Annotated in this window: 48 protein-coding genes (2 of these 48 only partly in view); 19 read left to right on the top strand and 29 right to left on the bottom strand. The window is 66.8% G+C overall.

Features of this window, described 5'->3' with window-relative positions; translation table 11 throughout:
* Positions 1-67 carry the 5' end (the start) of a LysR family transcriptional regulator gene (locus ACSFCA_RS24230; RefSeq protein WP_435461048.1) on the bottom strand. 893 nt of this gene lie to the left of the window's left edge, so 67 of the gene's 960 nt are visible here — the first part of the coding sequence; the start codon lies at positions 65-67; the stop codon falls past the left edge of the window.
* 117 nt (positions 68-184) lie between these two features.
* Here ACSFCA_RS24230 and ACSFCA_RS24225 point away from each other — a divergent pair, with 117 nt between their 5' ends.
* Positions 185-1,507: a serine hydroxymethyltransferase gene (locus ACSFCA_RS24225; protein ID WP_258351221.1), complete on the top strand. Its 1,323-nt coding sequence runs from the start codon at positions 185-187 to the stop codon at positions 1,505-1,507.
* A 1-nt stretch (position 1,508) separates the two neighbouring features.
* Here ACSFCA_RS24225 and ruvC read toward each other — a convergent pair whose 3' ends face one another.
* Complete coding sequence (gene ruvC / locus ACSFCA_RS24220; protein WP_093056250.1) at positions 1,509-2,057, bottom strand: crossover junction endodeoxyribonuclease RuvC; 549 nt, start codon at positions 2,055-2,057, stop codon at positions 1,509-1,511.
* A gap of 150 nt (positions 2,058-2,207) precedes the next feature.
* On the opposite strand from ruvC, the gene ACSFCA_RS24215 reads away from it, so the two are divergent.
* A complete protein-coding gene (locus ACSFCA_RS24215) occupies positions 2,208-4,271 on the top strand; it encodes a tetratricopeptide repeat protein (RefSeq protein WP_435461047.1) in 2,064 nt (687 codons plus the stop codon).
* Positions 4,272-4,277: 6 nt separating this feature from the next.
* Here the strand turns inward: ACSFCA_RS24215 and ACSFCA_RS24210 are convergent, their stop codons facing one another.
* Positions 4,278-5,267 carry a phosphatidate cytidylyltransferase gene (locus ACSFCA_RS24210; RefSeq protein ID WP_093056246.1) on the bottom strand — a complete coding sequence of 330 codons (990 nt, stop codon included), beginning with the start codon at positions 5,265-5,267 and terminating at the stop codon, positions 4,278-4,280.
* Between the two features lie 4 nt (positions 5,268-5,271).
* The gene (locus ACSFCA_RS24205; RefSeq protein ID WP_435461046.1) at positions 5,272-6,144 is read right to left on the bottom strand and encodes a lysophospholipid acyltransferase family protein; all 873 of its coding nucleotides are present in this window, start codon (positions 6,142-6,144) and stop codon (positions 5,272-5,274) included.
* A 9-nt stretch (positions 6,145-6,153) separates the two neighbouring features.
* Here ACSFCA_RS24205 and ACSFCA_RS24200 point away from each other — a divergent pair, with 9 nt between their 5' ends.
* The gene (locus tag ACSFCA_RS24200; protein ID WP_435461136.1) at positions 6,154-6,573 is read left to right on the top strand and encodes a ribosomal maturation YjgA family protein; all 420 of its coding nucleotides are present in this window, start codon (positions 6,154-6,156) and stop codon (positions 6,571-6,573) included.
* Here ACSFCA_RS24200 and mtgA read toward each other — a convergent pair.
* From mtgA to ACSFCA_RS24175, 5 genes are all read right to left on the bottom strand, one after another.
* Entirely contained in the window at positions 6,539-7,282 is a 744-nt protein-coding gene (gene mtgA, locus ACSFCA_RS24195) for a monofunctional biosynthetic peptidoglycan transglycosylase (protein ID WP_435461045.1), read from the bottom strand. The two genes, ACSFCA_RS24200 and mtgA, sit on opposite strands and share 35 nt — an antisense overlap.
* Positions 7,279-8,127, bottom strand: coding sequence for a shikimate dehydrogenase (gene aroE / locus ACSFCA_RS24190; protein WP_435461044.1), 849 nt, complete (start codon positions 8,125-8,127; stop codon positions 7,279-7,281). The genes mtgA and aroE overlap by 4 nt, the downstream gene beginning before the upstream one ends.
* Before the next feature lie 30 nt (positions 8,128-8,157).
* Entirely contained in the window at positions 8,158-9,012 is an 855-nt protein-coding gene (locus tag ACSFCA_RS24185; RefSeq protein ID WP_435461043.1) for an energy transducer TonB, read from the bottom strand.
* Between the two features lie 49 nt (positions 9,013-9,061).
* Positions 9,062-11,128, bottom strand: a complete 2,067-nt coding sequence (locus ACSFCA_RS24180; protein ID WP_435461042.1) for a ribonuclease catalytic domain-containing protein — start codon at positions 11,126-11,128, stop codon at positions 9,062-9,064.
* Positions 11,129-11,200: 72 nt separating this feature from the next.
* Positions 11,201-11,794 carry a YqiA/YcfP family alpha/beta fold hydrolase gene (locus ACSFCA_RS24175; protein ID WP_093056235.1) on the bottom strand — a complete coding sequence of 198 codons (594 nt, stop codon included), beginning with the start codon at positions 11,792-11,794 and terminating at the stop codon, positions 11,201-11,203.
* A 386-nt stretch (positions 11,795-12,180) separates the two neighbouring features.
* Here ACSFCA_RS24175 and ACSFCA_RS24170 point away from each other — a divergent pair, with 386 nt between their 5' ends.
* A complete protein-coding gene (locus ACSFCA_RS24170; protein ID WP_258351215.1) occupies positions 12,181-12,927 on the top strand; it encodes a response regulator transcription factor in 747 nt (248 codons plus the stop codon).
* A gap of 6 nt (positions 12,928-12,933) precedes the next feature.
* Positions 12,934-14,790: a sensor histidine kinase gene (locus ACSFCA_RS24165; RefSeq protein WP_435461041.1), complete on the top strand. Its 1,857-nt coding sequence runs from the start codon at positions 12,934-12,936 to the stop codon at positions 14,788-14,790.
* 46 nt (positions 14,791-14,836) lie between these two features.
* Here ACSFCA_RS24165 and ACSFCA_RS24160 read toward each other — a convergent pair whose 3' ends face one another.
* The gene (locus ACSFCA_RS24160; RefSeq protein WP_435461040.1) at positions 14,837-16,918 is read right to left on the bottom strand and encodes a carboxypeptidase regulatory-like domain-containing protein; all 2,082 of its coding nucleotides are present in this window, start codon (positions 16,916-16,918) and stop codon (positions 14,837-14,839) included.
* Between the two features lie 129 nt (positions 16,919-17,047).
* Between ACSFCA_RS24160 and rodA the strand changes: the two genes are divergently transcribed.
* From rodA to ACSFCA_RS24140, 4 genes are all read left to right on the top strand, one after another.
* Complete coding sequence (rodA, locus tag ACSFCA_RS24155; protein WP_258351212.1) at positions 17,048-18,202, top strand: rod shape-determining protein RodA; 1,155 nt, start codon at positions 17,048-17,050, stop codon at positions 18,200-18,202.
* 58 nt (positions 18,203-18,260) lie between these two features.
* Positions 18,261-19,721: a metalloprotease TldD gene (gene tldD, locus ACSFCA_RS24150; protein WP_093056227.1), complete on the top strand. Its 1,461-nt coding sequence runs from the start codon at positions 18,261-18,263 to the stop codon at positions 19,719-19,721.
* A gap of 42 nt (positions 19,722-19,763) precedes the next feature.
* The gene (locus tag ACSFCA_RS24145; protein WP_435461039.1) at positions 19,764-20,303 is read left to right on the top strand and encodes a hypothetical protein; all 540 of its coding nucleotides are present in this window, start codon (positions 19,764-19,766) and stop codon (positions 20,301-20,303) included.
* Positions 20,304-20,538: 235 nt separating this feature from the next.
* The gene (locus ACSFCA_RS24140) at positions 20,539-21,657 is read left to right on the top strand and encodes a 3-deoxy-7-phosphoheptulonate synthase (RefSeq protein ID WP_435461038.1); all 1,119 of its coding nucleotides are present in this window, start codon (positions 20,539-20,541) and stop codon (positions 21,655-21,657) included.
* A gap of 8 nt (positions 21,658-21,665) precedes the next feature.
* On the opposite strand, the gene ACSFCA_RS24135 is transcribed toward ACSFCA_RS24140, so the two are convergent.
* Together ACSFCA_RS24135 and mpl are read right to left on the bottom strand one after the other, a co-directional pair.
* Positions 21,666-22,184, bottom strand: coding sequence for a cupin domain-containing protein (locus ACSFCA_RS24135; RefSeq protein WP_435461037.1), 519 nt, complete (start codon positions 22,182-22,184; stop codon positions 21,666-21,668).
* The gene (mpl, locus tag ACSFCA_RS24130; protein ID WP_435461036.1) at positions 22,181-23,584 is read right to left on the bottom strand and encodes a UDP-N-acetylmuramate:L-alanyl-gamma-D-glutamyl-meso-diaminopimelate ligase; all 1,404 of its coding nucleotides are present in this window, start codon (positions 23,582-23,584) and stop codon (positions 22,181-22,183) included. Before mpl ends, ACSFCA_RS24135 begins: the two co-directional genes overlap by 4 nt.
* 111 nt (positions 23,585-23,695) lie before the next feature.
* On the opposite strand from mpl, the gene ACSFCA_RS24125 reads away from it, so the two are divergent.
* From ACSFCA_RS24125 to ACSFCA_RS24095, 7 genes are all read left to right on the top strand, one after another.
* Positions 23,696-24,292: a hypothetical protein gene (locus ACSFCA_RS24125; RefSeq protein WP_258351207.1), complete on the top strand. Its 597-nt coding sequence runs from the start codon at positions 23,696-23,698 to the stop codon at positions 24,290-24,292.
* Positions 24,293-24,844 carry a TlpA family protein disulfide reductase gene (locus tag ACSFCA_RS24120; protein WP_258351206.1) on the top strand — a complete coding sequence of 184 codons (552 nt, stop codon included), beginning with the start codon at positions 24,293-24,295 and terminating at the stop codon, positions 24,842-24,844.
* A 100-nt stretch (positions 24,845-24,944) separates the two neighbouring features.
* Positions 24,945-25,409: an acetyl-CoA carboxylase biotin carboxyl carrier protein gene (gene accB / locus ACSFCA_RS24115; protein ID WP_258351205.1), complete on the top strand. Its 465-nt coding sequence runs from the start codon at positions 24,945-24,947 to the stop codon at positions 25,407-25,409.
* A gap of 2 nt (positions 25,410-25,411) precedes the next feature.
* On the top strand, positions 25,412-26,761 hold the full coding sequence (accC, locus tag ACSFCA_RS24110) for an acetyl-CoA carboxylase biotin carboxylase subunit (protein ID WP_081270245.1): 1,350 nt from the start codon (positions 25,412-25,414) through the stop codon (positions 26,759-26,761).
* Positions 26,762-26,775: 14 nt separating this feature from the next.
* Positions 26,776-27,666 carry a 50S ribosomal protein L11 methyltransferase gene (gene prmA, locus ACSFCA_RS24105; protein ID WP_435461035.1) on the top strand — a complete coding sequence of 297 codons (891 nt, stop codon included), beginning with the start codon at positions 26,776-26,778 and terminating at the stop codon, positions 27,664-27,666.
* A 52-nt stretch (positions 27,667-27,718) separates the two neighbouring features.
* Entirely contained in the window at positions 27,719-29,071 is a 1,353-nt protein-coding gene (locus ACSFCA_RS24100) for a zinc-ribbon and DUF3426 domain-containing protein (protein ID WP_435461034.1), read from the top strand.
* Between the two features lie 63 nt (positions 29,072-29,134).
* Positions 29,135-30,037 (top strand): carbohydrate kinase family protein, encoded by a 903-nt coding sequence (locus ACSFCA_RS24095; RefSeq protein ID WP_258351202.1) that lies wholly within the window; start codon positions 29,135-29,137, stop codon positions 30,035-30,037.
* A 93-nt stretch (positions 30,038-30,130) separates the two neighbouring features.
* Here the strand turns inward: ACSFCA_RS24095 and ACSFCA_RS24090 are convergent, their stop codons facing one another.
* The 8 genes from ACSFCA_RS24090 to ACSFCA_RS24055 form a co-directional block, all read right to left on the bottom strand.
* A complete protein-coding gene (locus tag ACSFCA_RS24090) occupies positions 30,131-30,640 on the bottom strand; it encodes a histone H1-like DNA-binding protein (RefSeq protein ID WP_019656794.1) in 510 nt (169 codons plus the stop codon).
* Positions 30,641-30,836: 196 nt separating this feature from the next.
* Positions 30,837-32,063 carry a ribonucleotide-diphosphate reductase subunit beta gene (locus tag ACSFCA_RS24085; RefSeq protein WP_435461033.1) on the bottom strand — a complete coding sequence of 409 codons (1,227 nt, stop codon included), beginning with the start codon at positions 32,061-32,063 and terminating at the stop codon, positions 30,837-30,839.
* Positions 32,064-32,255: 192 nt separating this feature from the next.
* The gene (locus tag ACSFCA_RS24080) at positions 32,256-35,171 is read right to left on the bottom strand and encodes a ribonucleoside-diphosphate reductase subunit alpha (RefSeq protein WP_093078634.1); all 2,916 of its coding nucleotides are present in this window, start codon (positions 35,169-35,171) and stop codon (positions 32,256-32,258) included.
* A 350-nt stretch (positions 35,172-35,521) separates the two neighbouring features.
* Positions 35,522-36,121, bottom strand: a complete 600-nt coding sequence (ampD, locus tag ACSFCA_RS24075; protein ID WP_435461032.1) for a 1,6-anhydro-N-acetylmuramyl-L-alanine amidase AmpD — start codon at positions 36,119-36,121, stop codon at positions 35,522-35,524.
* The gene (locus ACSFCA_RS24070; RefSeq protein WP_435461031.1) at positions 36,108-37,664 is read right to left on the bottom strand and encodes a sigma-54-dependent transcriptional regulator; all 1,557 of its coding nucleotides are present in this window, start codon (positions 37,662-37,664) and stop codon (positions 36,108-36,110) included. The genes ampD and ACSFCA_RS24070 overlap by 14 nt, the downstream gene beginning before the upstream one ends.
* 4 nt (positions 37,665-37,668) lie before the next feature.
* Complete coding sequence (locus tag ACSFCA_RS24065) at positions 37,669-39,366, bottom strand: two-component system sensor histidine kinase NtrB (protein WP_258351198.1); 1,698 nt, start codon at positions 39,364-39,366, stop codon at positions 37,669-37,671.
* Positions 39,363-39,623 (bottom strand): PP0621 family protein, encoded by a 261-nt coding sequence (locus tag ACSFCA_RS24060; RefSeq protein ID WP_258351197.1) that lies wholly within the window; start codon positions 39,621-39,623, stop codon positions 39,363-39,365. The genes ACSFCA_RS24065 and ACSFCA_RS24060 overlap by 4 nt, the downstream gene beginning before the upstream one ends.
* A gap of 1 nt (position 39,624) precedes the next feature.
* Positions 39,625-40,437 (bottom strand): cytochrome C assembly family protein, encoded by an 813-nt coding sequence (locus ACSFCA_RS24055; protein ID WP_093056195.1) that lies wholly within the window; start codon positions 40,435-40,437, stop codon positions 39,625-39,627.
* A 114-nt stretch (positions 40,438-40,551) separates the two neighbouring features.
* On the opposite strand from ACSFCA_RS24055, the gene ffh reads away from it, so the two are divergent.
* On the top strand, positions 40,552-41,940 hold the full coding sequence (gene ffh / locus ACSFCA_RS24050; protein WP_258351196.1) for a signal recognition particle protein: 1,389 nt from the start codon (positions 40,552-40,554) through the stop codon (positions 41,938-41,940).
* A 64-nt stretch (positions 41,941-42,004) separates the two neighbouring features.
* Here ffh and ACSFCA_RS24045 read toward each other — a convergent pair whose 3' ends face one another.
* The 9 genes from ACSFCA_RS24045 to ACSFCA_RS24005 all read right to left on the bottom strand — a co-directional run bounded on the left by ACSFCA_RS24045 (position 42,005) and on the right by ACSFCA_RS24005 (position 52,139).
* Positions 42,005-43,144, bottom strand: coding sequence for an AAA family ATPase (locus tag ACSFCA_RS24045; RefSeq protein ID WP_435461030.1), 1,140 nt, complete (start codon positions 43,142-43,144; stop codon positions 42,005-42,007).
* Positions 43,141-44,040: an RNA ligase family protein gene (locus ACSFCA_RS24040; protein ID WP_435461029.1), complete on the bottom strand. Its 900-nt coding sequence runs from the start codon at positions 44,038-44,040 to the stop codon at positions 43,141-43,143. Before ACSFCA_RS24040 ends, ACSFCA_RS24045 begins: the two co-directional genes overlap by 4 nt.
* A 278-nt stretch (positions 44,041-44,318) precedes the next feature.
* On the bottom strand, positions 44,319-46,328 hold the full coding sequence (mdoH, locus tag ACSFCA_RS24035) for a glucans biosynthesis glucosyltransferase MdoH (RefSeq protein WP_258351193.1): 2,010 nt from the start codon (positions 46,326-46,328) through the stop codon (positions 44,319-44,321).
* A 5-nt stretch (positions 46,329-46,333) separates the two neighbouring features.
* Positions 46,334-46,537, bottom strand: coding sequence for a hypothetical protein (locus tag ACSFCA_RS24030; RefSeq protein WP_093056182.1), 204 nt, complete (start codon positions 46,535-46,537; stop codon positions 46,334-46,336).
* Between the two features lie 193 nt (positions 46,538-46,730).
* Complete coding sequence (locus ACSFCA_RS24025) at positions 46,731-48,119, bottom strand: sigma 54-interacting transcriptional regulator (protein ID WP_435461028.1); 1,389 nt, start codon at positions 48,117-48,119, stop codon at positions 46,731-46,733.
* On the bottom strand, positions 48,116-48,742 hold the full coding sequence (locus ACSFCA_RS24020) for a hypothetical protein (RefSeq protein ID WP_435461027.1): 627 nt from the start codon (positions 48,740-48,742) through the stop codon (positions 48,116-48,118). Before ACSFCA_RS24020 ends, ACSFCA_RS24025 begins: the two co-directional genes overlap by 4 nt.
* Before the next feature lie 100 nt (positions 48,743-48,842).
* The gene (locus ACSFCA_RS24015; protein WP_258351191.1) at positions 48,843-50,270 is read right to left on the bottom strand and encodes a sensor histidine kinase; all 1,428 of its coding nucleotides are present in this window, start codon (positions 50,268-50,270) and stop codon (positions 48,843-48,845) included.
* On the bottom strand, positions 50,270-51,619 hold the full coding sequence (miaB, locus tag ACSFCA_RS24010) for a tRNA (N6-isopentenyl adenosine(37)-C2)-methylthiotransferase MiaB (protein ID WP_435461026.1): 1,350 nt from the start codon (positions 51,617-51,619) through the stop codon (positions 50,270-50,272). Before miaB ends, ACSFCA_RS24015 begins: the two co-directional genes overlap by 1 nt.
* A 61-nt stretch (positions 51,620-51,680) precedes the next feature.
* On the bottom strand, positions 51,681-52,139 hold the full coding sequence (locus ACSFCA_RS24005) for a hypothetical protein (RefSeq protein WP_435461025.1): 459 nt from the start codon (positions 52,137-52,139) through the stop codon (positions 51,681-51,683).
* 254 nt (positions 52,140-52,393) lie between these two features.
* Here ACSFCA_RS24005 and ACSFCA_RS24000 point away from each other — a divergent pair, with 254 nt between their 5' ends.
* Both ACSFCA_RS24000 and ACSFCA_RS23995 read left to right on the top strand, forming a co-directional pair.
* On the top strand, positions 52,394-53,566 hold the full coding sequence (locus ACSFCA_RS24000) for an efflux RND transporter periplasmic adaptor subunit (protein ID WP_258355358.1): 1,173 nt from the start codon (positions 52,394-52,396) through the stop codon (positions 53,564-53,566).
* Positions 53,563-56,230 carry the 5' portion of an efflux RND transporter permease subunit gene (locus tag ACSFCA_RS23995; RefSeq protein WP_097200106.1) on the top strand. The gene runs 497 nt beyond the window's last position, so 2,668 of the gene's 3,165 nt are visible here — the first part of the coding sequence; it begins with the start codon at positions 53,563-53,565; its stop codon lies beyond the right edge, outside the window. The genes ACSFCA_RS24000 and ACSFCA_RS23995 overlap by 4 nt, the downstream gene beginning before the upstream one ends.

The following is a 56,230-nucleotide window of genomic DNA, read 5'->3' as shown; positions in this document are numbered from 1 at the left end:
CAGCGGCCTCGAAGGCGCGCACGGCCGTGTGCGGCGGCAGGCGGGGGCGGGGCGGTGCGAGTGGCATCGGAACAATCCTTCAGGCCAAGTTTTTCTATGGCTCAGGCCCAGATTATCCGGTTTGCCCGGCTGGCTGCAGCAGGCGACGATGCGGCCATTCAACACTTCCAGCGAGATCCACCGCATGCCAGCCGCCCTGCAACGCCGCCCCTGGGTTCCCGCCGCCAGCGAAGACCATGTGCTCTCCATCGCCGCCGACGCCGCTGCGCGCGACGCGGCGGGAGTCGCCGCCGAGATCGAACGGCTGGTGGCCGACAACCATCGCATCCACGATGTCGAGGGACTGAACCTCAACCCCGCCACCAACGTGATGAACCCGGCCGCCGAAGCGCTGCTGTCGCGCGGGCTCGGCTCACGCCCCTCGCTCGGCTACCCGGGCGACAAGTACGAGATGGGGCTGGAAGCCATCGAGCGCATCGAGGTCGTCGCCGCCGAGCTCGCAGCCGAAGTGTTCGGCGCGAAGTTCGCCGAAGTGCGCGTGAGCTCGGGCGCGCTGTCGAATCTCTACGTGTTCATGGCGACCTGCCAGCCCGGCGACACGATCATCGTGCCGCCGCCCAGCATCGGTGGCCACGTCACGCACCATGCGGCGGGCGCAGCTGGGCTGTATGGCCTGAAGCCGGTTTCCGCGCCGGTGGACGCCGACGGCTACACGGTCGATGTGGTTGCGCTGGCAAAGCTGGCGCGCGAGGTGAAGCCGAAGCTCATCACCATCGGCGGCAGCCTGAACCTGTTCCCGCATCCGGTGCCCGCGATCCGCGAGATTGCCGACAGCGTAGGAGCAAAGCTGCTGTTCGACGCCGCACATCTCTCGGGCATGGTGGCCGGCAAGGCGTGGCCGCAGCCGCTCGAGCAGGGCGCGCATGCAATCACCATGAGCACTTACAAGAGCCTGGGCGGCCCGGCCGGCGGGCTGATCGTGTCGAACGACGCGGCACTGATGGAGCGCATCGATGCCATCGCCTACCCCGGCCTCACTGCCAACTCGGATGCGGGCCGCACCGCCGCGCTGGCCCGCGGGCTGCTCGACTGGAAGGTGCATGGTGTTGCCTATGCGGCTGCGATGCGCGAAACCGCGCAGGCTCTGGCGCGTGCGCTCGATGCGCAAGGCCTGCCCGTGTTCGCGAAGGCGCGCGGCTTCACCCAGTCGCACCAGCTTGCGGTCGAGGCGGCGCGCTGGGGTGGCGGGCAGCATGCGGCGAAGAAGCTCGCGCAGGGCAGCCTGCTGGCTTGCGGCATCGGCTTGCCGACCGCACCAGTGGATGGCGACATCAACGGCCTGCGGCTTGGCGTGCCGGAGATCGTGCGCCTGGGCTTCACGCCCGACGACATGCCGCAGCTGGCCGATTGGATTGCTCGGGCTCTGGCAGGCGATGCGGCCACCGTCGCCGTTGAAGTGCGAGAGCGCCGCAAGCGCCTCGGCGAGCTGCGCTACATCGTGCGCTGAGTCAGCGCGAGCGCCCTTGCCGGTAGGTGCCGGCATGCGTCTTCGACAGCTCGGCCGCCTCCGCGAGCCGAGCCATCGACCGCCCCACCTGCGCGTGCGTGATGGCAATGCCCAGCGCATCCGCCGCGTCGGCGCCCGGCAGGCCCGGCAGTTCGAGCAGCCGCCGCACCATCTCCTGCACCTGCGCCTTGGCGGCCTGGCCGTGGCCGGCCACGGCCTTCTTCATCTGCAGCGCGGTGTACTCGGCCACCGAGAGGTTGTTGCTCACCAGCGCGGTCACGCAGGCGCCGCGCGCCTGTCCCAGCAGCAGCGTCGACTGCGGGTTGACGTTGACAAAAATGATTTCGACCGCCGACGCATCGGGCTGGTAGCGCGCGGTGATCTCCGCGATGCCGTCGAACAGCACCTTCAGGCGTGCCGGGAGGTTGCCTGTGCCCAGGTGCCGGGTGCTGATGGTGCCGCTGGCCACGTAGCGCAGCGCATGGCCGTCCGCGTCGACCACGCCGAAGCCGGTGGTCTGCAAGCCGGGGTCGATGCCAAGAATGCGCATGAAAGGAAGCGAAAAGGCTTACGCCAGTGCAAAGAGGAGAGAGAAGGGACCGAACTATCGCTCGAAAGCAGCGCTATCGCGGGCAGAATCCGTGCCGATTCGTACAGTCTGCCCCGCTTTCCGCAGGGCGCGCCACACAAGGAAGCGAATGTGAATGTAGTCGAGTCCTCAGCGCAGCGGCAACTGGACGAGGCGCAAGCCTTGATCGAACGCCTGCAACAGCACCCCGCCGAACGTGCGGCCGCGAGCTTCCGCCGCATCGAACTGCTCAACGACCTGGGCCGCCGCAACGAGGCGCTGGCCGCCTGTACCCGTCTGCTCGACGAGTACGCAGCCAGGCCCGACGTCGGCGTGGTCGTGCCCTGCTGCCAGGCGCTGCGCCTGCTGGCGCACATGCTGCGCCAGATGCATCGCCCCGCCGACGCGCTCGCCACCCTCGACCGCCTGATCGCAGCGCACGGCCAGCGCAGCGAGCCCGCGATCCGCGAGCACATCGCCCATGCGCTGTATCAGCGCACCTGGTGGATCGACGAGCCCGAGGCGCGCTGCGAAGCCTGCGATGCCATGAGCGAGCTGCTCGACAGCCAGCCCGATGCCGCGCTCGACGCGTGGCGCGTGGAGGCCCGGCTGCTCAAGGCCGAGATCGAACACCACCGCGGCCTGCCGCAGGACGCGCTTGCCACGCTGGAAGCAGTGATCGAGCGCTTCGACGGCAGCACCGACCCCGGCGTGGTGCTGCGCGTGGCGCGTGCGCGCCTGGCCTCGGTGCTGAACCTGCGCGAACTGGCGCAGCACGCACAGGCCCAGGTGATGTGCCTGGCAGTGGCCGACCAGATCGAGGCCGGCCTCGCCGACGCGGCGCCCGAGCTGCGCATCGAGGGCGTGCGGGCGCTGACGCTGTTCTTCGACGGCTTCGGCATCGACGAGCATGCGAACCGCGCCGAGCTGGTCGGCTGGCTGCTCGACCGCTACGGGCGCGACGAGTCGTCGCAGGTGCGCCGCATGGCCGTGCGCCGTGCCTACGACTGGTCGGTGGGGCTGCGCGAGCAGGACGACGGAGAGGTCGCGCTGGCCGCCTGCGAGCGGCTGCTCGTAACCTTCGGTGCGGACACCGATGCCGGCGTGCAGCGCACCGTGGCGGGCGCGCTGCTCAACAAGGGCTTCGTGCTGCTCGAACGGCTCAACCGGCCCGAGGATGCGCTCGCGGTGTACGAGCAACTCGCGAAGCAGCTGAAGGACACGCCCACGCCCGAGCTGCAGGACACCCTGGCCAAGGCCACCGCCGGCCGCCTGGCCTGCCTGAAGCGGTTGCGCAAGGCCGATGCAGAGTTGCCGCCCGAGCTGCGCGACGAGGTGCGCGACAAGGTCAAACAGGGTCGCAAGCACGGCGATGCGGGCGAGTCGCGCGAGGCCATCGCGCTGTTCGACGAAGTGCTGGCCGCGTATTCCGCATCGCCCCATCCCGAGCTGCGTCGCCAGTGCGCGCGGGCGCTCGTCCACAAGGCCTTCTGCCTGGTCGCGCTGGATCGCTTTGCCGAAGTGATCGCCGCAGCCGACGCGATGGACGCGCGCTACGGCGCCGACCCGTCGACGGAGATGCAGGAGACGGTCGCGCTGTGCCTGCAGTACAAGAGCACCGCGCTCGACCGCCTGGGTCTGCACGACGACGAGATGCGGGTGCACGACGAGATCGTCGCGCGCTGGGGCAACTCCGAGCTGCCGGACCTGCGCGGGCGCGTGGTCGGCGCGCTGTTTCGCAAGGGCGCCACGCTGCGCCAAACCGGCCAGCTCAAGGCGGCCGTGGCCTGCTACGACGAGGCCATCGCGCGTACCACCGGCGCGAGGGAAGGCGCGCTGCAGCTGTGGGCCGCCAAGTCGATGATCAACAAGGCCAAGGCGCTCGACAAGCTCGGCGATCCCGTGGGGCAGGCCAAGGCGTATCGCGCGCTCATTGCGCGCTTCGGAGATACGGGAGACGCTGCGCTGCGCGAGCGCGTCGCCAATGCCTGCGAATGGCTGGCCGAGGCCGAGGGCCGGCAGGGGCGCGTGGAGGCGCAGCGCGCGGCGCTCGAAGCCGCGCTGGGCCGTTTCGGCACGGCGTTGTCGGCCGAGCAGCGCACGCGGCTGACGCGCGAGCTGCAGGCGCTGAAGGCCAAGGCCTTCGGGCGCGCAGCGAAGCAGGCCTTCGACCGCGTGGTGCGCCGCAGAGCCTGATGAGGCTCAGGCGTTGAAGTACCAGCGGATGGAGTGAAAGAAGATCGGGGCGGCGAAGCACAGGGCATCAACGCGGTCCAGCAGGCCGTTCGCACCGGTCACGCCGACGCCTTTCTGCCCCCAGTTCGGAATGCCCCGGTCGCGCTTGAGCGCCTTCATCACCAGGTGCCCCATCGACCCCGCGATGCACGCAATGACCGACACCGCGAGCGCCTGCCCGAACTTGAACGGCGTGATGAACGAGAACAGCGCGCCCACCAGGCTCGCCACCACGATGCCGATGCCCCAGCTGGTCCAGTTGAAGCTGCGGCTCACGTTGGGCGCGAAGGGCGCGCGCTGGGTGCGGCGCGAGATCAGGTGCTGCACCAACACCGAGGTCTGCACAACGAACACCAGGAAGAACACGAGGAACGCGCTCTTGCCCTCGTAGCCCGGAAAGCTCAGCAGCAGCAACGCCGGCACGTGGCTCATGCCGTAGACGCAGACCATGATGCCCCACTGCAGCTTGGCGTTGCGCTCCAGGAAGTGGCTCGGGTCGTTGGCCAGCGCGCTCGCCACCGGTATCGCGAGGAACACGTACACCGGGATGAACACGGTGAACAGGTCGAAGCGCGCCGTGGCCACCAGCCAGAACTGGATCGGCAGCACCACGAAGAAGGCGAGGATCAGGCTGCGGTGGTCGCCGCGCCGCGTGGGCGAGAGCGTGATGAACTCGCGCAGCGCGAAGAAGGAGATCAGCGCGAACAGCACGGTGGCCACGGTTTCGCCCAGCGCCCAGCCGATCCAGAAAATGATGACCATGAACCAGGTGGTGCCCAGCAGCGCGCGGAAGTGCGCGAGCTCGGCCTGCCAGGTGGCGTCGTGCACGGGGTTGCGCTTTTCCCTGAAGCTCAGGAAGAAGGCCGTGGTGCTCACGATCACGAGCACGCCGAAGATGATGAGGAAGAGCGCCGCGACCTGGTGGGTCGGAGTGAGGTTGCGCAGGAACTGGTTCATGTCGTCAGACGTCGCGCAATGCGATCACGGCGGCGCGCGCCCGGTCGAGGAAGGGCCGGCGTTCTTCGTCTTCTTCGACGCGGATCGGCGCACCGAAGGTAACGGAGCAGAGGATGGGCACCGGCACGATCTCGCCCTTGGGCATCACGCGCTGCACGTTGTCGATCCATGCCGGCACCAGCACCACCTCGGGGAACATGGTGGCGAGCGTGTAGAGGCCCGACTTGAACTTCTGCGGCTCACCCGTGTGGCCGCGCGTGCCTTCGGGAAAGATGATGATCGAGTCGCCGCTGCGCAGGGCTTCGACGAGCGGTGCGAGTGGGTCGACGGCTGGGGCCGGTGCAGCGACCGGGATTTCTTCGGGCGCCGCGGGCGGTGGCGGCTCTGGAGGAGGCGGCGGAGCGGGCGGCTCGGGAAGGTCGAGCCGGCCCTGCGCTTCGGGCACGGTCTCTGCGGGCGGTGCCGGCGGCGTCAAGGGCAGTAGCGGCTCCATCGAGGGCTCGATGCGCTCGGCAGGCATCGGTGGGCGTTGCGGTGGCGGGGCTTCGGCCACCACAGGTGCGGGGCCAGGAGGTGACGCCGCTGCAGCAGGCGCCGTCGCTTGGCGCTCCACGTACACCGCGTTGAACACCTCCGTCGTGATCCAGCGCTTGACCGGTGTGTTGGCCCAGTAGTCGCGCGCCGCGATCGGCCGCGTGATGCTGCGCAGCTCTTCAGGCAATGCCGCCCAGATCATCACGAGGTCGGCGTGGCTCTGGTGGTTGGCGAAATAGATGCGCTGCTCGGCTTTCGGCGGACAGCCATACCAGCGCGCCTGCGCGCCAGTGAGCAACCGGACGATTCCCAACAACAACCAACCCGTGAGCTTTGCCAGCATATGGGCGCGATGATACGGGCCATGCGATGGCGTTTCGATCCTCTTTCACTCGTGTGGGCGGTGGCCCTGTTTCTTGTTCTCGTGCTGCTGGCCACCGTCGGCGCACGCTGGGGCTGGCTGCGCAGCTTCTTCGGCGACGTGCTGGCCGTGGTGTGGGTGTACTTCGTCTTCAAGGCGGTGATCGGCACGCGGGTGCTGCCGCTGGCGTTGGCTGCGTTGGGCGTGGGCCTCGCGGTCGAACTCGGGCAGTACCTTGCGGCGGCGTGGCACTTGCATATTCCGAACCGCGCGTTGCGCATCGTGCTCGGCAGCACGGCCGACTGGTGGGACGTGCTGGCCTACGTGATCGGCTTTGCTGCCGTGCTGGCCATCGAGGGCCTGCGCGGTGCGGTCGTCAGGGCAGCTCGGCCGCAGGCATCCGCGCCATGACCGTCGACGCCCGCCCACTCAGGTAGGGCGAGCCGATCCGGCGCTCAAAGAACTTGGGGCTCGGCAGCATCACTGCCAGGCGCGCGGCCTCGTTGGTGCTCAGGCGAGAGGCCGGCTTGCGGAAGTAGTACTGCGACGCCGCCTCGGCGCCGAACACGCCTTCGCCCCATTCGACGTTGTTGAGATAGATCTCGAGGATGCGCCGCTTGTCGAGCAGCACTTCGAGCAGCGTGGCGAGCACCAGCTCCTGGCCCTTGCGCAGCAAGGTGCGCTCGCCCGACAGCAGCAGGTTCTTTGCGAGCTGCTGCGTGATGGTGGAGCCGCCACGCAGGCGCACCGGCTGTACCGGCTTGCCGCGCGCCACCGCGCGCGCTGCGCGCTTGGCGGCGAGTTCTTCGGCCCTGGCGTTGCGTTGGCGCGCGCGCTCGATGGCTTCCCACTCCACGCCGTTGTGGTCGACGAAACCGGCGTCCTCGCTTGCGATGACGGCGCGCTTGAGCGTGTCGTTGATCTGCGCGTAGGGCACCCACTCCTGCCGCCAGCCGGCGCCGCTGCCCTGGTGGATAGTGATCTGGAAAGCCTCGGAGCGCTGGAACGCAGTGCTCTGCGGATCGATCACCGCCATCGTTGCGATGCGCACCACGAAGAACAGCTCGAGTGCCACGCCCGCCACCACGAGGCAGGCGATCAGGCGCAGCACTGCCTTCATTTCAGCTCGGCTCGAATTTCAGCCAGCACTTGCGCGGAAGGCGGCCGCACGCCGCGCCAGATCTCGAAGGACTCGGCTGCCTGCTCGACCAGCATGCCGAGCCCGTCGCGCGCGACCGCGCCGTGCGCCTCGGCCCAGGCCATGAAGCCCGCCGCCGCAGGGCCGTACATCATGTCGACCGCGAGTCCGCCAGCGCGCAGCACGCTGGCCTTCACGGGCACTGCATCGCCCGCAAGGCTGGAAGCGGTGGCGTTGACCACCACATCGAAGGTACCCGGCACTTCGTCGAGCGCCCAGGCTTCGAGCGACGCGCCATGGCGCAGCGCAATGGCCGCATGGCGGCGTACCAGTTCGACGGCCTTGCCCACGGTGCGATTGGCCACCACGACGCGCGAAGCGCCCGCGTCGAGCAGCGGCCCGAGCACGCCGGCCGCCGCACCGCCCGCGCCGATCAGCAGCAGCGCCTTGCCTGTCAGCGGCACGGCCGCGTTGCGAACGATGTCGTTGACCAGGCCGATGCCGTCGGTGTTGTCCGCATGGATGCTGCCGTCGGCGTCGAAGCGCAGCGTGTTGACCGCCTGCGCGAGCAGGGCGCGTTCGCTGGTGTGCTGCGCGAGCGCAGCGGCTTCGAACTTGAAGGGCACGGTGATGTTGCAGCCGCGCGCGGTGTCGCCGCGTTCGGCGGCTTCGCTGCGAAAGGCCGCGATGCCTTCGGCAAATGCGCCGAGCGGAATCAGCCGCCGGCCGTAGTCCATCTGCTGGCCGCAGAGCTCGGCAAAACGTGCGTGGATGCGCGGCGAGCGGCTGTGCTCGACGGGGTTGCCCATGACGCAATACAGGTCCATGGCGTCTGCCTTCTTTTGTTGCGTCTGCTTCTACTGCGAGGAGAGTTCGACCGACCCGTCGTGCGCGAACCGGAAGTGCGGCCGGATCACGATCTGGTCGGCGTGCTCCTTGCGCATCGCGTCGGTGAACGTGCCGAAGTTGCCGATGCTGGCAACGATGGCCTGGGCGCGCTTGTCCAGCAGCGCAATGCCCGAGCTTTCATCGACAACCGTCGAGAGCAGGCGACCGTCGAAGTTGACCGTGATGGTCATCGTCAGCTCGCCGTAGAGCTTCTTGCCGGCGAGCGTCGGAAAGTTGGCAGTGCCCTGCGCTTCCACCCGGCGGCGCAGCGAATCGACGTAGGTGGCAAAGGCCGCCTCCCGCGTGAAGGGGCTCAGGAAGCGCTTCTTCGGGCGTGCGTTTTCTTCGTTCACGCGCCGCTCGATTTCGGCCAGCAGATTGATCATCTGGCGGCGCTTTTCTTCCTGCGCCGTGGCCTCGGTCGGGTCCCCGGGGTTGCGCGGGTCGGGCGCGGGCATTGCGGCGAGGTCGCGCTTGAGCTGGGTGAGCATCTGCATCTGCTCGGTCTGCATCGCGTCGACCTTGCGCTGCGCATCTTCGAACGAATCGCCGACGGTGGTGAAGCTCGACGGCGGCAGTGGGCTGGTTGCGCGGCCCTTGTCGAGGTCGCCGCCGCCTGCAAGCGAGGTCTGGGCCCGCAGCCGGGCGCTGGGGTCGGGCTTGTCGTTGGTCTTGCTGTTGACCAGGATCACTTCGAGCGGTGTGTCGCTGAAGACCTTGTTGAACGATTCGGGATCGACGAAGCGCACCGCGAGCAGTGCGGCATGCGCAATGACCGACACGCCCAGTGCAATCTGCAGCGTGCTGAGGTCCTTGAAGTTCATTCTCGAAACTCCTCCAGGGGCCGCATTTCTTCGGACGATCCGCCGAAATTCATGCGGGTGTGTTTTCGGGCGCAGCAGCCTCGCTGTCGCTCAGGTCGACGGCAATGGCGATCGGGCCTGCGACCACTTCTTCTTCGTCGCCCTCATCGCTTTCGTCTGCGAGGGCGGCATCGGCCTTCGGAGTGTCGAGGCGTTCGAGCACCGTGCCGCTCACGTCGAGCGCGATCTCGTCGATCTCGCCGAGCTTCACGCGCAGGCGGGCGCCGCGTTCCTGCTGGCCGGCCACGGGGAACACCAGCGGCAGCGTTTCGGCACGCACCAGCGCGCCGTTCGGCAGGTCTTTGATGACGGTGGCTTCGAGCTCGGTGATGCCCTGCTGCTGCAGGTACTTCAGCGTCCAGAAGCGTTCCATGCCGCCTTGGTAGGCGTTGTACGTGGCATAGGCCGCGTCGAAGCCCGAGAGGATCGAGAACAGGTCGGCGTCCTTCGGCTTGAAGGGCGCAGCCAGCGCAGCAGTCTTGCCGTGGCGCGCGGCCGCGATGATCTGCCACTGGTTCACGAGGTCGGTGTAGCGGCGCAGCGGCGAGGTGCTCCACGCATAGCTTTTCACGCCCAGGCCCGCGTGCGGCAGTGCGCGCGTGCCCATGCGCACCTTGATGCCGGGCGCGAGGCTGGCCTGGCTGCGGTAGAGCCCGGGCACGCCCAGCTCGCCGAGCCAGCCGCCCCAGCTGCTGTTGGCCAGGATCATCGCTTCGGACACGATCAGGTCGAGCGGCGCGCCACGTTGGCGCGTGCTGATCTGTACCTGCTCGCCGCCGGTGGGCTCGCCCTCGTTGCCGACGAGGCGGAAGTTGTAGTCGGGCCGGTTGAAGTTCTCGGGCTTGCCGCGGACCACTTCGCGCTGCGCCTTCAGCTGCTTGGCAAGGCGGAACAGGAAGGAGAGCGGGGCGCGCAGTTTGGCAGCCGCTTCTGGCGTGTTGTCGCTCTGGAAAGACGCGTCTTCGAGCCAGGGCTGCGTGACGACGGTGTCGAGCTGGTCGTGGCGCAGATTGGCCACGATGGGCACACGCTCCAGCTTCGTCTCGGTGCCTTGCAGCTCCAGCGTGGCTTCGTCGAAGCGCGCGTACAGCGACACGGCAGGCCGGTCGCCGCCTTCGAGCAGCGTGTAGGTGTTGACCACCTCGTCGGGCAGCATCGTGATCTTGTAGCCCGGCATGTAGACCGTCGACATGCGCGCACGCGCCACGTTGTCGATGGCGCTGCCCGGCGTGAGTGCCAGGGCCGGCGCGGCGATGTGGATGCCGACAGTGACGGTGCCGGTGCCGAGGCCCTGCACGGAGAGCGCGTCGTCGATTTCGGTGGTCTGCGAATCGTCGATCGAGAAGGCCTGCACCTCGGAGGCCACCGGCAAGTCGTCCACGATGGCGGGCGCCGCGAGCGCGGGGAAGCCGGTGCCCTTGGGGAAGTTCTCGAACAGGAAGCGCCGCCAGTGGAACTGGTAGGGCGAATCGATGGCGCCGGCGCGCTCCAGCAGGTCGAGCGGCGGACGCTGCGTGGCGCGCGCGGCGTCGACCACGGCCTTGTATTCGGGGGCGTTCTTGTCGGGGCGGAACAGGATCTTGTAGAGCTGCTCGCGCACGGGCGCGGGGCAAATGCCCTCGGCCAGCTGCGCGGCCCACTCGGCGATCTGCGCCTGGATGACCTTCTTCTTCTCGATGGCGGCCAGCGCCTGCTGCACGATCTCGGCCGGCGCCTTCTTGAAGCGCCCCTTGCCCGCGCGGCGGAAGTAGTGCGGCGCCTCGAACAGCGCGAACAGGGCGGCGGCCTGCTGGGCGAGCGAGGGCTTTTCGCTGAAATATTCGGCGGCCAGCTCGGCAAAGGCGAATTCGCCCTCGGGCGCGAACTCCCAGGCGAGGTCGAGATCAAGAGCGGCGGCGAGCGAGCGCGCCTCGGCGATCAGATCGGCGGGCGACGGTTTCTCGAAACGCAGAACGATGTTGGCGCCCTTGACCTTGACACGCTTGCCGGTTTCGAGCTCGACTTGTGCCGATGCTTCGGCCTCCGACAGCACGCGGCCGCCGAGGTACTTGCCGGCTTCTTCAAACAATACAAACATCCGCGGATTCTCCCACGCTGGAACGGGCGCGATTCCATTCCAGGGGATGCCGTGGAAGCCTGGGGGTGAGTTCTAGACCGGGTTGATGAAGGCCATCACGTCGTCGAGATGGGCCTTTTCGAAATCCGACAGGGCGTGGTCGCTGCCCTCGAGCAGCTTGATGTTGCTGTCGGGGTAGCGCGCGGACATTTCGTGCCAGTCAAGCGCCTCGTCGCCCTTGGCGATGATCGCGAACACGCGTTCTGGCCGCGTGAGCGGGCCGACTTCCATCGCACGAAGCTCGTGGATGTATTCGGGACGAAAGTAGAAATGCTCGGCCGGGTCATGCCAGACGGTCTGGTCGCCGATGTAGCGTGTGAGGTCGCGCGCGGGATGCACGGCCGGGTTGAGCAGCACCGCGCGGCAACGCGTCATGCCGGCCACGTAGGTGGCGTAGTACCCGCCGAGCGACGAGCCCACCACTGCCATCGACTTGCGCGGCCAGTGCGCGATGCCCTTCATCACCATGTCGATGGCGTCGTGCGGCGACGGCGGCAATTGCGGACACCACCACTGCAGATTCGGATGTTGCCGCGCCACGCGCTCCGCGACGATCCGGGCCTTGGTCGAACGAGGCGAAGAACGGAAACCGTGCAGGTAAAGCAGGTGTGTGGTTTGCGGATCCATGCGAGGAAAAGACGGGAGGTGCGAGCGTCGCACCTCGCTTGCCGGGAACGGGTAATTCTGCATGAGGTCTGTTCTCGCGAGGCCGCTTCCAACATACAAAAAACCCGCCGGGCGAGGTTCTTCGGTAAGGCCGTAGCTTACTGAGAGCCCGAGGCGCGCCGGCATTTCGCGTGCCCCGGTTCGGGGGTGTGCCGTGCGACTGGAATTCAAAAGTACTAAATCCTTGACCACTGCGGCATGAATGGCCTACGTTCGGGTTACTTTATTTGCATGGGAAGGGGGATATGCCCTGCAAAAAAGCGGCGAAAGTTTCGCGGCGATGCTTCATCGTGGGCATCCCATGAACGGGGGAGGCGTGTATGGATTCCCGGTGCGCGCCGGGGCTTATGCTCATGCCCATGAACACTGAGGCTCAGGACGACGCGACGCTACGCCGCTGGGGTGTGCTGGTCGTCGAAGACGATAGCCGCGCGCGCGCCTTTTTCGAGGCCAGCGTGCAGCGTAGCCCGCGCCTTTTCTGGCTCGGCAGTGCGGGCACAGTGCAGGAAGCGCTGGGTTGGCTGTCCCGCACCACCACCATTCCCGACGTGCTGCTGGTCGATCTCGGCATGCCCGACGGCACCGGACTCGATGTGATCCGCGACGCCGTGGCGCGCTTTCCCGGCTGCGAGCCGCTGGTGGTGTCTGTTTTCGGCGACGAAGAGAACGTGCTCGCCAGCATCGAGGCGGGTGCCGTGGGTTACATCCACAAGGACGCCGCGCCGGAGGACATCGCGCAGACCATCGTGGAGATGAAGGCAGGCGCCTCGCCGATCTCGCCCATGATCGCGCGGCGTGTGCTCGCGAAGTACCGCAGCCTGCAATCGGCGGTCGTTCCCGGCGCGCCGCCGGGTGCGGCGCCCGAAGCAGCCGCGGACGAGTCCGACCGCGGCCTGCTGTCGGCACGAGAACACGAGGTGCTGACGCTGATCGCGCGCGGCTTCTCGTACGCGGAGATCGCGCGGCTCAAGGGTCTGAGCGTGCACACCGTGCAGACCCACATCAAGAATCTCTACGGAAAGCTCGCCGTGCATTCCAAGAGCGAGGCCGTTTTCGAAGCAACGCGGCTCGGCCTGTTGTCTCATCCGGGCTGAGCACAGATGCGACCAAAATGGGCGTCGCTGCTGATGCTATGGCTGGCGATGCTCCTCGCGGGTATTGCCGGCGTCTCCAGCGCGGCCACGGTCACGGCCGCGTCCGAAGCGCCGATCGAACTGCGCCAGGGCACCGTGACGACCACGGTCGACGGCGTCACGCGCACCGAGCCGGTCGAGCTGTCCTACCACTGGGACCGCCAGCACAACGGCCGCCCCGGCATGGCGAGTTTCGACCTGCCGTTCACGCTCGAGGCCGAGCCCGAGACGCCGTGGGGCATCTTCATTCCGCGCGTCGGCAACGTCTTCGAGGTGAAATTGAACGACGCGCTGCTGCAGGTCTACGGCGACCTGGACCGCAGCAACGACGCCGACTACGCCAAGGCGCCCATCTACGTGCCGGTGCCCGGGCGCCTGCTGCGCAAGGGCGACAACCTCCTGCAGATCCGCCTGCACGCCGATACCGCCCGGCGCGCGGGGCTGTCGCAAGTGGTCATCGGACCGGCCGCGCCGGTGCGCACCGAACTCTTCGAGAGCGCCTATGCATGGCGCTTCACCGGCTCGGTGCTGCTGATGGCTTTCAGCCTGATCGTCGGCGGCATCGCGCTGGCGCTGTGGCTGACGCAGGTCGACGTCGATGCCAAGGGCGCCCAGCGGCGCGACGGCATCTACTTCTGGGCCGCGCTGGCGGAGTTCTGCTGGGCGGTGCGGGTGGCCGACGGCGTGATCGCCGAGCCTCCCCTGTCCTGGGGGCCATGGGGCGTGCTGATGGCCGCCTGCTATGCGGGCTGGGCCGCCTCTTCCATGATGTTCGTCTACCACCTCGCGGGGTGGGGGCGCGACCGCCGCTACCGGTGGGTGCGCTGGCCTGTCGCGGGCATCGTGGCCGCTACGGTGCTGTTCAGCGCGCTGTCGCTGCAGCGCGAGGAGCCGATGTGGCTCACCGGTTGGCTTGCCGTCCAGATCGTGTTCGTCCTGGCCTTCGTCAGCGCCTTCGCTGTCGCCACCCTGCGCGAGCCGAGCGCCGAGCGCTTGCTGGTGGCCGGCGCTGCTCTGGTGACAGTGATGTTCGGCGTGCGCGACTGGCTGGTGATCCGCCTCAGCGATGCCTATGGCGAGACCACCTGGGTGCGCTATTCGTCGGTGTTCTTCGGCGTGGCGCTGCTGCTGATCGTGCTGCGGCGCTTTCGTGCGGCGAGCGTGCTGGCGCGCGGATCGGTCGCGGCCCTGGCCGAGCGGGTGGCCCAGCGCGAACGCGAGCTGGCGGCCACGTATGCCGAACTCGAGGCCGCGGCGCGCGACCAGGCGCGCACCCATGAGCGCGAACGCATCCTGCGCGAAATGCACGACGGCATGGGCTCGCACATCACTTCGGCGATCCGGCAGCTGCAGTCGGGCCAGACCAGCTCGGGCGACCTGCTGCGCACGCTGCGCGATTCGCTGGACCAGCTCAAGCTGCAGATCGATTCGATCCACCTGCCGCCGGGCGACGTGGGTGCGCTGCTGGCAGCGGCGCGCTACCGCCTGGAGCCCCGCCTGGCGTCTTCGGGCATCGAGTTCGAATGGGCGGTGGACGAGGTGGAGCCGGTAGAGCGGCTCGGCGCGCAAGGCATGCGGCAATTGCAGTTTTTGCTCTTCGAGGCGATCTCCAACGTGCTGCAGCACGCCCAGGCCACCGTGCTGCGATTCGAGGCCGGGATGCAGGGCACGACGGTGCAACTGCGGGTGATCGACAACGGCAAGGGCTTCGACGCCGTGAAGCATCGGCCGCGGTCGCTGGCGGAGCGCTCGGGGGCCATCGGGGCCCGGCTGACGGTTGAAAGCCGACCCGGACGCACGGTCGTTCAGCTCGAATTCGATTGAGAACCCCGGCACCCGGTGCCCCGGTGCGAGGCCCTCAGATGTTCATTCAGAACTGCTTGTAGAACAGCACGTAGCGCGTGATGCCGAGGCTGCGCGCGTTGTAGGCCTCGAACGCCAGGTAATGCACCCGCGTGCCTTCGGCGTACTGCTTGCCAGCAGCGCTGTCGCAATGCGTGTCGCCGGCCGTCTCGGCGGAGCAGTCGATCACCGCCTTGCGCGCCGTGGAGGGCAGCGCGATGTTGTCGTTGAAGCGGGTGCCCGACTTGGCGAAGCCGTAGGCCGTCAGCACGGCGGGAGCCAGCGCGCCGCTCGGCACGACCCACGCATCCTGGTTGCCAGTGACGCTGATGTCCAGGATGTTCGGCTGGCCCGCACTGTTCGTGGGGTAGACCAAGCCAGCGTCGGCATTGGTGCGGGAGACCAGCTGGGTGCGCATGGCGGGCGCCAGGTCGAACAGCGGCTGCTGGCGGATCTCGCCGATCGTTGCTGCGCGAGAGAGGGTGCGTTCGTACTGGATCACGTTGGGTACGCCCGGCTTCGCGTGCACGAACTCGAATTTCCACACGCTCTGGTCCTGCAACTGGCTGATCTGCGTGTCGGTGTACTGGGGGTCGAGCAACCCGATGCCGGGCTCACGGCTCGCCAGGCTGCCGGGCGTCGACGGGTTCTCGTAGATGCCGCGCAGATTGATGCCGTTGTTGAGCTCCGGCGTGCCGTCGGGCCTGGTCACCACGAGGAACGACAGGCCGGGTTGCGGGATGAAGGTCAGGACCTTGTTCAGCGGCGAAGTCACGATGACCTTGCTGAAGACTGCCGCGCCGCCTTCCTGCCGATTCCGGATCGGGATGCCGTAACCCGTGGTGTACGAGTTGAACGCGGGGGAGTTGATCATGTCGCGGTAGGCGAACACCGGGCGCACGTTGGAGGCGTAGACATGGCCGTCCCCAGCGAGCTTGAGCGTGCTGCCCACCTTGCGCACGGTGACGGTGCCGAAGGTGACGTTGTCTCCCACGTCGGTTGCGCGGTAGCTGAGTGTCAGGTCGCCGTTCGGACGGAAGAACTCGAAGTTGGCGCGGTCCCAGGTGCGGCCCGTGTTTTCGGGACGGAAGAGGCTGGTGAAGCTGCCCTGGTTGTCGGCGTCGCGGCCCACGCCGAAGCCGCTGTGGAGGTAGCCGGCAGGGTCGTTTCCAACGAAGAGCTCGCGGCAGGCGGGCGCGATCACATCAACCGGCCCGCCGGTCACTGCCGTTGTGTCGTTCGGCGCGGAGACGCGCTGCGACAGCGGCAGTCGGTAGCACGCGTTCAGGCGGTCGAGCAGATTGGCCAGCAAGGCCGGCGCGGGAAGGCCGGCCAGTTGGTCTGGCGTAATGCCCGTTGGCAGAGCCGGAACGGAGGCATCGCTGCTACGGAAGATGATGGAGGCTGGTACAGCGTCGTCGCCCGACGGAAGGCCCTTCACCGTGATCTCGATGTTGGCAGCGCCGCTGTCGGGGCGCACGCTGACCAGCAGCGCGTCGAGTACCTTGTCGTGCCCGGTGCCGTCGGCGCTGAATTGGCCGGTGATCGGATCGAAGGTGGCCTGCCCGAGGGCGTCCAGCACCGGCTGGAGCGCTGCAACGAGCGCGGCTGTCTGCTGTTGCAGGCGCGCGTCGGTCACGGTGCCGGCGTTGGCCTGTATGGCCGCCGCCAGATTGGCGGGGCGACCATCCGGCGAGAGCCGAGAGACGATGACGGTGGTCAGCGGCGTGATGTTGGCGGTGCCGCCGTTGCTGGCAACGGTGCTGTAGAGCGACTGGTCGTCGCGCACCGCGGTGATTACGAGGGGCGCCTTGGTAGCTGCGGACAGCGCGCAGTGGTAGGTGCCTTGCCCGTCGGTCTGGGTGGTGCAGACCGTCGCGCCGCTTTGATCCTGGACCGTGACGGTGGCGCCACCGAAGGCCGCGCCGGTGGCGGCCGTGCCGCTCAGGGTGGGCGAGGTCGAAGCAGAGGAATTCGGGGTGGACGAGTTACCCGAGCCGGCCAGTCCGAAGGGCAGCCCTGAGCTCCCTCCGCCGCCACCGCCGCCGCATGCGACGACCGAAATGCAAAGACCTGCCACGAGCGACAAGCGCAGACGTTGAGACGCCATCCGATCCTCCCTTTTTTATGAATCCCCGAATGTAAGAGCAAGAGGCGAACGACCCATGACAGTCGGGGATGGGGATTTCCACGGGGGGACACGCGCCGGGGATTCGTATAAGCCGGATAATCCGCCCCCATGTCTGCCGTGTTCAATCAGCCCTCCCTGGCGCGTCGCATTGCGCCCATCTTCCAGGGCTTCGACGGCTTTCTGGCCTTCGCCGTGCTGCTGCTCGCGTTCGCCGGGCTGCTGACCATGTATTCCTCCGGCTATGACCATGGCTCGCGCTTCGTCGACCATGGCCGCAACATGCTGCTGGCCGGCTTCATCATGTTCGTGGTGGCGCAGGTGCCGCCGCAGCGGCTGATGCTGGCCGCCGTGCCGCTCTACACGATGGGCGTGGCGCTGCTGGTGGCGGTGGCGCTGTTCGGCATCACCAAGAAGGGCGCCCAGCGCTGGATCAACGTGGGCGTGGTGATCCAGCCCAGCGAAATCCTGAAGATCGCGATGCCGCTGATGCTGGCCTGGTGGTTCCAGCGGCGCGAAGGCCAGTTGCGGCCGCTCGACTTCGTGGTAGCTACGGTGCTGCTGGCGGTGCCGGTCGGGCTCATCATGAAGCAGCCCGACCTGGGAACCTCGCTGCTGGTGCTGGCCGCCGGACTGGCGGTGATCTTCTTTGCCGGGCTGCCGTGGAAGCTGATCGTGCCGCCGGTGCTGATCGGCGCGGTGGCCGTGACGCTGATCGTGGGCTTCGAGTCGAAGCTGTGCGCCGACGGGGTCGACTGGCGCGTGCTGCACGACTACCAGAAGCAGCGCGTGTGCACGCTGCTCGACCCGAGCAAGGACCCGCTGGGCAAGGGCTTCCACATCATCCAGGGGATGATCGCCATCGGTTCGGGCGGGGTGGGCGGAAAGGGCTTCATGCAGGGTACGCAGACGCACCTCGAATTCATTCCCGAGCGAACCACCGACTTCATCTTTGCCGCCTATTCCGAGGAATTCGGGCTGATGGGCAACCTGGCGCTGATTTCGGCCTTCATCCTGCTGATCTTCCGGGGGCTGGTGATCGCGACCAATGCGGCGACCCTGTTCTCGCGCCTGCTGGCAGGGGCGGTGACGATGATCTTCTTCACCTACGCCTTCGTGAACATGGGCATGGTGAGCGGCATCCTGCCGGTGGTGGGGGTGCCGCTGCCGTTCATCAGCTATGGCGGTACGGCCATGGTGACGCTGGGGCTGGGGCTGGGTATCCTGATGTCGATCGCCCGGGCAAGGAAGCTGGCGCAGAACTAGTAGCGCCCGAGTGCCCTTTGGGGCAACGCGGAAGAGGGTGGCTGCCTAGAATGTCACGATGATCTCTCGCGAACCCACCATCGAGCGCCTCGCCACGGCGCAACAGCTTCTTCTCACGCCGTTCGGCCTCGACGAATCGCACCTGAGCAAGGCCTTGGCCGAGATCACCGCGCACCGGGTGGACGACGCCGACCTGTACTTCCAGTACACGCGCAGCGAGGGCTGGAGCCTCGAAGAGGGCATCGTCAAGACCGGCAGCTTCAGCATCGACCAGGGCGTTGGCGTGCGTGCGGTCAGCGGTGAGAAGACCGCTTTTGCCTATTCGGACGACATTTCCGAGGCCTCGCTGCTCGACGCGGCGCGCACGGTGCGCTCCATTTCTTCCGCGGGCCGCACGGGCCGTGTGAAGACGCCGGCCCGCAAGATCGCATCGAGCCGCTCGCTCTACGACGGCATCGACCCCATTTCCACGCTCGACAGCACCACCAAGGTGAAGCTGCTCGAAAAGGTCGAAAAGCTGGCCCGCTCGCGCGATCCGCGCGTGGCGCAGGTCATGGCGGGCCTTGCAAGCGAGTACGACGTGGTGCTCGTGGCACGTGCCGACGGCACGCTGGCCGCCGACGTGCGCCCGCTGGTGCGCCTGTCGGTCACCGTGATCGCCGAGCAGAATGGCCGCCGCGAAATTGGCTCTGGCGGCGGTGGCGGGCGTTTCGGCCTGGCCTATTTCACCGACGAGCAGATCGCCGAGTACGTCGACCATGCCGTGAAGGCCGCCCTGACCAACCTCGACGCACGTCCGGCACCGGCCGGCGAAATGACCGTGGTGCTCGGCTCCGGCTGGCCCGGCATCCTGCTGCACGAAGCCATCGGCCACGGCCTGGAGGGCGACTTCAACCGCAAGGGCTCGAGCGCGTTCTCGGGCCGCATCGGCCAGCGCGTGGCGGCCAAGGGCGTCACGGTACTCGACGACGGCACGATCGCCGACCGCCGCGGCTCGCTCAACGTCGACGACGAGGGCAACGCCAGCCAGCGCAACGTGCTGATCGAGGACGGCATCCTCAAGGGCTACATCCAGGACGCGCTCAATGCGCGCCTCATGAAGGTCAAGCCCACAGGCAACGGCCGCCGCGAAAGCTACGCACACGTGCCGATGCCGCGCATGACCAACACCTACATGCTCGGCGGCGACAAGGACCCGAAGGAAATCGTCGCCAGCATCAAGAAGGGCCTGTACGCCACCAACTTCGGCGGCGGGCAGGTCGACATCACGAGCGGCAAGTTCGTGTTCTCGGCCAGCGAGGCCTATTGGGTCGAGAACGGCAAGATCCAGTACCCGGTGAAGGGCGCGACCATCGTGGGCAATGGCCCCGACGCACTCACCCGCGTGACCATGATCGGCAACGACATGGCGCTTGACTCGGGCGTCGGCACCTGCGGCAAGGAAGGCCAGAGCGTGCCCGTGGGCGTCGGCCAGCCGACGTTGCGCATCGATGGTTTGACCGTAGGCGGCACGGCCTGAGGGCTTGTTAAGCTGCGCTCCTTTCACAACAAGGAGCGTTCGATGAGGATCAGGATCAATTCGTCCGCGGCTCTGTGGGCCGTGACTGCCGTTGTAGTGCTGGCGGGCGCGGGTTGCGCGTCGCGCGGCGGCTCCGGGGGCAGCCAGCCTGCGGCTGCGCCGGCACCCGCAGCCGCCCCCGCGGCACCGGCGCGCGGCGGCGCGAAGGCCGGCATGGATGCCCAGGGCAACGTGGTCGACTCGTCGAAGGTCGAAGCAGGCAGCGGCCGCACCGTCAAGGGCCTGAACGGCTACGAAGGCGAAATCACCGGCAACCCGGCGCGCAACAGCAAGTTCACACGCCTGCAGATCGGCATGAGCGCCAAGCAGGTCACCGACCTTGCGGGCCCGCCGACCGACCAGGGGGCGTACGTGACGGGCAAGGCCTTCATTCCGTTCTATTTCGGCAGCGACCGCCACCGTTTCGAGATGACCTACAAAGGCCAGGGCCGGTTGGTCTTCGCCGGTGGCGGCATGGGCGAATACACCAGCGGCAACCTGATCTGGATCATCCACAACGCCAACGAGTCGGGCTACCGGTAAACAACGCCGCACCCAGCCGCTTGACCGGGTTTTTGCTTTCCATGCTACATTTCGCGCACATGTCCGCCCTCCGCGCTTATTTCTTTGCCTACTTTTGGTTCCCGGTTTCCGGCGGACGAGAGGCGAGCGCGTAAAGCAAACGAACACCCTCCCAAAACCGCCGGTGCCCTGAGCCCCGGCGGTTTTTTTTTGCCCCTGCGATATCCACTCAAACCCGACAGACAAGGAAGCAACCATGAGCACGAACACTGCCCCAGCCAGCGACAGCTGGTATGCGAGCGTCGAAAAAACCAGCAAGACCGACGACGAACGCATCAAGGACATCAACGTGCTGCCCCCTCCCGAACATCTGATCCGCTTTTTCCCGATTCGCGGGACGCCCGTTGAAACCCTGATCGAAGGCACCCGCCGCAACATCCACAACATCATGGCCGGCAAGGACGACCGGCTGCTGGTGATCATGGGCCCCTGCTCGATCCACGACCCGGCCGCTGCGCTCGAATACGCCCGCCGCCTCAAGATCGAACGCGAGAAATACGCCGGCACGCTGGAAATCGTGATGCGCGTGTACTTCGAGAAGCCGCGCACGACGGTCGGCTGGAAGGGGCTCATCAACGACCCGTACCTCGACGAGAGCTTCCGCATCGACGAAGGTCTGCGCATTGCGCGCCAACTGCTGATCGACATCAACCGGCTCGGCCTGCCGGCGGGCAGCGAGTTCCTCGACGTGATCTCGCCGCAATACATCGGCGACCTGATCTCCTGGGGCGCCATTGGCGCGCGCACCACCGAAAGCCAGGTCCATCGCGAACTGGCCTCGGGCCTGTCGGCGCCCATCGGCTTCAAGAACGGCACCGACGGCAACATCCGCATCGCCACCGATGCCATCCAGGCGGCGGCCCGCGGCCATCACTTTCTCTCGGTGCACAAGAACGGCCAGGTCGCGATCGTGCAGACCAACGGCAACCGCGATTGCCACGTGATCCTGCGCGGTGGCAAGGCGCCGAACTACGACGCCGCCAGCGTCGAAGCTGCCTGCAAGGACCTCGAAGCCGCCAAGCTGCCGCCCACGCTGATGGTCGATTGCAGCCACGCCAACAGCTCCAAGCAGCACCAGAAGCAGATCGACGTGGCGAAGGACATCGCCGCGCAGATCGCCGACGGCTCGAACCGCGTGTTCGGCGTCATGGTCGAAAGCCACCTGCAGCCGGGTGCCCAGAAGTTCACGCCGGGCAAGGACCAGCTGTCGGACCTCGAATATGGCAAGAGCATTACCGACGCCTGCCTGGGGTGGGACGATTCGGTGCAGGTGCTCGACACGCTCTCGAAGGCGGTCAAGCAGCGCCGGGGCTGAAGCCCGGGCTAGAGCATTCCGGCCAGATCGGGCCAGTGGTGCCGCATCGACGCAGCTTCGTCGCTGTCGGGCGGCACCATCGAAAAGTCGGCGAAGTCGAAGCCCGGCCCGACCATGCAGGCGACCAGCGTGTAGTCGCCTGAGCTGTGGCCCTGGATCGGTCGGGCCGCCTGCCACTGGCCGGCGGGCACCACGTGCTGGGGACGCGTGCCGTGTGCATCGACCGGGCCCAGCCGCACATGGGCTGGTGCCGTGCGCATTGCGGCGTCGCAGGTCCACAGCGTGAGCGGCACGCCTTCCAGATGCACCCAGACTTCATCGGACAGCACTCGGTGCCAGCGCGAATGCTGGTTCGCTTCGAGCAGGAAGTAGATGCTGGTCAGCGCGCTGCGCGGCGCGCGGCCGTCGGCGGGCGTGACGCTCGAAGCTGAGCGGAACACCTCGCCGTACCAGCCGCCCTCGGGGTGGGGCTGCAGCTTCAGGGTCTCGATCAGTTCGCGGGCGCGTGTGAGCGGCATGGCGGTCATGATGCCGTCGCCGTGTGCAGCGCCGCAAGCAGTTTGTCGTGCACGCCGCCGAAGCCGCCGTTGCTCATGCAGACGATGTGATCGCCCGGCCGGGCCGCTGCGACGATCTGCTTCACCAGCGGCTCGATGGCCCCAGCCACCTGCGCGCGGTCGCCCATCGGCGCGAGCGCCGCGGCGGCATCCCAGTCGAGCCCGGCCGTGTGGCAGAACGACAGGTCGGCCGATTCCAGGCTCCAGGGCAACTGCGCCGCCATGACGCCCAGCTTCATCGTGTTGCTGCGCGGCTCGAAGGCTGCGAGGATGCGCTCACTTTCCTTGCCGGCGGCATCCAGCTTCTTGCGCAGGCCGTCGAGAGTGGTGCGGATAGCTGTCGGGTGGTGGGCGAAGTCGTCGTAGACCGTGATCGCACCACCGTCGCGCTCGACCGTGCCGCGCAGCTCCATGCGCCGACGCACGTTGCGGAAGCTGCCCAGCGCACGGGCTGCCTCGGCCGGCGCTACGCCCACATGTTCGGCCGCGGCGATGGCGGCCAGCGCGTTCATCTGGTTGTGCAGGCCTGAGAGTTCCCATTCGACTCGGCCCACCACTTCGCCCCGCTGCAGCACGTCGAAGGCGTCGTGCGCGCCGCGCGCCTGCCATTCACCACCTGTGCCGAAGCGCGCGAGCTCGCTCCAGCAGCCCTGGCCCAGCACGCGCTGCAGGCTTTCTTCAGTGGCATTCACTACCAGCCGGCCAGTGCCTGGCACGGTGCGAACGAGGTGATGAAACTGGCGCTCGATGGCTGCAAGATCATCGAAGATGTCCGCGTGATCGAACTCGAGGTTGTTCAGCACGGCGGTGCGCGGCCGGTAGTGCACGAACTTGCTGCGCTTGTCGAAGAAGGCCGTGTCGTACTCGTCGGCCTCGATCACGAAGGCCGGGCCGTCGCCCAGCCGGGCCGAGACACCGAAGTCCAGCGGCACGCCGCCCACCAGGAAGCCGGGCGCCTTGCCGCCCTTTTCCAGCACCCAGGCCAGCATCGAGGTGGTCGTCGTCTTGCCGTGCGTGCCGGCCACGGCCAGCACATGGCGGCCCAGCAGCACATGCTCGGCCAGCCATTGCGGGCCGCTGGTGTAGGGTTTGCCTGCGTCGAGGATGGCTTCCATCAGAGGGAACTTGGGGCTTCCGTCGGGCAGCCGCGCGCGGGACACCACGTTGCCGACCACGAACATGTCGGGCGCCAGGGAGAGCTGGTCGGCGCCGAAGCCCTCGATCAGGTCGATGCCGAGGGCGCGCAGCTGGTCGCTCATCGGGGGGTACACGCCGGCGTCGCAGCCCGTGACCCGGTGGCCTGCCTCGCGCGCCAGGGCGGCCACGCCACCCATGAACGTGCCGCAGATACCCAGAATATGAATGTGCATCGGTCGATTCTAGGGAAGCGATGTGCCGCCCCCTTGCCCGGGCCACGTGTTTGTCCTGCGCTTCGTACTGATGTTGGTGTGTGGGGCGCGTACTGCGGGCAAAATGCCCCGATGGACACGTCCAAGCGTGAAATTGCCGCCGCTGCAGCCCGCCTCGTCGTCGAGGAGGGACTGGAATATGGTCCGGCCAAGCGCCGGGCCCTGCGTGACCTGGGCCTTTCGGCGCGCACCGCGCTGCCGAACAACGACGAGGTCGAGGCCGAGGTGCGCGAGTACATCGAGCTTTTCTGTGCCGACACCCAGCCGCAGGAATTGCATGCATTGCGACTGCTTGCGCTCGAATGGATGGAGCGCATGGCCGTCTTCCGACCCCATGTAGGCGGCGCCGTGTGGCATGGAACGGCCACCCGGTTGTCAGACATTTATATTCAGTTGTTTTGCGATGATTCCAAATCGGCCGAAATCGCCCTGATCGATCACCACGTGGACTACGAGCCGCGCATGGTGACCGGCTTTCACGGCGAGCAGGTCGAGGCGCTGAGCGTGCACGCCCCGAGCCGCGCGCTCGGCGAGGAAATCGGCGTGCATCTGCTGGTCTACGACCTCGACGACCTGCGCGGGGCCTTGAAGCCCGACGCCCAGGGGCGCGTGCCACGTGGCGATCTGCCCGCATTGCGCCGACTGATTGAACGAGAAAAGGACAAGTGAATGACTTCTTCGCCCACCCGACGCGGCATGCTCTATGCCGGCGTGGCGGCAGCGGCTGCGGCCGCCGGGCTCGGCGGCGCATGGTGGAAGGAGCGCAGCAGCAGTGGCGCAGCGGGCGGGGAGATGCTCGACGCGGCCTTCTGGGCCCAGAGCTTCGAGCGCCCAGAGGGCGGTGACCTCGTCCTGTCGAGCCTGCGCGGCAAGCCGCTGCTGCTCAACTTCTGGGCGACGTGGTGCCCGCCCTGTGTTGAAGAAATGCCGATGATCGACGCTTTCTTCCGTGCAAATGGTGTCAACGGCTGGCAAGTGGTCGGATTGGCCATCGATCAGCCGAGCGCTGTGCGCAAGTTCTTGCAGCGCACGCCCGTCACCTACCCAACCGGCCTGGCCGGCCTTCAGGGCACGGAGCTGGTGAAGAATCTGGGCAATACGGGTGGCGGGTTGCCCTTCACGCTGGTCCTGAATGCGAACGGCTCCGTGGCCGCCCGTAAAATGGGCAAGCTCGAGACCACCGACCTGGACACTTGGCGACGCGAACTGGTTCATGGTTAGAATCAGTTCCTTACGCTGGCGTTAGACGCCGAACGCCGAAAATCACCGATTTTCGAACAAGTTATGTCCTGAAGACCGGCTCAGCCGGCACTGGAGTCCCATGGATCTGCGCAAACTGAAGACACTGATCGATCTGGTGTCCGAATCGAATATTTCCGAGCTGGAAATCACCGAAACCGAAGGCAAGGTTCGCATCGTGAAGGGCGGCGGCGCCGCTCCGGTGCAGTATGTGCAAACCCTGGCGGCGCCTCAGGCGGCTGCCGCACCGGCCGCAGCCGGTGCTCCCGCGGCACCCGTGGCCAGCGCACCGGCGGCCGAAGCCGCTCCGGCCGGCCATGCCGTGAAGTCGCCAATGGTCGGCACCTTCTACCGTTCGTCCAGCCCGGGCGCTGCTGCGTTCGTCGAGGTTGGCAGCAAAGTCAACGAAGGCGACACCATCTGCATCATCGAAGCGATGAAGATCCTCAACGAAATCGAGGCCGACAAGTCCGGCACGATCACCCAGATCCTCGGCGAAAACGGCCAGGCGGTCGAATACGGACAGCCGCTGTTCATCATCGAGTGACCATGTTCAAGAAGATCCTGGTTGCAAACCGGGGGGAGATTGCCCTCCGGATTCAGCGTGCCTGCAGCGAGCTCGGCATCAAGGCCGTGATGGTGTATTCCGAAGCCGACCGCGACGCGAAGTACATCAAGCTGGCCGAAGAAGCCGTATGCATCGGCCCGGCCCCCTCGGCGCAGAGCTATCTCAACATGCCGGCGATCATTTCGGCGGCCGAAGTGACCGATGCCGAAGCGATTCACCCCGGCTACGGCTTCCTGAGCGAGAACGCGAACTTTGCCGAACGCGTGGAGCAGAGCGGTTTCCAGTTCATCGGCCCGACGCCCGACAACATCCGCACGATGGGCGACAAGGTGTCGGCCAAGCAGGCCATGATCAAGGCCGGCGTGCCTTGCGTGCCCGGCTCCGAGGGTGAGCTCTCGGACGACGCCGCCACCAACAAGCGCATTGCGCGTGCCATCGGCTACCCGGTCATCATCAAGGCGGCGGGCGGCGGCGGTGGTCGCGGCATGCGCGTGGTGCACACCGAGGCGGCTCTGGTCAACGCGATCCAGATGACCAAGGCGGAAGCCGGCGCGGCCTTCAACAATCCGGCCGTGTACATGGAGAAGTTTCTCCAGAACCCGCGCCACATCGAAATCCAGATCCTCGCGGACAAGCACAAGAACGCGGTCTACCTGGGCGAGCGCGACTGCTCCATGCAGCGCCGCCACCAGAAGGTGATCGAGGAATCGCCCGCGCCGGGCATTCCGCGCAAGCTGATCGAGAAGATCGGCGAGCGCTGTGCGGCCGCCTGCAAGAAGATCAACTACCGCGGTGCCGGCACCTTCGAGTTTCTCTACGAGAACGGCGAGTTCTATTTCATTGAAATGAACACGCGCGTGCAGGTGGAGCACCCGGTGACCGAGTTCACCACCGGCATCGACATCGTCAAGACGCAGATCATGGTGGCCGCCGGCGAAAAGCTGCCGTTCACGCAGCGCCAGATCCAGATGCACGGCCACGCCATCGAGTGCCGCATCAATGCCGAAGACGCGTGGAAGTTCACGCCGTCGCCGGGCCGCATCACGATGTGGCACCCGCCGGGTGGTCCGGGCGTTCGCGTCGACTCGCACGCGTACACCAACTACTTCGTGCCGCCGAACTACGACTCCATGATCGGCAAGATCATCGTCTACGGCGACACGCGCGAGCAGGCCATGGCCCGCATGCGCACGGCGCTCAACGAAACCGTGATCGAAGGCATCCAGACCAACATCCCGCTGCACCGCGAGCTGATGGTCGATTCCAAGTTCATGACCGGCGGCACCAACATCCACTACCTCGAAGAGTGGCTGGCGGCGCACAAGCGCTGACCCGGAACGCTGCGATGTTCGAACTCCGCCTGATGGCGCCGGAAGACCGGGTCGAAACGCTCGGTGAAGCGCTCGATGCACTCGATGCATTGAGCGTGTCGGTGGAAGACGCCGACGCGCAGACCGACGCCGAGCAGGCGCTGTTCGGCGAGCCGGGCATGCCGCCGCCGAAGGAAGGCTGGCAGCGTTCGCGCGTGATCGCGCTGTTCCCCGGCGAGGCGCTCGCCAAAGAGGCCGCGTCGGTGCTCGCGCTGCAGGATTTCTTCGAAGGCTGCGAGGTGCTCGGCATTGCGCCGGTGCCCGAGCAGGACTGGGTGCGCCTGACGCAATCGCAGTTTGCGCCCGTCGAGATCACGCCCGAGTTCTGGATCGTGCCGACGTGGCATGAGCCACCCGAGCAGGCAAAGCAGGTGATCCGGCTCGATCCGGGTCTGGCCTTCGGCACTGGCACGCATCCCACCACGCGCATGTGCCTGCGGTGGATCGCGACGCGGGGCGACGGTGTGCTGGCTAACCAGCGCGTGCTCGACTACGGCTGCGGCTCCGGCATTCTTGCGATCGGTGCGGCGAAGTTCGGCGCCACCGACATCGACGCCGTCGACATCGACGAAGCCGCGGTTTCGTCGACCCGGCTCAATGCCGAGGCCAACGGCGTCCGGCTGAACGCGGGCCTGCCCGAAGCGGCGAAGGGCCTCTACGACACCGTTCTCGCCAACATCCTGGCCACGCCGCTCAAGGTGCTCGCGCCGTTGCTGCGCAGCCATGTGAAGGCGGGCGGATCGCTGGTGATGGCCGGCATCCTCGAGCGCCAGGCCGATGAATTGAAAGAGGCCTACGCGCCGTACGCAACGCTCGAAGTCAGCGACACCGAGGACGGCTGGATCCTCATGACCGCGCGCTGCTGAGCCGCCTTGCGCCCCTCCCGTGGCGAGGGCTCGACCCTACAATCGCCCGGTCATGAGTCTCGTCACGCGCTGCCCCGCCTGCACCACCACCTTCAAGGTGGTGCGCGACCAGCTTCGCATCTCTGATGGCTGGGTGCGTTGCGGCCGGTGCAGCCACGTGTTCGACGCCACGCTCGATCTGCACGAGGCACCCGATGGTGCGGCGGCGAATGCGGCGCCGCCGGTGCAGGGTGCTGGCTATATGCCGGGGCTGGTCGAGTCCGCCTCGGAGCCCAAGGGCGCGCCCGAGTTGGAGTCTTCTTCGCCGGCCGAGGATGCGGACTTCTTCGACGATGAGCCCGAGCAGCAGCCTCGGCATGCGCTGCCCCCGGAGGCGCCTGCAACGACACCGGCGCCGCCACCACCGCCTCCAGCAGCGCTTGAGTTCTCGCTGTCATTGCCCGAACACGGCATCGTTGCCGACGAGCCATGGTCCGACCTCGACGTCAGCGAACCCGCGTGGAAGCCGCCACCGAGCACGCTGCCGCCGTTCCCGAACATCGACCTGAACCTCGCGTCGCCGCCGCCCGCGCCACCACCCCCGGCGCCGCCACTGCCCGTCGCCCCGCGCATCAAGGCAACGCGTGGGCTGATGATCGAGCGCGCGAGCGACGACGGCGCAGAAGGGGAGCGCGAGCAGGAAGAGAAAGACCACGATCAGGTGCAGATGCAGAAGGCGCTGCGCCGCGCCCGCATCAAGTCGGCCAAGATCGCGAGCGCCAAGGCACGTGAAGAGCGCGCGGCCGCGAAGGCTTCGCCTGTGGTGGTACAGGCCGAAAGCGAGTCCGACCTTGCGCTCTCCCCGGATTTCGAACTGCCAATAGGGCATCCCTTCGCGGACGACGACGAGTCCTTCGAGAAGGCGACCGGCTTCTGGCAGCGCAAGGGCGTGCGCATCGTGCTGGTCCTGCTGGCGGTGATTGCTGTGCTGCTGCTCATCCTGCAGGTCATCCGCCACGAGCGCGACGGCATTGCCGCGCGCCAGCCCAATCTGCGGCCCGCCTTGGCGGCACTGTGCCAATACACGGGCTGCGAACTCGCGGCCCTGCGCCAGATCGGCGACATCGTGATCGAAGGCGCGGCCTTCGCGCGCGAGAAGAGCGGCGGCAACGACTACCGCCTGAGCTTCACCCTGCGCAATGGCGCCACCGTGCCGCTCGCAATGCCCGCCGTCGAACTCTCGCTGCTCGACACGCAGGAGCGCGCCGTGGTGCGCCGCGTGCTGTTGCCGGCGGACTACGGTGCACCGACGGTGCTGCAGGCCCGAGCCGACCGCGCGGCCTCGCTGCCACTGACCTTGTCCGCTTCGGAAGCCGCAGCGCTACCGCCGATCGCAGGCTACCGCGTCGAAGCTTTCTATCCCTGAGCGGGGCGCCTGCCTGCACGCGTCCTTTTCTTTTCCATCCACCATTCAACCAACGGCTCAACCATGGCAGCAGTGATTTGCGGGTCCCTCGCGTTCGACACCATCATGACTTTCGAGGGCCGGTTCGCCGACCAGATTCTTCCGGACCAGCTGCACATCCTCAATGTGTCGTTCCTGGTGCCGACGCTACGGCGTGACTTCGGCGGCTGTGCCGGCAACATCGCCTACAGCCTCAACGCACTGGGCGGCACTGCGCTACCGATGGCCACGCTCGGCAACGACGGCGCTTCGTACCTCGAGCGCATGCGCTCGCTTGGTATCGACACCGAGTTCGTGCGCCAGCTCGACGACACCTTCACCGCGCAGGCGATGATCATGAGCGACGTCGACAACAACCAGATCACCGCCTTCCACCCTGGCGCGATGCAGCAGGCGCACATCACGAAGGTGGCCGCGCGCGACGACATCAAGCTCGGCATCATCGCGCCCGATGGCCGTGACGCGATGCTGCAGCACGCCGAGCAATTCGCCGCCGCAGGCATTCCGTTCGTGTTCGATCCGGGCCAGGGTTTGCCGATGTTCGACGGCGAGGCGCTGCGCCATTTCGTTGATCTCGCGAGCTGGGTGGTTGTGAACGACTACGAAGGCAAGATGCTGTCGCAGCGCACCGGCTGGAGCCTGGCGGAGATCTCGAAGCGCGTGCGCGGCCTGGTGGTCACGCTGGCGTCCGAGGGCTGCGAGATCTGGACTGACGGCGAGCGCGAGCACGTGCCAGGCGTGGTGGCCACCGAAGTGGTCGAGCCCACGGGCTGCGGCGACGCGTGGCGTGGTGCGCTGCTGTTCGGCCTGGAAAAGGGCTGGCCGCTGGCGCAGTGCGCAGCGCTGGGCAACAAGGTCGGCGCGATCAAGATCGCGCAGCGTGGCCCGCAGAACTACGAGATCGACCGCAAGGCCCTGGGCCTCTGATTCGGTCCTCGATCTTCTTCCTGAAGAAGCGCCAATAAAAAAGCCCGACACCGCGAGGTGCCGGGCTTTGCGCCTTCAAGGCCGCTGAGAAGCTCAGGGCTTGCTGGCCGTGGGGAACGGCCAAGCTGCCTGGGGATTCAGCGTCGTTTGCGCCGCAGGGGCAGGCGCTACGGCTGCAGCCTTGGCGGGCGCAGCAGCCTTGGGAGCCTTCTTCGCAGCAGGCTTTTTGGCAGCAGGCTTTTTCGCGGCTTTCTTGGCCGCAGCCTTTTTCGCAGGCGCCTTCTTGGCAGCAGCCTTCTTCGCAGGCGCCTTCTTGGCGGCGGCCTTCTTTGCAGGCGCCTTCTTGGCAGCAGCCTTCTTCGCAGGCGCCTTCTTGGCTACGGCCTTCTTCGCCGGAGCCTTCTTGGCAGCGGCCTTCTTGGCCGGTGCTGCCTTCTTGGCGGCTACCTTCTTCGCAGGAGCCTTCTTGGCAGCGACCTTCTTGGCCGGTGCCTTCTTGGCGGCTACCTTCTTTGCCGGAGCCTTCTTAGCGGCCACAGCCTTCTTTGCCGGAGCCTTCTTTGCAGCGGCTTTCTTAGCCGGCGCTTTCTTTGCAGTTGCCATTTCTATTTCTCCTTGATCAAGTTGAAAAAATCAACCTATTGAAGCACTCCACGCACGTTGGGTAGCGTGAAGCGATTCATGGCGTTGAGATCTGAGCCCCAGCACCATGAACACCTGAGCCCTAGTCCATGCCGCGCTCTTTGGCGCGATCGGTGGCAAGGGCAATTCTTGAATTCATTAATTCTTGTCGAAAGATTCAATCCCAGGAGAGCGCACCACCCGACTGGTACTCGATCACGCGGGTTTCGAAAAAGTTGCGCTCTTTCTTCAGGTCAATCATTTCGCTCATCCAGGGGAACGGATTTTCTTCGTTCGGGAAGAGCGTTTCGAGGCCAATCTGCTGTGCACGCCGGTTGGCGATGTAGCGCAGGTAGCCCTTGAACATGGAGGCGTTCATGCCGAGCACGCCACGTGGCATGGTGTCTTCGGCGTATTTGTATTCGAGCTCGACGGCGCGCATGAAGAGCGCCTTGATCTCGGCCTTGAACTCGGGGGTCCAGAGGCCGGGGTTCTCGAGCTTGAGCTGGTTGATCAGGTCGATGCCGAAGTTGCAGTGCATCGACTCGTCGCGCAGGATGTACTGGTACTGCTCGGCGGCGCCGGTCATCTTGTTCTGGCGGCCCAGCGCAAGAATTTGCGTGAAGCCGACGTAGAAGAACAGACCTTCCATCAGGCAGGCGAACACGATGAGCGACTTGAGCAGCGTCTGGTCGGTTTCGTGCGTGCCGGTCTTGAAGTGCGGGTCGCTGATGGCGTCGATGAACGGGAGCAGGAACTGGTCCTTCTCACGGATCGATTGCACTTCGTTGTAGGCGTTGAAGATCTCGCTCTCGTCCAGGCCGAGCGACTCGACGATGTACTGGTACGCGTGCGTGTGGATCGCTTCTTCAAAAGCCTGGCGCAGCAGGAACTGGCGGCATTCGGGGGCCGTGATGTGGCGATAGGTGCCCAGCACGATGTTGTTGGCAGCCAGCGAGTCGGCGGTCACGAAGAAGCCGAGGTTGCGCTTGACGATGCGGCGTTCGTCTTCGGTCAGGCCGTTCGGGTCTTTCCAGAGCGCGATGTCGCGCGTCATGTTCACTTCCTGCGGCATCCAGTGGTTGGCGCAGGTGGCGAGGTATTTTTCCCACGCCCACTTGTACTTGAACGGCACCAGCTGGTTGACGTCGGTCTGGCCGTTGATGATGCGCTTGTCGGAAGCCTTGACGCGTTGGGTGACAGCGGGCGTTGCTGCTGCGGCGGCAACCGGACGCACGACTGCGCCGTCATCGAGCGCGCGAAGCGCGGGTTGCGCAATCGACGAAGTCGGAGCGTCCACCGAACGGCCTGCGGGCAAGCCGCTGGTCGATGCGTTGTGGTGCTGCAATCCTTGTTGCATATCCTTTGGTAAGGAGGGCTTGACTTCTTCGTCCCAGGTCAACATAGAAAAATCCAATGCTCAAATTATCGGAGTAACGATGTGAGTTGCAAAGTGCTCGTTCACATCGCACGCCATTTATGTGGTTGTTATGTTGCTCGCATGCATCGCGCGATGTCAGTCAATGCCTTCATTGAGTGAACGTCGCGCGATTTTTTGCATGCACCTCACTGACTCACTGTCGCGAGCATCGACGCGTTATTGGCACGCTTCACAGGTCGGATCGTCCACACCGCAGAACGCGATGTCGGTGGCGGGCATTGCGCTCATCTGTGCCTTCGCTGCAGCAGCGGCGGCTTCGAGTGCGCTCATGCCCGAAGGTGCGTCGTTGCCCGACGACACCGCGTTGAGACGGCCCGATTGCACCGTCGACTTCTCGGCGTGCGTCGCGCTCTGCGTACGCAGGTAGTACGTGGTCTTCAGGCCGCGCAGCCATGCCAGCTTGTAGGTGTCGTCGAGCTTCTTGCCCGATGCACCGGCCATGTAGATGTTCAGCGACTGCGCTTGGTCGATCCACTTCTGGCGACGCGCAGCGGCTTCGACGAGCCACGTGGTTTCGACCTCGAACGCGGTGGCGTAGAGCGCCTTCACGTCCTGCGGCACGCGGTCGATGGGACGCAGCGAACCGTCGAAGTGCTTCAGGTCCATCACCATCACGTCGTCCCACAGGCCCAGGCGCTTGAGGTCGCGCACCAGGTAGTGGTTGATCACGGTGAACTCGCCCGACAGATTCGACTTGACCGAGAGGTTGCCGAAGCAGGGTTCGATGGACGCGTCCACGCCGATGATGTTCGAGATGGTCGCGGTCGGTGCGATGGCCACGCAGTTCGAATTGCGCATGCCGTCGGCCTTGATCTTCGAGCGCAGCGCGTCCCAGTCGAGGGTGGCCGAGCGGTCGACTTCGACGTAGCCGCCGCGTGCCTTTTCCAGCAGGTCGAGCGAGTCGATCGGCAGGATGCCCTTGTCCCACAGCGAGCCCTTGTAGCTCGAATACTTGCCGCGTTCGCGCGCCAGGTCGGTCGAGGCCCAGTAGGCGTGGTAGCAGATGGCTTCCATCGACTCGTCGGCGAACTGCACGGCTTCTTGCGATGCGTACGGAATGCGCAGTTCATACAGCGCGTCCTGGAAGCCCATCAGGCCCAGGCCGACCGGACGGTGGCGCAGGTTCGAGTCGCGCGCCTTCTTCACGGCGTAGTAGTTGATGTCGATCACGTTGTCGAGCATGCGCATCGCCGTGGAGATCGTCTTCTTCAGCTTTTCCTGGTCGACCTTGCCGTCCTTCAAGTGCTGCAGCAGGTTCACGGAACCCAGGTTGCAGACGGCGGTTTCGGTGTCGCTGGTGTTCAGCGTGATCTCGGTGCAGAGGTTCGACGAGTGCACCACGCCAGCGTGCTGCTGCGGCGAGCGCACGTTGCAGGCGTCCTTGAACGTGATCCAGGGATGGCCGGTCTCGAACAGCATCGTGAGCATCTTGCGCCACAGGTCCGTTGCCTGGATGGTGCGCGCGGGCTTGATGTCGCCGCGGGCAGCCTTCTCTTCGTAGGCCACGTAGGCCTTCTCGAAGTCGGCGCCGAACAGGTCGTGCAGGTCGGGCACGTTGGAGGGCGAGAACAGCGTCCAGGTGCCCTTTTCCATCACGCGGCGCATGAACAGGTCAGGAATCCAGTTGGCGGTGTTCATGTCGTGCGTGCGGCGGCGGTCGTCGCCGGTGTTCTTGCGCAGCTCCAGGAACTCCTCGATGTCGAGGTGCCAGGTTTCGAGGTACGTGCAGACAGCGCCCTTGCGCTTGCCGCCCTGGTTCACGGCCACGGCCGTGTCGTTCACCACCTTCAGGAACGGCACCACGCCCTGCGATTCGCCGTTCGTGCCCTTGATGTGGCTGCCGAGCGCGCGAACGCGAGTCCAGTCGTTGCCCAGGCCGCCTGCGAACTTCGACAGCAGCGCGTTTTCCTTGATCGACTCGTAGATGCCGTCGAGGTCGTCGGGCACCGTGGTGAGGTAGCAGCTCGACAGTTGCGAGCGCAGCGTGCCGGCGTTGAACAGCGTGGGCGTGCTCGACATGAAGTCGAACGACGACAGCACTTCGTAGAACTCGATGGCACGGGCTTCGCGGTCGATTTCATTCAGCGACAGGCCCATGGCCACACGCATGAAGAAGGCCTGCGGCAGTTCGATGCGGGTCTTGCGCACGTGCAGGAAGTAGCGGTCGTACAGGGTCTGCAGGCCGAGGTAGTCGAACTGGTTGTCGCGCTCGGCCTTCAGCGCCGCGCCCAGGCGGGGCAGGTCGTACTGCAGCAGCTTCTCGTCGAGCAGGTCGTTGTCCACGCCCTTCTTGATGAACTGCGGGAAGTAGTCGGCGTAGGCGGTGGCACGCTCGGCCGGCATCACTTCGCGGCCGATGATCTCCTTGAAGATCGTGTGCAGCAGCAGGCGCGCGGTGGCGAAGGTGTAGTCGGGGTCTTTCTCGATCAGCGTGCGGGCCGCCAGGATCGAGGCCTTGTAGACCTCGTCGAGCGGCACGCCGTCGTACAGGTTGCGCATCGTCTCGGCGACGATCGGTGCGGACGTGATGCTGTCGCCCAGGTTTTCGCAGGCCGACTCGATCAGGCCCTTGAGTTCGTTCAGGTCAAGGGTGACGAGCTCGCCGTTGTCCAGCACGTGCAGCGCGGGCGTGGCCGGCACGTCTTGCTCGCCCTGCTTCGAGCGCTCCTGCGTGCGGCGTTCGCGGTACAGCACGTAGGCGCGGGCAATTTCGTGGTGGCCGCCGCGCATCAGGCCGAGTTCGACCTGGTCTTGCACGTCTTCGATGTGGAAGGTGCCGCCGCCCGGACGCGAACGCACCAGCGCGCGGATCACGCCCTGCGTGAGCACGTCGACCGTTTCGCGCACGCTGGCCGAAGCCGCGCCCTGGGTGCCGTGCACGGCCAGGAAGGCTTTCATCATCGCGATGGCGATCTTGTTCGGCTCGAAGGGCACGACAGCGCCATTGCGGCGGATGATCTGGTAGTGAGCCAGGTTCTGGCCGGTGGGGGAGCCAGCAGTGTCTCGCTGCTGTTGCGGTGGCGTCGAGGGAACGGCACGCGGGGTCGATTGGGGGTTCAGGGCAGTTTGCATTCGCTTCCTCTCGGTTGGCAATTCTTGTTGGATGGCGGCGCCTGGGCCGGGCGCTGCGCCGGTGTAGATGACCGGACAGGGGACACTATATCTAGGGTGCGGGGGGTGTACAACCCACTAGATGTAGCGTTTTCCTATGGATACAAGGATTGCCGGTATTACTTCCGCCATAGGACACGGTCAGCGATGCCGCTTGAATACTGGCCTATGGTCTCTCAACCCGCATGGGGCTTGGCTTGCAAGCCGATTTGGGCCTGCAGGCCGCATGGTTGCTGAATCGCGCGGTTGCTATTTTCGCATTGCTGCGCCGCAAGAGCGACGCATCGCGAGGCGCCGCACGATTGAAAAAATTAGCGCTGCTCCACCTGTGGCGGAAACATCTGTGGATTCCAGCCGAGTTGTTCGCGCAGCAGGCGCCAGTCGAATCCCGCGCCCGGATCCTGTTTGCGGCCCGGCGCGATGTGCTCGTGGCCGGCGATGTGCGCGATCGCGTAGTGCTGCGCGATGGCGGCGCACAGGCTCGCGAGCGTCTCGTATTGCGGCTCTTCGAAGGGCTGGCCTTCGAGGCCTTCGAGTTCGATGCCGACGGAGTCGTCGTTGCAGTTGCCGCGGCCGCGCCACGACGACACGCCGGCATGCCAGGCGCGGTCGTCGCAGCTCACGAACTGCCAGAGTTCGCCGTTGCGGCGCACGTAAAAATGCGAGGACACCTCGAGGCCGCGGATCGACTGGAAGTAGGGGTGCGCGTCCCAGTCGAGCTGATTGGTGAACAGCTGCTGCACCGCGTTGCCGCCGTATTCACCGGGCGGCAGGCTGATCGAGTGCAGCACGATGAGGTCGGTCTGCGCGCCCGCGGGGCGGGGCCCGAAGTTCGGCGAGTGCAGCGCCTTCGCGAAGCGGTACCAGCCGGCTTGCCAGAGTCCGCCGTCGTTGGCCTCAGTCGTCGACATGGCTGCTCGCGCCGTCATCGCCGTTGGGCGTGGTGATGCCCAGTCGCGCGATGCGGTAGCGGATCTGGCGCAGGCTCATGCCGAGCCGCGCGGCGGCCGCGGTGCGGTTGAAGCCGCTCTCGTGCAACGCGCGTACGAGGATCTCGCGCTCCTGCTGATCGAGGTAGGCCTGCAGATCGGAGGGCAGCGGCGGCGGTGCGGCCTTGGGAGGCGCGACCGGCGCGCTCGGAAGTGGAGCCAGCGCGACAGGCGCGTCGGTGACGGGCGACAGCGGCGTAGTCGCGGACGCCGCGGCTTCGGCCACAGCGGTGAAGCCGCCCATCAGGTCGAGATGAAGTTCGTCGCCGTCGTTCAGCGCCACCGCGCGGTGCAGCAGGTTTTCGAGCTCGCGCACGTTGCCGTTCAGCGGATGCTGCGCGAGGCGGCGCAGCAGTTCGTTCGACAGATGCGGCACGGGCAGCCCGCCGTCCTGTGCGATGCGCGAGAGCAGCGCGGCGCACAGCGCGGGCAAGTCCTCGCGGCGGTCGCGCAGCGCGGGCACGGCGATCTCGATCACGTTGAGGCGGTAGAAAAGATCCTGGCGGAAGCGGCCGGCCTGCACTTCGGCGTGCAAGTCTTTATGGGTGGCGCTGACGATGCGCACGTCGACAGTTTCTTCCTGCGTCGAGCCGATCGAGCGCACGCTGCGCTCCTGGATCGCACGCAGCAGCTTCGACTGCATCGCCAGCGGCAGATCGCCGATTTCGTCGAGAAACAGCGTGCCGCCGCGCGCGGCCTGGAAGTAGCCATCGCGGTCTTGCGAGGAGCCGGTGTATGAGCCCTTGCGCGCGCCGAAGAATTCGGCCTCGAGCAGGTTCTCGGGAATCGCGCCGCAGTTCACCGCGACGAATGGGCCTTCGTTGCGCTGGCTGCAGGCATGCACCGCGCGAGCGACCAGTTCCTTGCCTGTGCCCGATTCGCCGCGCACCAGCACCGGCGCCATGCCGCGCGCCACCTTGGCGATGCGCGACTTGACGAGGCGCATGGGTTCCGATTCGCCCACGAGACGGTCGAGCGCGGCGATGCCGGTGCCGGAGGTGACCACCGTTGCGTCGACGCTGTTGTTGCTTGCGGGTGCCGCCTGAACAGGCTTGACCACCGGCTGCGGCGCCAGCCGCGCCTGCACGGCGGAAGCCACGACGGCGCGGAACTGCTTCAGGTCGACCGGCTTCGTGAGGTAGTCGAAGGCGCCGGCTTTCAGTGCTTCCACCGCGTTCTCGGCCGAGCCGTAGGCCGTCATCACCACGCAGCGCTCGCTGCGCTGGGCCTTCTGGATGCGGTGGATGATCTCCATGCCCTGTCCGTCGGGCAGCCGCATGTCGGTGATCACGGCGTCGAAGCGGCCGGCCTCCAGGTGCTGCCACGCTTCCGACACGCTGCCCGCGGCCTCGACGCGATAGCCCTCGCGCAGCAGCGTCAATTCATAGAGCGTGCGCAGGTCGGGTTCATCGTCGATGACCAGGATCTGCGCCGGTCGTTGGGCGGAAGGGGGGGGAGTGCTCACGGCGCTATTGTGTCAGCCGGTTTTCGCTGGGGGCGAAGCTGACGAAGAATTCGTTGCCCTCGGGCCCGCCCGGCACCAGCGCGCGCCGCTCGTAGCCGATGGTGGCGCCATGCCGCCGGCACAGCTCGCGGCACAGGAAGAGGCCGAGCCCGCTGGAGCGGCTCTCGGAAGAGAAGAAAGGCTCGAACAGGTGCCGCTGCACCGCGGGCTCCAGCGGCGCGCCGTCGCTCCACACCATCAGGCTGGGGCGGTTGGTGCCGCTGCGCTGCAGCGCGGTCAGCACCTGGATCGAGTCTTCGCGCTTGCCGGCGTAGCGCGAGGCGTTGTCCAGCAGGTTGACGATCAGGCGGCGCAGGTGCTCGGCGTCGAAGCGCACTTCACTGCTGGGTGCATCGAGCGACACCAGCACGCCCTTGCGCTGGGTCTGGCGCACCCATTCCTCGGCCAGCACCTGCACCGCGGGGTCGAGCACGACCTGCTCGCCGAGCGACAACACGCGTTGCTGGCGGGCGCGCGAGACGTCGAGCACGTCGTCCACGATGCGCGCGAGCCGCTGCGCGTTGTGCTGCACCATGCTCGTGAGCTTGCGGTGCGCGGGGTCGGTCAGGTCTTCGTTGAGCAGCGCGCTGGCCTGGGTGATGGCAGCCAGCGGGTTGCGGATTTCATGCGCCACGGCCGCCGACATGCGGCCCATTGCGGCCAGCTTCTCGGTGCGGATGCGGGCTTCGAGCTCGCGCAGGTCCTGCAGGAACATCACGCACAGGCTGTCGATGCGCTTCTCGCTGGTGGGCGTGAGCCGCGTGCGCACGCGCACCTCGCGCGCCGCGCCGCGCACCTGCGCCACCGGGATTTCTTCCGTCTGCGGCGCCCGCCGCGCGAAGGTCTGGCGCGCCAGCGCGGCCAGCGCATGCCATGCGGGCTGGGCATGCAGTGGGAACGGCAGCGTCAGCTTCGCCAGGCCCTGGCCGAGGATGGCGTCGGCTGCCGGGTTGGCCGCATGCACCAGGCCTTCGGCGTCGATCACCAGCACGCCTTCGCTCAGCGTCTCGATCACCAGGTCGTTGACCTGCGCCTGCATCTGCGCGCTGCTGCGGCTGCGCTGCGCCACGGCTTCCTCGCGCGCCAGCCGGCGAGCCATTTCGTGCGCGAGCAGCGCTACTACGAAGAGACCGGTGCCGGTGAGCGCCGCCTGCACGAAGCGCGGCGAAGAATCGCCCGGCTGCTGCAGCCAGTGCCAGCCCGCGTCAGCCAGCAGCAGTAGCGTGACGGTGGCGGTGGTGCCCAGGCTCACGATCATGGTGCCCAGCACTGCGCTCATGAGCACCGGCAGCGCGAACAGCGGCGTGTAGTTGACGTTGCCACCCTGCAGCACCTGCAAGGCGGTGAAGGCGGCCAGATCGATGCCGATGGTCAGCAGCCAGAGCGCGGCAAAACCGCGGATCGGCGGCTGCACGTGTGTGTAGCGCATGCCCAGCCAAGTCGCTGCAAGGTAGAGGCCCGAGATGGTGATGGCCACCGGCTGCATCGTCTGCCCGATGACAAAGGCCACGCCCTGCAGCAGCATCAGCACCAGCGCGATGAAGCAGCGCGCGGCCATGAAGCCACGCCAGAGCCGGATCAGCGCCGAGCTTTCGCCCGTGCCTTGGTCGAGCACGTCCCAGTCGGTGACCGGCTCGCCGCGCGACCAGAGGGGGGCGCTCATTGGGGCGTTGCGGCTTCGCGGTGCGCGGTGCTGCAATAGACCGAGCCGCCGGGGCCGGCGATGGCGTCGGTCGCCGGCAGGTGCAAGCCGCAATGGGCGCAGCGCACCATGGCCTGCGGCGGGCCGGCTGGTGCGGGGGGGCGCTGCTGCGCCTTGGCCGCGCGCTCGCGCATGGCGTCGCGCATTTCTTCGCGGCGATTCTTGCGCCAGAGCCAGATCGCGACCCAGAGCACCGCGAGGACGAGGAGGTATTTCATTTCAGACGGGAGGACGCGCAAGCACCACTTCGAGCACGAAGCGTGAACCCACGTAGGCCAGCAGCAACAGGGCCGAGCCGGCGTACAGCACGCGGCGCGCAGTGCGGCCGCGCCAGCCGAAACGGGCCCGGCCGATCAAAAGGATCGCGAAGGTGATCCAGGCAAGCACCGAGAAGATGGTCTTGTGGTCCCACTTCCAGACACGGCCGGCGGCACCGTACAGCTGCTCGCTGAACAGCAGGCCGGCCAGCAGCGTGGCCGACAGCAGCACGAAACCAGCGGTGACGAAACGGAAAGTGAGCCGTTCGAGCGTGAGCAGCGGCACGCCGCCTTGCGGCTCGGCGGTGGCCAGGCGGATCTGCTTTTCGGCACGGGTGATCAGCCAGGCGTGCACGACGGCGGCGCCGAACAGGCCGTACGACGCAATGCCCAGCGCCAGATGCAGCGGCAGCCACGGCGAGGCCGTGACGTGCAGCGGCGTACCGGGAAACAGAATGGCCAGCAGCACCGCGGCCGCGCCCAGCCAGGCGAGCGCACGCCGCACCTTCAATTGGGGATACATGCGGCTTTCGACCGCGTAGACGGTGAGTACCAGCCACGCGGTGACCGACAGGGCGGGTGCGAAACCGAAGCGCGGCTCGCTGCCGATGAGGCCGTGGGCCAGCACGGCGGCATGCAGAATCCACGCAATTCCGAGGGCCCACTGGGTCGATTGACGGCTCAGTTTGGCACCGGCACCGGCAACGAAACCGTAGGCAACCGCAGTGGCGATGCCCAGCGCCACGCCGAGCGGGGAGGGGATCGCTAAAATCATCGGCCGGAGTGTACCGGCTCGCCCTTGCGTTCCCCGCGCCCGACTTCAAGTTCTCTCCTCGTCTCCAAGACTTTCCATCCGGCCCGCCGCAGCGGGCAGCAAGGCATTCCGCTCATGGCCACCGCCCTCACAGAAAAGTTCTCCCGCCTCGTCAAGACGATGAGCGGCCAGGCCCGCATCACCGAAAGCAATGTGCAGGACATGCTGCGCGAAGTGCGCATGGCGCTGCTGGAGGCCGACGTGGCGCTGCCCGTGGTGCGCGACTTCGTCGCCCGCGTGAAGGAGAAGTCGCTCGGCCAGGAAGTGCTGGGCTCGCTCAAGCCGGGCCAGGCGCTGGTTGGCATCGTCAACCGCGAACTCGCCGCGACCATGGGCGAGGGTGTGTCCGACATCAACCTCGCGGCCCAGCCGCCGGCGGTGATCCTGATGGCCGGCCTGCAGGGCGCGGGCAAGACCACCACCACCGCCAAGCTCGCCAAGCACCTGATCGAGAAGCGCAAGAAGAAGGTGCTCACGGTGTCGGGCGACGTGTATCGCCCCGCCGCCATCGAGCAGCTCAAGACCGTAACCAAGCAGGCCGGCGCCGAGTGGTTCCCGAGCACGCCCGACCAGAAGCCGCTGGACATCGCGCGCGCCGCGCTCGACCACGCCAAGCGCCACTACTTCGACGTGCTGCTGGTCGACACCGCCGGCCGCCTCGCCATCGACGAAGTGCTGATGACCGAAATCAAGCAGCTGCATGCGGCGCTCGACCCGGTCGAAACCCTGTTCGTGGTCGATGCCATGCAGGGCCAGGACGCGATCAACACCGCCAAGGCCTTCAAGGAAGCGCTGCCGCTCACCGGCATCATCCTGACCAAGACCGATGGCGATTCGCGCGGCGGCGCGGCGCTGTCGGTGCGCCAGGTCACCGGCGTGCCGATCAAGTTCGCGGGCACCAGCGAGAAGATCGACGGCCTGGAAGTGTTCGACGCCGAGCGCCATGCGGGCCGCATCCTGGGCATGGGCGACATCGTCGCGCTGGTCGAGCAGGTCACGGCCGGTGTCGACGTGGCGGCAGCGCAGAAGCTCGCCGCCAAGGTCAAGAGCGGCGCGGGCTTCGACCTCAACGACTTCCTCGGCCAGCTGCAGCAGATGAAGCAGATGGGCGGCCTCTCGAGCTTGATGGACAAGCTGCCGCAGCAGATGGCCGCCAAGGCCACCGAGGCCGACATGACCCGTGCCGAGCGCGACATCCGCCGCAAGGAAGGGATCATCCAGAGCATGACGCCGCTGGAGCGCCGCAAGCCCGAACTGCTCAAGGCCACGCGCAAGCGCCGCATCGCGGCCGGCGCCGGCGTGCAGGTCCAGGAAGTGAACCGCCTGCTCAACGAGTTCGAGCAGATGCAGGGGATGATGAAGAAGATGAAGGGTGCCGGCCTCATGAAGATGATGAAGAAGATGGGCGGCATGAAGGGCATGGGCGGAATGGGTGGGCCCGGCGGCCCGAAGCTGCCGTTCTAGGCGAAAGCTTCGCCCCTCCATATATAAGAAGGCCCGCCGGTTCGCATCGGCGGGCCTTCTGTCTTCAGGTCTGCACTTCGTAGACCGTCTCGTGCGCTTCAACGGGTGCGGGCAACTCCCAGCGATGCAGCATCCGTTCGATGCCCGCGTTCGACAGCGTCGTGTCGCGCTCGCGGTTGCGGCGCATCAGCTCGGCGTGCGGCGCTTCCAGGTACACCAGTTCGATCTGCGCGTGGTAGGCCCACAGCAGGTCGAGCGTCTTGGTACGCATCTGCTGGCTCAGGTGCGTCGCGTTCCAGACGAAGCGCTCCTGCTTGCGCAGCAACGCCTTCGCCTGGTCGACCGCGTGATGCGCCGCGAGCCCGTCGTTCTCGCCGTGCTTCAGGCCCAGCTCGGTGCGCGCGTCGTCGAAGGACACCACCGGCCAGCCCTTGCGGTGCTGTGCCACCCAGTGGTTCTTGCCGCTGGCCGGCAGGCCGCACATCACCGTCACCCGTGAGCCCGATGTCTGGAACAGCGGGTAGTCGGGGCTGGTGTCGGCGCCACGGAAATAGGCCAGGCGCGTGTGGGCGTCGACCATTTTTCTCGGACCTTCCCAGCAGCCTTCTTCCTGCGCCAGTTCTTCGAAGAGCGCGATGTCGGCCATGCTGTCCGCGCGCTTCTCGTAGTGGCGGCCGAGCATGTCGCAGCGCGCCACACAGCACAGGTCAGGCAGGCTCAGCTCCCACGAGAGCTTGTGCACCAGCCACTCCGGCCGCACACCCTTGCGCGAGGTGAAGGCGTGGAACGGCACCTGGTGCACGGCGATGATCCGGCAGACGGCTTCGCGTAGCGCGAAAGGCACGCGGGCCTTCCACATCAGCACCCGCACGTCGACCGCACCGCGGCGCGAGTGGCCGGGCTGGCCGATGCGGCCGCTGGCTTCGTCGATCACCGTGGTGTCGGGCTTGGCGATGTCGTGCAGCAGGCAGGCCATGAACAGCACGAAGCGGCCGTCGGCATCGGCGCGCCGGTAGTGCGCGTCCTGCATCAGCGCGTCGAGCACCATGCGCGTATGGATGCCGACGTTGCCTTCGGCGTGGTAGTACGGATCTTGCGGCGTCTCTTCGAGGCGCAGCAAGGCCGGCAGCAGGTCGCAGCACTGCGCCCAGTCGGTGCCTTTGTCGAGCGTGGGCACCAGGGCGCGCAGATCTTCGTATGTCATCGCGGCCTCCCTTGGGTTGCGAGTTCGGCGGGGTCGCGCAAGGTGCGCAGCCCCAGGTCTTGCCAGGTGACCAGCGGTGTCGGTGCATAGAGATCTGCGCCCGGCGCGAGCCGGTTGGGCAGCACCGGCCGACGGCTGTGGTGCGAGCCCGAATCGAGGATGGTCTGGACGAAGTCCGGGCGCACCCACTTGTAGCGGCCCGTCACCTGCCCATCCGATTCGGTCTTGAGGTACAGGCCCTCGGCCAGATCGGACAAGTCGGTCTGCTGGCGCACGAGATCGAGCGGCTGGCCTTCGTGCGCCACCGCGTCCTCGAAGGCCGTCTTCCAGTCCGCGCTGCGCGCCAGCGAAGGCCGAACGAGGGCACGCAGTGCTTTGGCATGGCGCGGCATCTCGCCTTCGTAGAGCACGGGCACCGGCAGCACGGGGCTGCCAGCGAGCAGCGCATGCCGCGCTGGCGTCGAGAGAAAGTGCTGCGCCTGCCGGTCGTAGATGTCGAACTCCAGGAAGAAGGCCGGCAGCCGGTCGTACCAGCAGCTGTGCTTGGCAAAGCACCATTCGCCGTACATCACATAGCGGTCTTCGAGGCGCTCCAGCAGCGCCGCCTCATGGGCGGCGGCCCAGTGCTTGAACAGGTTGAACTGTCGCTCGCCCGCACCGCCTGCGAGGTAGTGGCCGCGCGATTGCAGCAGCAGTTCGCCCGCCGAAGTGAACGACACGGCCGCATTGGCGCCATCGAGTTTTTCCTCGATGACCACGTGCTGGCCATGCAGCGCCGACAGCGGCGTCTGGCCGTCGTCGCTGTCGCCCGCCTGCAGGCGCGAGCCTTCCAGATGCGCAGTACGCGGGTACTTGAGCAGCGGAATCGATGAAAGAGAAGAAGAGAGAGGGAACACGTTGTTCTCCAGATGGAAATCAGGAAGAACCGACAACGTGCGGGAGCGAAGCTGGGAAAGAGTGCGGTCAGCGGAAAGCGCAGCCAGGCGCCCGACTTGACCAGCAATGAAGTGGCGTTGTCGGCGTCAGAGGGTGATGACGGCGAATCGGGGCACTTGGCGCTCCAGGGGATCGAGGGATCCGTGGGTTGAAAAAAAGGAAGGCGCGATTCTAGCCACGCGCCATGAAAAAAGCCGACCCTGAGGCCGGCTTTTCGAGGTGCTGTGTCTTCAGCGCATCAGGCGGTTGCCAGTGCCGGGCGCGCCAGGCGCACCGCATGCATCCATGCGCGGCGCAGCACGGCCGGCGAACGCGATTCCTCGGGAATCAGCAGATAGCCGCGGTCGCGCAGCGTGGTACCCAGCGCGATCTGGCTGGTCAGCACGGTCAGCGGGATCGCCAGCAGCAGCGGCAGGCCAACGGGCATGAGCCAGATCAGCGCGCTCGGGTCGATCATTGCGACGCCGACGGCCAGCATGGCGATTACCAGCGTCATGGGGGCCAGCTGCGAGGCAGCGACCTTCCACGGCACGGCAGCGGCTTCACGCGGGGGCGACTTCCAGTCGAGCTTGATGCCGGTGAGGGCGACCAGCACGAACAGCGAGTGGGCCAGCATGCGGACCGGGGCTTGCACGATGGCAAGGCCGCTTTCCATCACCGAGCTCTTCACCAGGCCCCACACACCGCCGTACTGGCGTTGCTCGCCGCGCATCAGCACGGCGGCGATGCCCAGCACGCGCGGCAGGAACAGCAGGCACAGGGTCCAGATCCACAGGCCGGCCAGTTCGGAGGGCAGCACGCTCCAGCTCGACACGAGGCTCGAGCCGCTCAGCCACAGCGCGGTGCCCAGCGTCAGGAATGCGAGCCACAGCGGAGCCGAGACATACGCCATGGTGCCGGTCACGAACATCGCGCGGTGCACCGGGTGGATGCCGGGCTCGGCCATCAGGCGGGCGTTCTGCAGGTTGCCCTGGCACCAGCGGCGGTCGCGCTGCAGTTCGGCTAGCAGGTCCGGCGGTTGCTGTTCGTAGCTGCCGACCAGGTCGGACACCAGCCACACGTTGTAGCCGGCGCGGCGCATCAGCGCAGCTTCGACGAAGTCGTGCGACATGATGCCGCCCGACATGCCGCCGGTGCCCTTGATCGGGGCCAGCGCGCAATGCTTCATGAAGGGTTCGACGCGGATGATGGCGTTGTGGCCCCAGTAGTGCGATTCGCCCAGTTGCCAGAACTGCATGCCCAGCGTGAACAGGCGGCCCGTCACGCGGGAAGCGAATTGCTGTGCACGGGCGTGCAGCGTGACGTGGCCGATGGCCTGCGTCGCGGTCTGGATGATGCCGGCGGTGGGGTTGGCTTCCATCAGCTTGACCATCGAGGTCAGGCAGTCGCCGCTCATCACCGAGTCGGCGTCGAGCACGACCATGTAGCGGTAGTCCTTGCCCCAGCGGCGGCAGAAGTCGGCCACGTTGCCGGCCTTGCGGTGCGTGCGGCGGGTGCGCAGGCGGTAGTACACCTCGACCTGCGGCTGGTTTGGGCTCTCGGCCAGGGCGGCGCGCAGGTCTTCCCAGGCGGCGCGCTCGGCGGCGGCGGTCTCGGGGTTGTAGCTGTCGGACAGCACGAACACGTCGAACTGCTTGGCGTGGCCGGTGGCCGCGACTGATTCGCAGGTGGCGCGCAGGCCGGCGAACACGGTGGCCACGTCTTCGTTGCAGATCGGCATGATGATCGCGGTGCGTGCCTCGGGGTTCATCGGGTGGTTGACCACCTGTTTCGCCGAGAGGGCGTGCTTGTCACCGCGCACGGAAACGTAGAAGCCCATGAGCGCGGTCACGAAGCCGGTCACGACCCAGCCCGAAAGCAGGCCGTAGAGACCGATCTGGCCGTATTCGAGCCAGAGGTTGTCGTAGTCGGGTTGCACGCTGGCGAACAGCGACGACGCGATCACGGTGCTCAGCAGCGTGAGCATCATGAAGGCGAAGCGGCGCTGTGCGGCTGCGCGCTGCCAGGGTTGCTTGGCCTGCCGGGCGTCGTGGACGCCGGCTTCGGTGTCACGGCCCGCGCCGAGCTTGACCAGCGCGGCGGTGCCGAGGCTGTTCCAGAAACCGCGCCAGGGGCGGGGTGCCATGGAACCGCGGTTGACGGGGGGAGCGGTGACCGAGTTGGGATGGCGTTCTTCGCGAACCGGGCTGCGGTGCGAAAAATCGGTATCCGCCAGCACATTCAGTTGGGAGAAGTCGTTCGGCTTCATGTGATTTACCAACGTTGCTTGTCGAGGGAAGGGGTGTCGCCAATGGCAGGAAAGCGCTTGATCACGCAATCCGGCTCAGCGCCGCCAGCGCTTGCGAGCGCGGCCAGCGAATGACCCGCCGCACGGGGCCGCGAGGGGGAAAACTGCTTTTGACGCAGGCCGTCGCGCTGCTGGCGCAGTGCGAAAGATGGGCTGGTGAGTGCTGTCATGCCTGTACAGGGGCAAACCCTGTGCCAGGCTGAAAAAACGCTTTCAGATCAACAGCTTGGAGCGATCTGAAGGTGTTTTTCGCGGGGAGAGGCTGCTGGAAGGCCTCAAAACCCCTGTTTTTGTCGCCGAATCCCGACAAGCCTTCTGGGCTGGTGGGGATAGGCCATATAAATCAACGACTTAGGTGCGTCGCTACTCGGCGACAGGGTCCCCGCCCGGAGCGACAGCATCGGCTTTGAAGTGGCCCGGCGTGAGTTCGTGCTTTTGCAAAAGCCGGTAGAACTCCGTGCGGTTGCGGTCGGCCAGGCGGGCCGCGTCGGCCACGTTGCCGTCCGTCAGTTTCAGCAGGCCGACGAGGTAATCGCGCTCGAAACGCTGCTTGGCTTCGGCATACGTCTGGACTTCGACCGTCGGCACGCGCAGCGCCCGCTGCACCAGCGCCAGCGGAATCAGCGGCGAGCTCGACAGCGCGCAGACCTGCTCGACCACGTTGAACAGCTGGCGCACGTTGCCTGGCCAGGCGGCCGTGGTCAGCGCCTTCAGCGCCTCGGGCGCAAAGCCCGACAGCCGCTTGCCGTACTTGGTCGACAGGCGCTGCAGGAAGTGATTGGCCAGCAGCGGAATGTCTTCGCGCCGTGCCGACAGCGGCGGCAGCGTGAGCGTCACCACGTTCAGGCGGTAATACAGGTCTTCGCGGAACTGGCCGGCTTCCATCGCGGCGTCGAGGTCGCGGTGGGTGGCCGAGACGATGCGCACGTCGACCTCGATCGACTGGCTCGCGCCCAGCGGCCGCACCGCGCGCTCCTGCAGCACGCGCAGCAGCTTGACCTGCAGGGCGGGCGGCATGTCCCCGATTTCGTCGAGCAGCAGCGTGCCGCCGTCGGCCTGCTGGAACAGGCCCTTGTGATTGGCGTGGGCGTCGGTGAAGGCGCCCTTCATGTGGCCGAACAGCTCCGACTCGAGCAGCGCTTCCGGAATAGCGCCGCAGTTCACGGCCACGAAGGGCTTGTCGGCGCGCGCGCTGGCCTTGTGGATGGCGCGCGCCAGCAGCTCCTTGCCGGCGCCGGAATCGCCGCGCAGCAGCACGGAAGCATCTGACTTGGCGACCATGCGCGCTTCGGCCAGCAGCTCGGCCATGCGGTTGCTGCGGCTCACGATCTCGGCGCGCCAGCTGTCGTCGCCGGCCTTGCTCGGCGTGGTGGCGGGGGCGCCGAGCGCCAGCGCCTGCGCGATCTTGTCGAGCAACTCGCGGCCGTCGTAGGGCTTGGTGAGGTAGGTGAACACGCCCCGCGCCGTGGCCTCGACCGCGTCGGGAATGGTGCCGTGCGCGGTGAGCAGAATCACCGGCAGCGAAGGGTGGCGCTTGCGGATCTCGTCGAACAGCTGGAGGCCGTCGCGCCCGGGCAGGCGCACGTCGCTCAGCACGAGTTGCGGATGCTCGATTTCCAGCTGCGTGAGCGCCGTCTCGGCCGATGTGACGGCCGTGACCTCGTAGCCCGCCGAGCTCAGCCGCATCGAGAGCAGCCGCAGCATGTCCGGGTCGTCGTCGACCACGAGAAGACGGGCGCCAGAGGTGCTCATTGGTTCGGTTTGCTTCCGGTAGGCGGCGCCGCAGGTGTGGCTGCGGCCGGGGTGGTGTTGGGCCGCGCGAAGCTGCGCTCGATGGCGCGCAGGGCTTCGATGCGGTCGTTCAGCTGGTCGATGCGGCGCTGGCTGTCGCGCAGCTGCTGCACCTGCTTGTCGCGGTCGTCCTCCACGCGGCGCTGCTCGATGTAGCGCCCAGCCAGGGCGCGCGCCAGCGGCTGCAGGGCCTGCGCCTCGGGCGCGGGGTTGGCAATCACGCGTTGCAGCAGGCCCAGCGCGCGCGCCAGATCGGCTGGCACGCGGGTCTGCGAGAGCAGCAGCGCCAGCTGCATCTGCGCCGTGGGCGAATCGCCGGGGTCGCCGATGCGCGCGATTTCCGTGCTCAGGTCGGTGCCGTTCAGCGGGCGCACCCTGTCGGCATACGACAGCATGGCCGCCTGCGGCCCCTGCGTCATCAATGTGAAGAGCGAAGAGGCAGGCTGCGTGGCCGGGGCCTTGGGCTCGGCCTCGACCGGCATCACGCGCGGCACGACTGGGGGCGGCGGCAGCGCATCGGCTTCCGCGGGCGGCTTGGGCTGCGTGGCGCAGGCGGCCAGCAGCAGGACGAAAGGCACGGTCATCGCCCCGGCGAAGGAGGAACGGCGGACGAACGAAAAAGGCATGGGTCGAAGAAAGGACGCGAGGCGGTCAGGCAGTGTTGGAGAGGGGAAGCCGGGGTGGTCAGGCCGTGCGCGGCAGTTCGATGCGAAAGCGAGCACCGGGACCGCCGGGCTGCAGAGTGATGCGGCCCCCGTGGGCTGCAATGTACTCCTGCACGATGGAAAGTCCGATGCCCGTGCCTTTCACCGTGTGCTCGGGCTGGCGTTCGCCGCGGAAGAAGGGTTCGAAGATCCGGTCGCGGTCGCCCTCGGCAATGCCGGGCCCGGCGTCGTTCACGTCGATGTGCACCGCCTCGGGCGTCCCCGACACCGCCAGGGTGATGACACCGCCCGTTACCGAAAAGCGAATGGCGTTGCTCAACAGATTGGCGATTGCGGTGCCGAGCTTGGTGCGGTCGACCGTCATTGCGATGGGCTCGCCCTCGGCGCGCACGCGCAGGCCGTGCGACTGCCACTGCAGGCGCTGCGCCTCGATCTGTTCCTCGATCAGCGGCAGCAGCTCGGTGCGTTCGCGGCGCAGCTCGCGCGCCTCGAAAGCGGCGGCGTTGAAGCGCAGCAGCGCCTCGATCTGGCCCTGCAGCGCCACGGTGTTCTGCTGCAGGATCTGAGCAACTTCGAGCTGCGCCGGGTTCAGCGGCCCGGTCACGCCGTCTTCGAGCAGCGAGACGCCCTCGCGCAGCGCGGCCAGCGGCGTCTTCAGCTCGTGCGACACGTGGCGCAGGAAGCGCGCCTTGTCGGCATCGAGCTCGGTCAGGCGCAGCCGCAGCCATTCGAGCTGCTGCGATACGCGCCGCACGTCGGCCGGGCCACGGATGTCGATGGGCTCGTCGAGCCGGTTCTGGCCCAGGCCGACGATGGCGTTTTCCAGCCGCTTGAAAGGCCGTGCGAGCCAGATGCCGAAGGCCAGCGCCAGCACCACCGCGAGCACGCTGGCGGCGACCACTTCGCGCATCAGCCGGCGGCGCGCGTTCTCGATGCGCTTGGCCAGCGCGTCGTTCTGCGTTTCGATCAAAAACTGCGCCTGCTGCGCGAGGTTGGTGTTGAGCGCATCGAGCTCGCGGAACTGCATGGCCATCGTGCTTTCGCGGGCGAGGGCGCTGTCGGCGTTGCCGCTCATCAGGCCCTCGATCACGCCGAGCTGGGTGCGCCACATCTCGATGCCGGCGGGCGCGAGGCCGTTCTTTTCCAGCCGCTCCAGCACCTGGTGCGCCTCGCGCGCCGCGTCGTCGAAGCGGCGGCGCAGCACTGCGTCGTTGAGCACCAGCGACTGGCGCCCCGCGCGCTCCATGGCCGCGCTGCGTTCGGCCAGCGACTGGGACGCGCCCGACAGGCGCAGCGCGCGCGCGGCCGCGTCGCGGCTTTGCGTCATCAGCACGTCGTACTGCAGCACCGAGCGCAGCGCCACGCCAACCAGCAGCGCGGTGATCAGCAAGAAGGCAAACAGCAGGAGCTGCTGGAAAGAGCCCCGTATGGAAGGTCGCTTCGCCATCAGTGGGCGAGCGCCGGCATCGACGATTCGCTCGTGACGACCTCGCCGCGCAGCGTGTAGGCCAGCGAGCGGGTGATGCGCAGATCGGTCATCTGGCCAACGAGCCTTGCGTCGCCTTCGAAGTTGACGACGCGGTTGCAGGCAGTGCGGCCCATGAGCTCGTTCGCGTCCTTGCGCGAGGCGCCTTCCACCAGCACGCGCTGCGTCGTGCCGACCAGCGCCTGGCCGAAGCGCTTCACGTTGGTGTCGATCACGGCCTGCAGCGTGTGCAGGCGCGCGAGCTTCACCTCGTGCGGCGTGTCGTCGTGCAGCGCGGCGGCAGGCGTGCCGGGGCGCGGGCTGAAGATGAAGCTGAAGCTGGCGTCGAACTGGCAGTCGTCGATCAGCTTCATCATCTTGTTGAAGTCGTCGTCGGTCTCGCCGGGGAAGCCGACGATGAAGTCGCTGGAGAGTGCAAGTTCGGGACGGATGGCGCGCAGCTTGCGCACTGTGCTCTTGTATTCCATGGCGGTGTAGCCGCGCTTCATTGCCATCAGGATGCGGTCGCTGCCGTGCTGCACCGGCAGGTGCAGGTGGCTCACGAGCTGGGGCACCTTCGCGTAGGCCTCGATCAGCCGCGGCGTGAACTCGTTCGGGTGGCTCGTGGTGTAGCGGATGCGCTCGATGCCGGGGATCTCGGCGACGTATTCGATCAGCAGCGCGAAGTCGGCGATCTCGGTGGTGTCGCCCATCTTGCCGCGGTAGGCATTCACGTTCTGGCCCAGCAGCGTGATCTCGCGCACGCCCTGGTCGGCCAGGCCGGCGATCTCGACCAGCACGTCGTCGAGCGGGCGGTTCACTTCCTCGCCGCGGGTGTAGGGCACTACGCAGTAGCTGCAGTACTTGGAGCAGCCTTCCATGATCGACACGAAGGCCGTCGCGCCCTCGACGCGCGCGGGCGGCAGGTGGTCGAACTTCTCGATCTCGGGAAAGCTGATGTCCACCTGCGGGCGGTTCAGGCGCTCGCGGTCGTTCAGCATCTCGGGCAGGCGGTGCAGCGTCTGCGGGCCGAACACGATGTCGACGTAGGGAGCGCGCGCGATGATGGCCTCGCCCTCCTGGCTCGCCACGCAGCCCCCCACGCCGATCTTCACGCCCTTGGCCTTCAGGTGCTTCACGCGGCCGAGGTCGGAGAACACCTTCTCCTGTGCCTTCTCGCGCACCGAGCAGGTGTTGAACAGGATGAGGTCGGCCTCGTCCACGTTCTGCGTGGGCTCGTAGCCCTGGGCTGCGTTGAGCACGTCGGCCATCTTGTCCGAGTCGTACTCGTTCATCTGGCAGCCGAAGGTCTTGATGAATACTTTTTTCATGGGGAACTCTCTCTGCCCTCCGAGGGTGGAGGGCTGCAGGTGCGCGCGGCGCGCCGCTGCGTTATTGCGTGTTGACGGTGTCGTTCGAGGTGAACGGCCAGATGCTCAGGAGCGGCTTGTCCAGCGACTCGCGGCTGGCCGTGGCTTCGTCGGGCGTGAGGATCCACACCTCGCGCAGCAGCCCGGCGGCGTCGCGCGTGTAGTTGACGAGGTACTTCTGGCCGACGATGGCGCCGGGCATCACCAGCATGTTCTGGCCGCTGCGGATGCGCGCGCCGGCGCCCAGGCGATCGGCCTTGCCGTCGAGTTCGACATCAGGCGCGTTGGTGACCATGAATTTGCCGCGCAAAGTGCCGATAGGGAAAGTGCGACCGCCAACGAGCGATTCGTTCTGGGTCTGCGGCCGGGGCACTTCGTCCTGGGCGCTGGCGGTGAGCGGGAAAAGGCCTGCAGCAGCAATGGCTGCTGTGCAAACTGCTATGAAAGTGAGAGCATTCGTGATTGTCTTGCAGCGGTTCATGGGGTTTATCCAGAGGCTGTGGAGCGGCGATTTTAGCGAGGGGGTGTGGTTCTCTCGCGCCGGCCACAGTCAGTTATGCGGGGCTTTGGGTTGACCTGCTTTACATTTCTTTACAGGCCCCGTGAACACCGAGAGTCAGCCGCTGATCCAATAGTCGCTGTCAGCCCAAAGTGCACAAAGAACCCATGAAGAAAAATGTCGCGGTCGCCCTTGCGGGCGTGTTGATCGTAGCCGTCGCAGGCGGGTGGTGGAGCATGTCCGGCGACAAGTCCGCCACAAAGAGTGCCAAGGCCCCGACAGCCAATGGCGGCGGCGGCGCGCCCGCGCTCGTGACGCTGGCCACGGCGCAGAAGCAGGATGTGCCGGTGACCGTGCAGGTCAATGGCAGCGTGGTGTCCCTCAACAGCGTCGACTTGCGCCCGCAGGTGACGAACACGGTGAGCGGGGTGCACGTGAAGGAGGGCCAGTTCGTCAAGTCCGGCCAACTGCTCTTCACGCTCGACGACCGCAACGACCAGGCCAATCTCGCCCGCGCCCGTGCACAGCAGCAAAAAGACGAGGCCACCATGGCCGACCTCGAGCGCCAGTACAAGCGCAGCCAGGACCTGGTGGCGCAGAACTTCATCGCCAAGAGCGCGGCCGACGCCACGCTCTCCCAGCTAGAAGCACAGCGCGCCGCCGTGGCCGCCGACCGCGCGGCCGTGCAGTCGGCGCAGGTGGCGCTGGGCTACGCCACGCTGCGCGCGCCCATTGCGGGGCGTATCGGCGCCGTCAACATCTATCCGGGCACGCTGGTGCAGCCAACGCTGTCGCTGGTCACCATCACGCAGCTCGACCCGATCGCCGTGAGCTTCCCGGTGCCCGAAGGCAACCTGCAAGACCTGCTGGAGGCCGCGCGCTCGCGCTCGAAGGTCGAGGCCGTCGTCACCGGCGGCAAGGCGCCGCTGAGCGGCACGCTCGACTTCGTCGACAACACCGTCGATCCGCAGATCGGCACGGTGCGCGCCAAGGCCGTGTTCGCCAACGCCGACCAGAGCCTGTGGCCGGGCCAGTTCGTCGGCACGCGCATCACGGTGCGCACGCTCAACGGCGTCACCGTGGTGCCGGCCGCGGCGCTGATGATGCTGTCCGAGGGAACTTCGCTCTATGTGGTCGACGAAGGCAAGACCGCCACGCGCCGCAAGGTGAAGACGCTGCACACCTTCGGCACCAAGGTCGCGGTCAGCGGCGTGGAGCCGGGTGAGCAGGTGGTGATCGAGGGCAGCCAGAACGTGCGCCCGGGCGGCAAGGTCCGCGTTGACGTCAAGGCGCCGGGTACGCCCGCCGAGCCTGCAGCGCCCGCCAACGGCACCACCGGCGTCACGCCGGGCAGCGCGGCCTCTTCGGACGGCGCTGACATCAAGCCGCCGAAGCAGGAACGCGCATGAACATTTCGGAGCTCTGCATCCGTCGTCCTGCGATGACGGTGCTGCTGTCTGCGGCCGTGGTGGTCATCGGCATCTTTGCGTACTTCAGTATCCCCGTTGCCGCGCTGCCCAGCTACAACACGCCGGTCATCAACGTCAACGCGCAGCTGCCGGGTGCGAGCCCGGACACCATGGCGTCGTCGGTGGCGCTGCCGCTCGAAAAGCAGTTCTCGACCATTCCTGGCCTGCAGACCATCAGCTCGGTGAACACGCAGGGCGTGACCTCGCTCACGCTCGAGTTCGTGAGCAGCCGCGACATCGACGCCGCCGCCGTCGACGTGCAGGCCGCGCTGCTGCGCGCCCAGCGCCAGCTGCCGCAAGAGCTCACGCAGCTGCCCTCGTACCGCAAGGTGAACCCGGCCGATGCGCCGGTGCTGTTCATCGCGCTGATCTCGCCGTCGATGAACCCGTCGGAACTCAACGACTACGCCGAGAACCTGATCTCGCCCACGCTCTCGACCATCGACGGCGTGGCGCAGGTGGGCGTGTATGGCCGCAAGGCTTTTGCGGTGCGCATCAAGGCCAACGCCGACCTGCTCAACGCGCGCAACATCACGCTCGACGAACTCGCCAAGGCGGTGAACTCGGCCAACGCCAACACACCGGTCGGCGTGCTCGACGGCCCGCGCCAGACGCTCACCATCCAGGCCAACCGCCAGCTCATGAAGGCGGCCGACTTCGCCAAGCTGATCGTCGGCCAGCGCAATGGCGCTCCGGTGCGGCTGGACGAGGTGGCCACCATCGAGGACAGCTTCGAGTCGGTCAAGACCGCCAGCAGCTTCAACGGGCAGGACTCGATTTCGCTCGCCGTGCAGCGCCAGCCCAACGCCAACACCGTGCAGGTAGTGGATGCGGTGCGTGCGCTCATCCCGCGCTTCAAGGCCGAGCTGCCGCAGTCGGTGGAAATCCAGATGGTGAACGACCGCTCGCTGTCGATCCGCGAGGCCGTGCACGACGTGCAGCTCACGCTGCTGGGCACCATCGCGCTGGTGGTGCTGGTGATCTTCCTGTTCCTGCACCGGCTGGTGGCCACGCTGATTCCGGCGGCGACCATTCCGATTTCGCTGATCGGCGCGGTGGCGCTGCTCTACGCCTTCGGCTACAGCCTCGACAACATCTCGCTGCTCGGCATCACGCTGGCTGTGGGCCTGGTGGTGGACGATGCCATCGTGGTGCTCGAGAACATCATGCGCTACGTCGAGAAGGGCATGGACCCGTTCGCGGCAGCGCTGCGCGGCGCGCGCGAGGTGGGCTTCACCATCGTGTCGATCTCCATCTCGCTGGTGGCCGTGTTCATCCCGATCTTCTTCATGCCGGGCGTGATCGGCCTGCTGTTCCACGAGTTCGCGGTGGTGGTGGCGCTGGCGGTGCTGGTGTCTGCCGTGGTGTCGCTCACGCTGGTGCCGATGCTCGCGAGCCGCCTGCTCAAGCAGGTGCCGCGCAAGGAGGGCGCGCTCGACCACGAAGAAGAGCACCCCGAGCCGGGCACGGCCATCGGCCGCGCATTCGAGCGCGGCTATCGCGCGGTGCACGGCGGCTACATGCGCACGCTCGACTGGACGCTGGGGCATCGCAAGGTGATGCTGATGATGGCGGCGCTCACCTTCGTCATCACGGGCTGGCTGTTCGCGACCATCCCGAAGGGCTTCTTCCCCGAGGAAGACATCGGCCAGATCCAGATCACCACTGAAGCGGCCGAAGACATTTCATTCACCGCCATGAAGGCGCTGCAAGACCGTGTGGCCGCAACGCTCAAGGACGACCCGAGCGTCGACTACGTGAGTTCCTTCGTCGGCGTCGGCGGGCCCACGGCCACGCAGAATTCCGGCCGGCTGTTCGCGGTGCTCAAGCCGCGCAGCGAGCGCCCGCAGATGGCGAAGGTGCTCGAGTCGCTGCGCCAGCGCTTCCGCGAGATCCCAGGCATCGCCGTCTACATGCAGCCGGTGCAGAACCTGCGCCTGGGCGGCCGCCAGAGCAAGGCGCGCTTCCAGTACACGCTGCAGAGCGTGAACGCGGGCGAGATGGTGCCCTGGTCTACCAGGCTCATGGAGCGCATGCGCGCCGACCCGGCTTTCCGCGACGTGACCAGCGACTCGCAGAACCGCGGCCTGCAGGCCACGCTCGACATCGACCGCGACAAGGCCGGCGTGCTCGGCGTGGCCGTTGGCGACCTGCGCACCGCGCTCTACAACGCCTACGGCGACCGCCAGATCGGCAGCATCTACGGTTCGAGCAACACCTACCAGGTGATCCTCTCGGCCGCCGACAACGACCGCCAGTTCGAGGAAGACGTCTCGCGCCTGTCGGTGCGCAGCACCACGGGCAGGCTGGTGCCGCTGTCGGCCTTCTCGACCGTCAAGCGCACCGTGGGGCCGACTTCGGTCAACCACCAGGGCCAGTTGCAGGCGGTGACGGTGTCGTTCAATCTCGCGCCCGACGTGCCGCTGGGCAACGCGACCGCGAAGATCGACCAGTTCAAGGACGAGCTGAAGATGCCGCAGTCGATCATCACCACCTACGGCGGCGATGCGGCGGTGTTCCAGAGCTCGCAGTCGAGCCAGGCCGTGTTGCTGGTGCTGGCGGTGCTGGTCATCTACGTGCTGCTGGGTGTGCTGTACGAGAGCT

This window comes from Variovorax multivorans (genome assembly GCF_051216835.1).
Taxonomy (GTDB): Bacteria; Pseudomonadota; Gammaproteobacteria; order Burkholderiales; family Burkholderiaceae_C; genus Variovorax.
The sequence above is the reverse complement of the archived record's forward strand: the minus strand, read 5'-3'. Positions and strand labels throughout refer to the sequence as shown.

Excerpts from the sequence above, each read along its gene's own strand:
- ACSFCA_RS24000 (WP_258355358.1), top strand. The coding sequence starts at position 52,394 with ATGTCCGGCGACAAGTCCGCCACAAAGAGTGCCAAGGCCCCGACAGCC.
- ACSFCA_RS24225 (WP_258351221.1), top strand. The coding sequence starts at position 185 with ATGCCAGCCGCCCTGCAACGCCGCCCCTGGGTTCCCGCCGCCAGCGAA.
- ACSFCA_RS24065 (WP_258351198.1), bottom strand. The coding sequence starts at position 39,366 with ATGAGCGCCCCCCTCTGGTCGCGCGGCGAGCCGGTCACCGACTGGGAC.
- ACSFCA_RS24025 (WP_435461028.1), bottom strand. The coding sequence starts at position 48,119 with ATGAGCACCTCTGGCGCCCGTCTTCTCGTGGTCGACGACGACCCGGAC.
- ACSFCA_RS24095 (WP_258351202.1), top strand. The coding sequence starts at position 29,135 with ATGGCAGCAGTGATTTGCGGGTCCCTCGCGTTCGACACCATCATGACT.
- ACSFCA_RS24205 (WP_435461046.1), bottom strand. The coding sequence starts at position 6,144 with ATGCTGGCAAAGCTCACGGGTTGGTTGTTGTTGGGAATCGTCCGGTTG.
- ACSFCA_RS24015 (WP_258351191.1), bottom strand. The coding sequence starts at position 50,270 with ATGGCGAAGCGACCTTCCATACGGGGCTCTTTCCAGCAGCTCCTGCTG.
- ACSFCA_RS24165 (WP_435461041.1), top strand. The coding sequence starts at position 12,934 with ATGCGACCAAAATGGGCGTCGCTGCTGATGCTATGGCTGGCGATGCTC.
- ACSFCA_RS24045 (WP_435461030.1), bottom strand. The coding sequence starts at position 43,144 with ATGACATACGAAGATCTGCGCGCCCTGGTGCCCACGCTCGACAAAGGC.
- rodA (WP_258351212.1), top strand. The coding sequence starts at position 17,048 with ATGTCTGCCGTGTTCAATCAGCCCTCCCTGGCGCGTCGCATTGCGCCC.
- ACSFCA_RS24085 (WP_435461033.1), bottom strand. The coding sequence starts at position 32,063 with ATGTTGACCTGGGACGAAGAAGTCAAGCCCTCCTTACCAAAGGATATG.
- miaB (WP_435461026.1), bottom strand. The coding sequence starts at position 51,619 with ATGAAAAAAGTATTCATCAAGACCTTCGGCTGCCAGATGAACGAGTAC.
- ACSFCA_RS24020 (WP_435461027.1), bottom strand. The coding sequence starts at position 48,742 with ATGACCGTGCCTTTCGTCCTGCTGCTGGCCGCCTGCGCCACGCAGCCC.
- ACSFCA_RS24080 (WP_093078634.1), bottom strand. The coding sequence starts at position 35,171 with ATGCAAACTGCCCTGAACCCCCAATCGACCCCGCGTGCCGTTCCCTCG.
- ACSFCA_RS24030 (WP_093056182.1), bottom strand. The coding sequence starts at position 46,537 with ATGACAGCACTCACCAGCCCATCTTTCGCACTGCGCCAGCAGCGCGAC.
- ACSFCA_RS24135 (WP_435461037.1), bottom strand. The coding sequence starts at position 22,184 with ATGACCGCCATGCCGCTCACACGCGCCCGCGAACTGATCGAGACCCTG.
- ampD (WP_435461032.1), bottom strand. The coding sequence starts at position 36,121 with ATGTCGACGACTGAGGCCAACGACGGCGGACTCTGGCAAGCCGGCTGG.
- ACSFCA_RS24120 (WP_258351206.1), top strand. The coding sequence starts at position 24,293 with ATGACTTCTTCGCCCACCCGACGCGGCATGCTCTATGCCGGCGTGGCG.
- ffh (WP_258351196.1), top strand. The coding sequence starts at position 40,552 with ATGGCCACCGCCCTCACAGAAAAGTTCTCCCGCCTCGTCAAGACGATG.
- ACSFCA_RS24100 (WP_435461034.1), top strand. The coding sequence starts at position 27,719 with ATGAGTCTCGTCACGCGCTGCCCCGCCTGCACCACCACCTTCAAGGTG.
- ACSFCA_RS24185 (WP_435461043.1), bottom strand. The coding sequence starts at position 9,012 with ATGAACTTCAAGGACCTCAGCACGCTGCAGATTGCACTGGGCGTGTCG.
- tldD (WP_093056227.1), top strand. The coding sequence starts at position 18,261 with ATGATCTCTCGCGAACCCACCATCGAGCGCCTCGCCACGGCGCAACAG.
- ACSFCA_RS24145 (WP_435461039.1), top strand. The coding sequence starts at position 19,764 with ATGAGGATCAGGATCAATTCGTCCGCGGCTCTGTGGGCCGTGACTGCC.
- ACSFCA_RS24160 (WP_435461040.1), bottom strand. The coding sequence starts at position 16,918 with ATGGCGTCTCAACGTCTGCGCTTGTCGCTCGTGGCAGGTCTTTGCATT.
- prmA (WP_435461035.1), top strand. The coding sequence starts at position 26,776 with ATGTTCGAACTCCGCCTGATGGCGCCGGAAGACCGGGTCGAAACGCTC.
- ACSFCA_RS24055 (WP_093056195.1), bottom strand. The coding sequence starts at position 40,437 with ATGATTTTAGCGATCCCCTCCCCGCTCGGCGTGGCGCTGGGCATCGCC.
- ruvC (WP_093056250.1), bottom strand. The coding sequence starts at position 2,057 with ATGCGCATTCTTGGCATCGACCCCGGCTTGCAGACCACCGGCTTCGGC.
- ACSFCA_RS24200 (WP_435461136.1), top strand. The coding sequence starts at position 6,154 with ATGATACGGGCCATGCGATGGCGTTTCGATCCTCTTTCACTCGTGTGG.
- ACSFCA_RS24125 (WP_258351207.1), top strand. The coding sequence starts at position 23,696 with ATGGACACGTCCAAGCGTGAAATTGCCGCCGCTGCAGCCCGCCTCGTC.
- mdoH (WP_258351193.1), bottom strand. The coding sequence starts at position 46,328 with ATGAAGCCGAACGACTTCTCCCAACTGAATGTGCTGGCGGATACCGAT.
- ACSFCA_RS24005 (WP_435461025.1), bottom strand. The coding sequence starts at position 52,139 with ATGAACCGCTGCAAGACAATCACGAATGCTCTCACTTTCATAGCAGTT.
- ACSFCA_RS24170 (WP_258351215.1), top strand. The coding sequence starts at position 12,181 with ATGCTCATGCCCATGAACACTGAGGCTCAGGACGACGCGACGCTACGC.
- accB (WP_258351205.1), top strand. The coding sequence starts at position 24,945 with ATGGATCTGCGCAAACTGAAGACACTGATCGATCTGGTGTCCGAATCG.
- accC (WP_081270245.1), top strand. The coding sequence starts at position 25,412 with ATGTTCAAGAAGATCCTGGTTGCAAACCGGGGGGAGATTGCCCTCCGG.
- ACSFCA_RS24180 (WP_435461042.1), bottom strand. The coding sequence starts at position 11,128 with ATGTTTGTATTGTTTGAAGAAGCCGGCAAGTACCTCGGCGGCCGCGTG.
- aroE (WP_435461044.1), bottom strand. The coding sequence starts at position 8,127 with ATGGACCTGTATTGCGTCATGGGCAACCCCGTCGAGCACAGCCGCTCG.
- ACSFCA_RS24210 (WP_093056246.1), bottom strand. The coding sequence starts at position 5,267 with ATGAACCAGTTCCTGCGCAACCTCACTCCGACCCACCAGGTCGCGGCG.
- ACSFCA_RS24060 (WP_258351197.1), bottom strand. The coding sequence starts at position 39,623 with ATGAAATACCTCCTCGTCCTCGCGGTGCTCTGGGTCGCGATCTGGCTC.
- mpl (WP_435461036.1), bottom strand. The coding sequence starts at position 23,584 with ATGCACATTCATATTCTGGGTATCTGCGGCACGTTCATGGGTGGCGTG.
- ACSFCA_RS24090 (WP_019656794.1), bottom strand. The coding sequence starts at position 30,640 with ATGGCAACTGCAAAGAAAGCGCCGGCTAAGAAAGCCGCTGCAAAGAAG.
- ACSFCA_RS24140 (WP_435461038.1), top strand. The coding sequence starts at position 20,539 with ATGAGCACGAACACTGCCCCAGCCAGCGACAGCTGGTATGCGAGCGTC.
- ACSFCA_RS24175 (WP_093056235.1), bottom strand. The coding sequence starts at position 11,794 with ATGGATCCGCAAACCACACACCTGCTTTACCTGCACGGTTTCCGTTCT.
- mtgA (WP_435461045.1), bottom strand. The coding sequence starts at position 7,282 with ATGAAGGCAGTGCTGCGCCTGATCGCCTGCCTCGTGGTGGCGGGCGTG.